The sequence below is a fragment of the Bacillus sp. RCC_6_1 genome (assembly GCF_041360755.1).
GTDB classification, from domain to species: Bacteria; Bacillota; Bacilli; order Bacillales; family Bacillaceae_G; genus Bacillus_A; species Bacillus_A cereus.
In genome coordinates this window covers 131,180-188,850 of the sequence record NZ_JBFUPV010000007.1, presented here as the reverse complement: position 1 = coordinate 188,850, position 57,671 = coordinate 131,180, and the positions used below count along the sequence as shown (strand labels likewise).

The following is a 57,671-nucleotide window of genomic DNA, read 5'->3' as shown; positions in this document are numbered from 1 at the left end:
TCTATTCCTAAAGCTTTTGTTATAATTGTTGCAGCGGAAGCTCGATCTAACGTAACGTTTGAGCCAAAAGTTCCATCTGGATAACCAATTATGACTTGTTTATCCACTAAATAGTTTACAGATTGCTCTGCCCACTTGGGAACATCAGGAAATTTGTGAGTATCCGCTAAAATATTAGAAGAATAAGATAATATAGCTCCTGCAAGGATACCTGTTGTAATTAATTTGCGCTTCATAAAAATACACACCTCTACCAATCTATTGTATTACCAAATTGAGATTTTTTATTTTTATATTTATATGTTTGTGATGCTGCTGACATCTATTCAATTTGGTGTAACGATTATAGTTACTTATATGTATGAGTGTCAATGAATAACTTTTACAAAAATGTTCAATATTTACATAAAAAATCAGTATAAATTAATTTTGTTTACTGAAAATTAATAAGGTGTTGACGTATTAATGTATACTTAACTATAATTAATCGTGATTAATTGAGATTGATTTTCAAGTTTGTATACTAGTTTAACAAGTATACAAAACTAACTTGAATTTAATTAAAAAAATTGAATATAAACTTATATTTGTTCATTGACACTTATATACAGGCGGCTAAAATCGTTGAACCAAATGTAAGTTATGCTTAAAAATTTTTAAAAGATACATATTGATAGAAAATGATAGAAAATCTTTTCTCTATATAATCTGTTGGGGAAAGAACCTTTATTTATGCAACTCTTTATATATATTGTCCATTAACAATATAGTTAATTATTCAATAAGCTCACCAACATTTATTGCAATTTTTTATTACTAATTCTTAATAAAGGAATAATGTAAATTAAATGCATGAAAATGGATAGAAATTAAGATTTAGAAGGAGAATATTTTATGAAATCCAAGTTAATTGCTACAGGAATTATTGCAGGAAGTCTACTATCCTACTCATCTAATATATTTGCAGATACTCACAAATTTCCTGATGTTCCCAAGTGGGCAGAACAATCTGTAAACTATTTAGTGGATAAACAAGTCATAATTGGTTATCCAGATGGAACTTTTGGTTCACATGATTCATTAGACAGAGCTTCCGCTACGAAAATTATGACAAAAGTATTAGGTATACAAATTGACTTTGATGCAAAACCATCCTTTACAGATGCACAAAACCATTGGGCTACCCCTTATATCGCTGCAGCTGAAAAAGCTGGCATTGTTAAAGGCGAAGGGAATGGCCTTTTCAATCCAACTGGAAAAGTTACACGTGCTGCTATGGCGACGATGCTAGTAAATGCTTATAAATTACAAGGTACAGCAAATAATAATGACCAAAGTAAATTTGAGGATTTAAAAGGGCATTGGGGAGAAAAGTATGCCAATATTTTAATTGACTTAAATATTTCCAATGGTACTGATAATGGTTGGCAACCAAATAGGTCTATAACACGCGCCGAGGCCGCTCAACTTACTGCTAAAACTGATATGTTACAACAAAATCAAAATAATGGTTTAAAAGACAAAGAAATCATTACTGCTACTTCGTATGAGGATTTAAATTTAACAGTGGCTTCGAAAATTACAGCCCAAGAGATTGATAGTTTTATTGCAAAATACCATTCAGATAGTCCGTTAGTTGGACATGGGCAAGACTTTATTAATGCGCAAAATCAATACGGTGTCAATGCACAGTATTTAGCAGCACATGCAATTTTAGAGTCTGGATATGGAAAATCAGAAATCGCATATCGAAAACACAATTTATTTGGGTTACGCGCGTATGATAAGGATCCGTTTAAATATGCAAAATATTTACCAACCTACGGTGACAGTATTGCTTATAATGCCAATTATGTACGAGAAAGATATTTAGAAGAAGATGGCATGCATTATAATGGACCAACATTAGCTGGTATGAACGTAAAATATGCATCAGACAAAGGCTGGGCTGGAAAAATTGCAAATATTATGGAACGTATTAAACCTTTCCGTGCGGAAGACTATACATCTGCAAAAAAATTACCAAAAAATCCTGAAACATTAGATGTTGAAGCGTTATCTAATAAAATTCCATATAACATGTATGAAGATGGGACAACAGCAAATGTTGTATCAACAGCTGCTTATTACCATGTACCGTATCCATTTACCTTAAAAATTAAAAGTAAATCAGATGTAGCAGTCGAGGAAAATAAAGTTGGTACAGTAACTCGTGGAACAAACATCTTTATTTATCGTGAAGATCCAAATGGATGGGTGGAATTCTCTTTTGACACTACTGGAGAAAAATACTGGACATTAAAAAGTAAATTAAGTATGTAATTAGAAAGGTCTCTTTCACTACTCATAATCGTTTAGATTTAAATGACATATAATTATGAGACAAGTTTTTTACTTTTTTAAATATAGTTATGTACACAAAAAAGTTAGAGAATTATTTTCTCTAACTTTTATGCGCTAGTACTTGAAATTAAAAAGATGGTGGGGTTACTGCAAATATAACAGTGACTTTGTGTAAAGAAGTGTTTTCCCATTTATGTTTTACGTATGGTGGGATTTTAACACTATCACCTGGGTTAAGAAGTAAAACCTCATCATTTAGATATAGTTTTACTTGTCCTTCCATAACAAATGCTATTTCTTCACCTTTATGTGCCATAGGCTCCATAGAAGAAGCGGTTTGAGGTAACAGATTCATTAAAGCTAATTCCAGTGATCCATCTAAATTAGGTGATAATAACTCATACGAAACATTGCCGCTTTCAGGGAAAGTTATTTTTTTTCTTTGATTAGCTCTTACAACTAATTCTTCTGTAATGGTATCTTCTAAGAAAAAATTAAATAAAGCAATATTTAATGCTGCAGAAATTAGTTTTAGTGTTTGTAAGGATGGATTCGTGATTCCTTTCTCAATCTGACTTAACATGGAAGGTGTTATATCAGCTAATTCAGCTAACCGTTTACTAGTTAATCCAGCACCTTTTCTAAATATCATAATTTTTTCACCGATATTAATATTGTTCATATGCGTAATCCCCTTTAAATAAGTAAATAAAATTAAAATTAATGTTATTCACTTATACTAAACATGTTGTTAATATACTTAATTATAATAAAGTATGATTAATTTTCAAGCACCTGCATAGTTGTGAGAATAGTAAATAAGACGAGAAATGATTGATACTTATTTTTCCATGTGAACTATTAAGTATGATGACCTGATTATATGATTGAATTTCTGTATAAGATTTTGGGATTGACAATAATGCAATAGCGGATGGACTGGCACTTGGAATAGCATTTGGGTTTGTAGGGGAAGCAATGGAACCATTTTTATGTGGGGCATATACAGTTGGTGATAATCATTTATATAAACTATTAAAAAAAATAGTGGGTAAAGAGGTTATTTAGCTAGAACCAACAATATTAGCAGGAATGATTAGACCTATTAAATTGCATAAAGTGGGGGAGAGGCTCTTTACAAAATAATGATTTAAAACATAAATTGAATCAAGGTACACAAATTGTATAGGGAGCAGGAGGAAGTATGATTCTAAAAAAAGTAATGGAAGAAAATACAAGCAAACAGATTCTCAGTTAATTAAAAAGAAGTTCTAATAAATAAATGACAACATATGAGTAAACACCAATGCTTTATTATAAAATTTTTTAGGAAGTGAAAACATTATGAAATCAGCTTTAACTAACATTATAATCTCCTTGATTCTTGCAGTAGGAGGGGGCATTTCGCTTTTGTTTACTTTAATGGGAGGTCAAGATTGGATCTGGGATTGGGTAGGGTTATTACTGGCATATCTATCTTTGGGCATTTTAATAGGCTTATATAATAAAACTGTGGATCACAAAACATTATCTAGAATATTAAAAAGAATTTTGTTTATTTCCTTTAATTCTACAGTATTAGGAATAATAATAGGGATAACATGCCAACTATTAGGAAAGGCGAATCTTACTATAATGATGTATTATTGGTTGATAATGTTATTACTACATTTCATTACTATAATAACATTAGTTATCCTAGTATTTGTACATCAAAATAGTCAAAATTACAGCCTGTTATATACATTTATTGTAATTTTAAACATTTTCCTTACCCTAGGACCAGTATTATATCCTTTGGTTCTAACTATCATAGGAAATGGCATGAATGCTAGTGCAGGACACTAATTTTTACCTATATAGATTATTAAAATAAGTAATCCAAAATTGACATTGGTTAAGTTAAAGAACTTTATAAACTAATAGGATAATATAATTAAACAACATAAAGTGAAATAATAGGATAGAAAGAAGATTATAATATGAAAATTAAGCTTAAGAAAAAAAGAATTATAAGTGTATTGTTGGCTATTACATTAGTAGCAATAGGGTATTACATGTTTCAATCTATTACGAATCCTAAGCTGGTAAATGCGGAAGAGGTAAACAGTGTTCAACAAGTGAGCGGTCTACCTAAAAATGAATTTAAAAAATCGATACCTAATCGTTTTGATGGTAAAGAAAGAAAAGTTGCATATTTAACTTTTGATGATGGACCAGGAAAGTATACAGCTAACCTATTAGATGTATTAAAGAAAAATGATGTGAAAGCAACATTCTTTTTAATTGGCGATAATGTGAGAAGGTTCCCAGATTCGGTAAAACGAGAGCATGTAGAGAACCATTATGTGGGTATGCATAGTATGAAACATGATTTTAAAATGTTATACACCAATCGGGAATATGTTAAGGAAATGAAAGAAGATCAATCTTTAATTCGAAATGTTATTGGAAACACACCCAAATTAACACGTCCACCATATGGATCAATGCCTGGCTTAAATGAATCACTTCGAGATGAAGTGGTCAGAAATAATTTAAAAGTATGGGATTGGACAATTGATTCTTTAGATTGGAAATACAATAAATTACCCGTTGATGTAGCAGCTGCAAAAATTGTTCAAAATGTCTTAGCAAGTGCGACGTCTTCAAAAGAAATTGTTTTAATGCACGATATACATCCACAATCTGTCGCGGCAGTTCCAGCAATTATAAAAGGATTAAAAGAAAAAGGGTATGAATTTGAAGCATATGATGAGAATAATCATTTTCCGATAAACTTCTGGCATGATAAACAAATATAAAAAGTAATTATGAGTTAAATGAATGAAATAAGAAATTGATATAAGGTTTAAAAATATATGTAAGAGCGCGTTGACCTAAATATATAACAACACGCTCTTTTAACCATTTATTTTTTATTATTAAATTTAAATATAGTTTTTTTCAATGTATATAAATAATTAATTAAATGGTTTTTATTTTTATACATTCAATTACTTAATTACTATATAACAATGAGGTGGATTTAATTGTCGTTTTTAAAAAACAGTAAAATTGGAACAACACTAAACGTAATGGTAGTTATAGCAAGTGTCTCTTGTATCATATTATCTATACTAGGATTTTGGGGCCTTAAAAAAGGGGAGCATGCTTCTACTACTATGTATGAAGATAGTTTATTGCCAATTCAGTGGATAGGAGCTATAGAGTCTAATTTTTATCTTATTAATATGAATGTAAAGGAAACGATCCTATCAAAAGATGAAAAACGAATAAAAGAACTTTTAACAGAAATAGATGTAGCTCGTGCAGAAACTGATCAGTTATTAAAGAAGTTTGAGACAAGAGTTAGTTCTAATAGAGAAAAGGAATTGTATAACACATTTTATACAATATTCAAAGACTTAAGAACACAACTGAAAAAAGTGCAAGATTTGGGACAATCTAATAATGAAGAAGCATATGCTTATTACCTAAAAGAGGTTGATCCTAATATGAAAAAGTCAATTCAGGCAATTCGCGAACTTATCCAATTTAATACTAATAATGCAGATCAATTACAAAAAAATAATACTGACAGTGCAACAAATACCATGATGCTGTTTGTTAGTATCTCCATTATAGCAATTGCAATTGTTGTTTTTATTGGTTATATCATTAAAAGTGCGATTAAACAACCAATTGTATTATTAGAAAAAGATATGGAGCGAGTATCTAAAGGTGACTTAACAATACGTACTTCTTATAAATCAAATAATGAATTAGGAAGCATTGTGAAGTCTTTTAATAGTATGCTGGATAACTTGCAACACTTAATTGGGGAAGTAAAAAACACAACACAAGAGGTTATTTCTTCTACCAATGGAATGTTGCAAGATACTAAACGAGCATCCCATATTTCAAGAGAAGTTGTTCAAACAATATCTGAGGTTGATAAAAAAATAGAAGGACAAGTTACAAGTATTCAAGAAAGTTCATCATCAATGGAAGAAATTGCGACTGGAGTTCAAACCGTAGCTGAATCTTCAACAACGGTTACAGAAGTGGCTGTCACAACAGCAGAACAAGTCAATTCTGGTAGTGAAGTGATAAAAGAATCTATAATTCAAATGAATAGTATTCATGAGGTTGTTGAAGAAACTTCTAAAGTAATTGAGAGGCTTGTTACACGTACGCAACAAATAGATAAAGCTCTGGATGCAATCACTAATATTGCGGAACAAACAAATCTTCTTGCCTTGAACGCCTCAATTGAAGCTGCACGTGCTGGAGAAAACGGAAAAGGATTTGCAGTAGTGGCAGCGGAAGTAGGAAATTTAGCTGAGCAGTCTAAAACATCTGCATATGAAATCAATCATTTAATACAAGCCATTCAACAAGATACAAAAGATACAGTTGTTGCAATGCAAAGAGGTCAACAAAAAGCTTCAGAAGGAAAAGAAACAGCTAATAAAGTAGATCAAGCATTCACATCTATTATGTCGGCTATTAATAAAATCACTAGTCAAATTCAAGAAGTATCTGCAGCGACAGAAGAAATGTCTGCGGGTACAGAAGAAGTCAATGCCTCTATGTCCAGTGTTTCTGAAACTGCCACGCAAGTAGCTAAGGAAACAACTCAAACTGTACAATCTATCCAATCACAAGCAGCATCAATCAAGGAGATATCGAATCAATCTAACAAAATAAAAGAAAAAGTAGAAGCATTGTCAGCATTAGTTTCAAAATTTACTATCGAGAAGCAAGACAAAGAGCAATCAAATATAATGTGAAAATAATAAAAAATTGCTATTAAAATAGGGCAATTTTTAAGTCTGATTAACAGTTAAATTTAAATAGTTAATTATATTGTTGGATTTCCCACTGGGAGTTATTAATAGAAATAACTATCTTTTAATCAAAAGAAATTTACTTATGATTTAGAGTAAGTAAATTTCTTTATAATATAATAATATTAAATTTTACAGAAGCTATTGTTTATAAAATAGTATCCACTATCTTGTCTAAAAAGCTCCCATGTTCATGCCTTTATACAACAACAAATGCACAAAGTTTGAAGTTAAAATTTAAGTCTATATTAGTAACAAAAAATATTTATGAAAGATCTGCTTTCTTGTCTCATTAGGAGAAAATGATAGTCTAAATTTATGTTAATGGGCATAGGAAAGGATTCTACAAACATTAAATACGATTGACAACGCGAGATTACAAGTGTAATATGCAGTTATAGATTACAAATGTAATACAGAGAGGTGTAATTTTAAACAATGAAAGAATTACCTAAAATTTCGGAGGCTGAATTAGAAGTAATGAAAGTATTATGGTCACAATCTCCACAAACAGCAAATGAGGTGATTGTAGCGTTAGAGGTGAAAATGGATTGGAAACCCAAAACGATTCGAACGCTGATTAATCGATTAGTTCACAAAGAAGCAGTAGCTTACCATCAAGATAAAGGGCGTTTGTACTCTTATTATCCTTTAGTATCGCAAGATAGTTATTTACAAGTAGAAACGAAATCTTTACTTAAACGTTTCTATGGTGCAGCATTTAAACCTTTACTTGTAAATTTCTTAAAAGAAGAAAAGCTGTCTTCAGAAGATATTAACGAACTTAAACGTATTCTGGATGAGAAAACTGAGGAAAATCTGAGGAAGGATAGATTATAGTGATAGAAAAATTTATAAATATCTATCTACCTGCTTTTTTTGATTGGATGATTGAGACCACTATTATGGCTAGTATATTAGTGGGCCTAATCTTATGTATTAAGGTCTTGTTTAGAAATAAGTTAACTCCACGTTGGCAATATATGCTGTGGATCATATTAATTATAAGACTTGTATTACCTTGGTCGCCAGATAGTTCCTATAGTATCTATTCTGTTCTTACTTATAAGAGTGATGATGCATTCATTTCTAGCCAAAACCCTGTAGCTAGTTTTCTTTCAAAAGAACGCATGCAAGAATTGAAAGGTATAGACGATACAAAGATTCTCACAAAAGAAGGTACTTATACCTCAAGTTCAACAAAAACTAATCAGGCAAACAAGACACAAACACACAATAATGAAAAGCATGCTGATGAGACGATTTCGTTTTATACAGTCTTTATATGCATTTGGCTTACTGGAGTTATCCTTCTAAGCTTTGCTACTTTTATAATGAACAGGCGTTTATTACTTTACATAAGAAAACAACCTGTTATTACAGATGAGAAGATTATCCAGATTTTTGAAAGGTGTAAGTACTCTATGTCTATTCAACGGAATATCCCTCTATTTGTATCTGGAAAGGTTTCCAGTCCAACAGTGTTCGGATTTATTCGTCCCAAGTTGTTATTGTCAACTGTACATATGGAAATATTAGATGAACAACAGTTACGATATATTTTTTATCATGAATTAGCTCACATCAAGCGAAGAGATGTTGGTGTGAACTGGCTTATGCATGGCTTACTCATTTTAAATTGGTTTAATCCCATTCTATGGTATGCCTACTCATGTATGCGGGAAGATCAAGAACTAGCATGCGATGCATTAGCTCTTACATGTATAGATTCAGAGGAACAAATTGCGTATGGATATACTATTATTAGTCTATTGGAACACTACTCAAGTTATTATCAAGTACCAAGTATAGCAAATTTTAGTAAAAACAAGAGAGCGTTAAAAAGGAGAATTCTAATGATTAAAAAATTCCAAAAAAAATCATATCGTTGGTCTGCGATAGGGGCTGTGGCAGTGATTGCAGTATCATCTGTATCCTTATTAAACGCCCGTGCTGATCAGCCGACTAACCCTGAGAAACAACAATTAGAAGTGAAAAATAATATGAAAGAATTAAAAACACGAACAGATGTTCCTATACAGCGAATTGTAGAAAAAATGATTGGTACAAAAGAACAAGCAGAAGCAGAATTTTTTGTTTCCGAAGGAGACTATAATACTTTACTTACAGAGATTGGAGTGGCGAGGAATCTGTTTACGAAAGAAGAATTTGATCGATTCATTACATTGGAAACAGAAGCACATATTTTAGATAAAAAAGTAAGGCAAGTAGGAAGTCCTGAAAAGTTAGACCCAGAAGAGGAAAAAAAATATGAGAAAAACAGTGAAGAAATTGGACCATTTAGAGAGAAAATTCATTCGCATTTTAGATTAACTAAAAAGGAAGCACAGAAATATGTTGATTTTCCAATTAACACCCCAAGTTATGTGGTAAAAGGGTTTAAATTAACTGGAGAAGGTGTTAATACACCGATGACTACTGGAAAAATGAATCCCGATTTTATTTATGAATATCAAAATGAAAGTAAAGATAATGTATATATTGTGCACCAATCTGCAGTTACTGCTGAGGGAATAGAATTCTCGAATAAAAAAGCGGATTATAATGAAAAGGTAACAAATTATGAATTAGAAGGTACAAAAATAACCTTAGTTGAAAGTCTTGATACAGAGGAAACCTATAAAGTAATGCAAATGATTGTTCCTGCAAAAGGAAAGAATAGCGCTTTTCAAGTCTTTATTATTGCAGGTGATTTAAGTAAAGAAGAAACAGAGAAAGTTATGCTGTCCTTTCTAAAATAAAAATAGAGTCTCAGGATCCCGTTCTTGAGGCTATATTTTTTAGCTTAAACGAAACCTATAAGTGGGAAGAGAAATTAGTATAGTCTATATAATAAAAAAGTAAAATGATATTTAGTTTTGCTAGCTTGATTGAGGTGGATAAAAAATAACAATTTAAAACATAAATTGAATCTAGGTAGGTATATTGTATGGAGAACAGGAGGGAGTATAATTCAAAAAGAAGTAATGGAAGAATACTAGCAAATGGTGATGTATTTTACCGCTATCACCTGGATCTCAAGTAAAACCTCATCATTTAGATATAGTTTTACGTGCCCTTTTATAATAAATGCTATTTCTTCACCTTTATGTGCCACAGGCTCCATAGATGAAGCGGTTTGAGGTAGCTGATTGATTAAAGCCAATTCCAGTGATCCATCTAAATTAGGAGATAATAACTCATACGAAACATTACCGCTTTCAGGGAAAGTTATTTTTATCTTTGGTTAGCTCTTACAACTAATTCTTCTGTATTGGTATTTTCCAAGAAAAAATTTAATAAAAGAATATTTAATGCTACAGAAATTAACTTTAGTGTTTGTAAGGGTGGATTCGTGATCCATTGCTCAATCTTACTTAACATGGAAGGCGTTGTATCAGCTATTTCAGCTAAATGTTTACTAGTTAATCCTGCACCTTTTCGAAATGCCATAATTTTTTGAACAACATTAATATTGTTCATATAAATAATCTCCATTAAATGAGTGGAGTATATTAAATTTAAATTAATTTTATTTACTTATACTTAATATAATGTTAATATATATTTAATTAAAATAAATTAATATTAATTTTCAAACTGTCAACTGATGCGAAACCGTGGAAAAAAATCTACTTAGAAGTAAAGGGATTACTGTTATTGAATATACAACAGACTATAGTAAAGCGATAGAAAAAGAAGAATACAAGCTAATAATGTATTCTTAAGTTTTTAAAGGACGTGAAATGAACATGAAACCAGTTTTAAAATATATAATTATTTCCCTTGTTTTTTCAATAGTAGGGGTGTGTTGGGCGCTGTTTGACATCTTTATGTTAGATGCAGACTGGCTATTGATTTGGATAGGTGTATTAATGGCATATCTATCGTTGTATATTGTGATAGGTCTATATAGTAGAAAAACGTACGATTCAAAATTGGCTAAAGTGCTTCTAAAAACAATAATTACAACCTTTAGTTTTGGAGCATTAGGAATATCATTCGGAGTTGTACACGAGATATTAGGACCATTGAGTCTTACTTTAATGACATGGTATTGGTTTATAATGATATTTTTATATTTAATACCCATAATATTATTATCGATTTTAGTATTGGTAAGTAGTAAAAATCATAATTTCCCTGGGGTATATAGTATACTTATAATTCTAAATATACTTCTTACGTTATGGCCGTTATTATGGCCATTATTTATTAATTTTATGGGATCTGGTATGAATGCAAGTGCAGGATGGTAGCAGCTCACAGATTATAAAAAGATTAAATGAAAAAGGTTATGAATTTGAAGCTTATAACCGAATAAAAAAAAGGATGAATAAGTTAAATGAATGGAATAAGAAATTAATATAGGGTTTAAATATTGGTAAGAGTGTGTTTAGCTAAATATATAACAACACGCTCTTTTAACTGGCTATTTTTTATTATTTAAATTTTTAAAAATAATATTGATTAAATGAAAAGAGAGTTTTGCTCTCTTTTTTTTGCATTTCAGCAAAACCTTATTAAATGTGAAGTGAAAATTCATTTGGAATTTATATTAGTAACGAAAGATATTCAAGAAGTATCTACTTTCGTGTCTAAAAAGTATCCATTTTCATGTCTCAATAACGGGACATGAAAGTCTAAACTTTTTGAACATAGGACAAGAAACTCTAAACTACTTAGCCAATAATAATACAATAAAAAAGAAAGTAAACTTTTACCCAAAAGTTTACTTTCTTTCAATCACTGTGTTTATAACATTTCTTCATATTTCGAATAAATATCCAAAAAGGATACATTCAAAACACTGTTATTTTGGTTGTTATGAACAATTGCTACTTTTACATAAAAAACAGTCGAACAGCTTAAGAATTATATTTACGTGTCCGATTAACTAAAATGATTTATCAAATCAAAAAAGAGAGTGAGGCAGATGAAAATAAAATTCATAGTTGGTAAGTTGAAAGTGTATTTCGAGATTAACAGAGCTACATTTAAATTAATAGACGAGTTAATAATGAGGTCGCGCCAACTAAACGCGAACTTCGTATGCTAAGGAATTTCTAAGTTAAAAACCTGGGTTTTACCGTACGTTAACAAATTTCCATAAACGACATTTAATGTTTGTTATGGGATTTTGTTTTTAGTAATGAGTTTAAGAACTGGTTTTTGGCCGTATTTCTTTCAGATATCATCCTTTATTTATTATATATAGTTTGGAAAAATTACCATTTACACACAATCAGTATTAGTGTATTATTCATCTAGTACACTAATACTGAGGAGGGAAGAAATGGAAATTGATTTTTCTCCTAATATCCCGATTTATATTCAGGTAATGGAATACATAAAAAAGGAAATTGTAACAGGTCGTTTAGCACCGGGTGATAAAATCCCAGCTGTACGTGAACTAGCCAGTGAATTACAAGTGAATCCCAATACGATTCAACGCACATTTCAAGAGCTAGAACGAGAAGGTATTGCTGTGACACGAAGAGGAACAGGGAGATTTGTAACGAGTGAAGGAGAAAAGATTACTGAACTACGCAAAGAAATGGCAACAGAGTTGCTTGATAATTTTATAAATGGAATGGACAATTTAGGATTTACGAAAGAAGAAATTCTTCCAATCCTCCATTCTTCATTAGAAAAGAAAAGGAAGGAAAACTAATGACAGAGTTATTAAAAATTGAAAATCTGTGGAAAAGATATAACTTAAAAACAGTGCTTCAAGATTTAAGTGCAACAATTTCTGAAGGGAAAATTATTGGTCTTGTTGGTGATAATGGTAGCGGAAAAACGACATTATTAAAAATGATTGCTGGTTTGCGTTATCCTTCTAAAGGAACTATCACAATTGAAGGTCAGAAGGTAGGAATAGAATCAAAGAAAACTGTTTCATTTATGCCTGATAGTCCTGTTTTTGACGAGTGGATGACGATAAAAGATGCTGTAGTTTTCTATCGGGATTTTTATAGTGACTTTGATTTTCATCAGGCAATGGACTTAATAGCTGAGTTTAAAATGCCATTAGAAGAGCATATAGTTGCTTTATCAAAAGGTGGAGTGGAAAAATTACAACTTATCTTAACTTTCTCCAGGAAAGCAAAGTTATATATATTAGATGAGCCATTGGGTGGAATTGATCTTGTTTCTAGAAAACATGTACTAGATTTAATTCTTAAATTTTACCGAGAAGATTGTACCATTCTCATTTCAACTCATTTAATAGAAGAAATCGAAAATATATTTGATGAAGTAATCTTTTTAAAAGACGGAACTATTATATTACATGAAAACGTAGAGGAAATTCGTTTTCATCACGGGAAAGCAGTACATGAATTGTTTAGGGAGGTGTTTGAGCAATGAACCCACTTTTTCTCTATTTATATAAGTGCAATAGAAAAAAAATAGCAGTCTTTTATTCTGGTTTTATTATTATTTCTTTACTTCTTTTATTTAGTACGATAGGACTCTCAAGGGTACTACCTCCGTTTTTAAAGGATTTAGTATTACTCATATACCTAATAATAATTGGTATAGCTGCATTTTTACTTCTTCTAATAGCGCTGCCTTCTTTCAATAAAATATTAAAAAATTCTATGATTCGTTATACAACCATCCCAACCCAAAAATATATATATACGAATTTATTATTTTTTACATTAATGTTTATTATTTTATTAGGTATAGGCTTAATTTTTTCATATTATTTTTCACAAAGTCTTTATGATGGAAAAGTAATTGGTTATAATCCGAGTCTTTATGGTGGGGAAGTAACCGGAGAATTTCGACAAGAATATCACAAGTTGTATAGTTACGGAATCTTCCAACACATATTTGCTTTTCTTTTATGGGGAATCGATTTCATGAGTATCCTTATTTCTTGTTATTTTATCATAGCCATTATAAGGCTGTTTCCAGTGAAGTCATGGATGAGTAAAATAATTTTATTCATCATTTTCGTTGCTATCTTTTCAACAATACAAACAATAGTAATGAATGTGTTAAGTAAATTAGAGAAATATGCAGTTACTATTAAAAGTTCTGGGTTCATGGATAAGAATGATTTTTTTGATACATCATTTTACCCTATTGAAGATTTCACTATTTTGGGTCTATGTTTTACTTGCTTGTTAATAATTGTACTCGTAGCGATTACAGGTCGCATTATCAATAAGAAATTAGAGATATAAAAAATCACTTTATAAGTAAAAGATATTTTGGGAGGAAAGCATGAAAACATCTAATCCAATGTTAAAAAAAGACAAATTCCATGAAAAGAAGACAAGCGCTTCTACGATGACAATAGGTGGAACGATAGGAAAAACATTCATTTTGCTTATCTTACTTCTTGCAGCATCTGTCTATTCCTACGTACAGATGACACAAGAGACAATGAAAATACCCGTGTTAATTGGAATTATAATAGTTACTCTAATTGTCGCTTTTGTGGTTATATTCGTTCCGCGCATATCCCCAATTTGCGCACCGATTTACGCAATATTACAAGGGGTTTTATTAGGAAGTATTTCAGCATATTATACAATGCGCTTTGGTGATTCTATCGCTTTAACTGCCGTATTACTAACAATTTCGATTTTATTTTCCATGTTAGTGTTATACGCAACTCGAATAGTAAAAGTAACTAAAAAGTTTCGTGCGGTTGTAACGGTTGCAACACTTGGAATTTTTATTATGTATTTTATTGTTTTCTTATTGAGCATCTTAGGGGTGACTGTTCCATATATTCATCAAGGTGGGACAATTAGTATTATCATAAGTGCAATTGTAATTGTTGTTGCTGCATTAGATTTATTACTAGATTTTGATTCAATTGAACATGGTACTCATAGTGGAGCACCAAAGTATATGGAATGGTACAGCGCAGTAGGACTTATGATGACATTAGTATGGTTATATCTAGAGATCCTTCGTCTGGTTTCTTACATTATGAAAAACAAAGACTAGAAAACATCCTGCATGGTTCAAACATGCAGGATGTTTTTGTATTTCGTAGTATCAATTAGGTCACGTTATGTAGAGAAAGAAAAATTTCATTTAGAGGGTACTTCAAAACTTTAGCTTGATGGATGTATGGTGCTACCCCTATAAGCTCAATAGGTCATAGTTGGAAAAAAAGTAAGGCTATGGCCTATTTTTACACGTATCTCGGTTGTACCTCTTTAACCGATGAATATTGCAAGTAAGAACGGCCCATTCAATATTTTCTATTCAAATATGATAGAATGAAGATATATCCAAAACGGAGGGAAAACAAATGAACTCAAACACAAAACAGTTTATTTATGATATCCAGCAAAGAAAGAACAATTATATAGAAAATGTATTAATAGCAATACAACACCCTCAAAAAGAGCAATCTGAACAAGTCATTCAAAATATAGTAGAGAAGATGGATATGATGATTAGTTTAGTTACTACTTACATGGCTATTGAATCCGAATCTACAAAAGAATTAAAAGAGCTTCAGGAAGAACTTATTCATGCTCAAGCATATATTCAAAAACGGAAATTTGAAGAAACACAGAGATAAAACCCTGTGTTTTTACTTGGTGGACTATGACATTAATTTTTTTAAAATTTGATTATTGCTTTGGCATAATCCATACAATTTGTTGAATGCGTACAATATATGGCGCCGTATCTTCAATGAGCAAATGATCTGGTTTCACATCCTTTAATTTACCTCTTATATTGCCTCTTACAGTTTCAATAACCACATGTTTACCAATTACTGATTGTAATGTCTGATATACATAGGGATTAGGCACACTTACCATATTTTGTTTACTAAAGTCATTTCCCTCCAAATAACTCATTCTATAAGACTCCTTTCTAACTTGCATTCTTTCTACTAATATATGATATAAATCTTATAAATATGCTAGAAGGATAATTCATTATATGGACGGAAATAACATTTTAATAGGGTACGGTTTCTATTTCTACATTGCTAAAAAAAATGATTTATATAAAGTTACTTTTACTAGTTAATAGGAGATGATAAAGGGATATTTTGAATATACATCTAGGTTGTTCGTTTCTGGATATGTATCATTTTAAATACGGCCTTTATTAGAATAGTGCTCATACTTTTTTTGAGATTCTTTCGTAATACGTGCGTTAAGTAAAATTGCTAACAATAAAAACACTCCATATTTTCCTCCTGTAGCTCCTATGATAATCACACTACTACAAACAAGTATAATTAATAGGATAAACGAAACTGAATAAATACGGTCATAATTTTTTGACATCTTTTCGTATTTTATGCGTTCTTTCCTTGCATTCATCTAAATTCCTCCTTTAAATTATCCATTTCACTATCAAATAAATCTCACCCTTAAAAAGGAAATAATATAACGTTATGTAAATTAGTTTGTTTTTTTATCAACTAATTTATATAACGTAAAAAGAAACCCTACCAATATTAAGCTTTCCATTATGATAATTCCGACCCTCTCCTTCCTTTTAATCCCAACACATCAAATAAAAGTTGCAGCAAACAAAAAGGATCATCCCTTTTCGTAAAGGATCATCCTTTTCTTCATTCAACAATTTTCAGGTATTCTTGATTGATTAAAATAACAGCCGGTCCATCTACAACAATTCCACCAACTTCAATTTTTTCATAAGGCTCAATCTTTATAGAAGTAATCCCTTTCCGCTTCTTTAACTCGTTACTTAATTCTTGCGTTGGCATGCGTTTCATATCTTCACTCCTTCTTATTGTTTCATTTAATCTTATTATGTTAAATAAATTGTAAAAATGGTTTCTAGTTCTAGAAATCCCATCAATTTGTATCGTTGACCATATATTTAGATGTTACCAACTCGCGTATCTCTCTTATGAAAAGAAGATAAACAATTACTATTCACTGTCTCAGTGAATGTAAAAATTCTTAAAGATAGAGATGAGATTGATTGTTTTTTCTTTTAGAAATAATGACTTAGATATATACCTAAAACAATGAAAGCCCTACCTCTCTTTCATCCTTACGGCTCCTTGTCCGTGCCAGTGTGAATCAGGATTGCAAAAATTCAAGTGACTATTTGATCGAGTTATTTAATGAAACTTCGAACGTTCGTAAAAGAAATTTAAAAATAAAAATGGATTAGATTGAAGTAATAACAAAAGAGGTTCCTACTCTAAAAGTGAGTTGAAGAAATTGAATGTCTTTGAAATGAGTTGCTTTTAATACTCATCATATTCCCGAAAGATTTAGAATGTTTTTAGAGGATATAACGCATTATTTATAATGAACCTTAACAGAAACTTTTTATTTGATTTTCAGTGATTCCTTTAATTAATTCTAGTTCACTGACCAAAAATCTATATGCATCATCCAACAATTTTTTTTCGCTTGTATTGAGTGCTTTTTCTTTCTTCATACGCATTAAATCCCGTACAACTTCAGCACCTTCTTGTATTTCACCCGTTTTTATTTTGTCCGTGTTCACTTTATGCCTTTGTTTCCACGGCAGTAATTTACAGGATTCTTCATGGTGAAAAATGTGTATAATGTGCTTTAATGCAAGTATATCAATAACTGGGCGTATATTCGAATTCAATATTTTACCCGTAGGAATCATGACTTGCATATTACTGATCGACATTTTTATGACAAAATACTGTTGTTTTTTTCCTGAGAATTCTTTTTCTTCTATGGCTTCAATTATACCTGCTCCGTGCATTGGATAAACAATGTTATCGCCAATTTGAAACATATAATCCACCTCCATATATGGTAACCTTCTTAACCTTAACATATATGTGTTTTTTTATCAAATATTTCATAATATCATAAAATTATTTTTGCTGTCAATTACTTTTTCTTTAAAAATCAAATCGAATAAAAATAGCACAAAAAACATAGGGAGTGTGTCAGATTTCCCATAAAGGGAAGGGGAATTTCCCCTCGTATATTCTGAAACCTCTACTCATTAACGTAGATCAGTTTTTCCCTTGAAAACGACCAAATCGATCCCTTATTTTTTTCAATCTTGTGTGGTAATCCAAAATCTCAATTCTTGCTTTTTCAGCTAGAGGTGCAATTGGTCGTAGGGCTTTTAACCCCCAATACTCAATCACTACATCAAGTACTTGATCAAAATATTGTAGTGGTCCATAGTTCGCTTCTTTTGCAATTACAGCCATTCTATTTTCAAAATCAGGCATGACGGCACCTGGCATTTTAAAATTCTTAATTACATTGGCAATATGATAGCAATAATTAGGTTCTAATTCCAAATGTGTTCGAATGACGTCTCGATAAAAAGCATAATGAAGAGTCTCATCTTTGGCAAGACGACGTAATAACGTAGCAAGATCTGGATCATGCTTACTTGCAACCTTAGCAACATTATTGTAAAACACCATCGTTGCAAGTTCTTGTAGCGTCGTATACGTCATAGCTTCGATTGGTGTATGAAAATCAGGTTCAAATCCCGCCTCAACGACTGACTTTCTTAATTCATGTATTCGTTTAGGATTCACACTTCGAGTGAGTAGTAAATATGTCTCCAATAGATTCGAATGTTGATCCTCTTCTGATGTCCAAGTATGAATAAAGTCTGTAATAACAGAGAGGGACCCTTTAAAAGTCGCAGATAAATACGTGGTAAACCAAGGTAAATTCACTTCTGTTAATAAAGCTGTTTCAATGGCTGTAATTACACCAGTAGGAAGAGTAACTTGACTTTCACCCCAAGGAACTCTTTTAAAGTCCATTCCCTTATCCCATGGTAAAAACTCATGATAACCCCAGTCTATCTTCTGCGCTCTAATTTTATGTTGTTCATACAGTTCTTTTAAACGTGGTTCTAATCGGAAATCTAAATCATTTGTTAGCATAAAAGTCCCCCCATTTCTTATCAAAGATAGTCATTCTATTTTTACTCTTAAAATTTTCTACAAATAAATATTACGTTCCTTTTTTTAAGTCAAACATAATAAATTTGTAACAAAACCTTTTAAGAGCGCTATATTTTTATAGGATTTTTTTATTAAAAGGGGGACCGTTACATCTATTTTCTTTTTTTATAAAATAGATACTGAGGCATACAATATGTTAGTTAGCCTAAATAAAGAAACTAACCTCAGTAAATTCAGAATAACATTCATGGATGAAGGTACTCGTCATGTTATAAATCTTCGTGAGTGTAAAAAGGTGCATGCTTATAAAGAATCATTTTATAATAAAGATAGATAGTGTTTTATACACATTAACAACTTATTTAGATGTAAATCCAATATATTAGATTAAGCACTTGAAAACCAAATAAAGTGGATGAGATAGCCTTAAACGACAAATCCCAACTAGAACAATGTACATTGGCTATGTATGGTGAGTTAGACCAAATTTTGTTATACAACAAAAAAGGGAAGAGGCGATAAACATGCAGTCAACAGAAGCGCATATGAAGGAAAAACAACGTAGAGAAAAAATAGAAATTATATTTAGTCACAGGGTAAAAGGGGAGAGTTATTTTCACGGCTCTTCCTATCAATGGAAAAACATTGTATATCAAAATTATGATAGAATACAACAAAAAGAGATGGAAGTTGAACAACTCATTTCGAAAATGGAAAAAGCAGGGGTTCGTTTTACGCAGCACCGTTCACTCATATACTATCCCGTCATTGATTTTGTAAAATATATAGCTAAGATTTATAAGGAACCCCTCGAAATACAATAATCATATTTAAAGGAAACATTTATAAATGGTTTATTTTCGAGGCTTTTTTAACTAAAACCTTAAAAAATCATTACTACATTCTTTTTATTTTCAATACTCATCCGTTTTGTTATAATATCAACCATAGCGTATTATATTCGTTTGTATATTTTCATATTTTGGGGATTTTATTACACAAAAAGACAACTCTTAATTGGAGTTGTCTTTTATTTTGTTCGATATACACAATACTATTCTGATACAAAAACATCACGATTCTTACAACCAAAGAAAAAGTAGGATTTCTAATAAGAGAGATCCTACTTTATTTCCTCATATTCCGTCATTATTTTATGAAACGTGTTTTTCTTTAGCTCTAACATTTGCATAAACATAGTAGCTGTCTTTTCTTCACCTTGACATTTATTACAAAAAATGTTAGTATTAAAATGAATTATTTTTGTTCGGTGTAAAGGATTGGTAACTTTTCACCTTTATGATCACTGAGAGCAAGGATAGTATTACATTGTGTGTGTTTACACACTAGGAGGCAATACAAATGGAAAAAGGTAATGTAAAATGGTTTAATGGCGAAAAAGGCTTCGGATTCATCGAACGTGAAGGTGGAGACGATGTATTCGTTCATTTCTCAGCGATTCAAGGCGAAGGTTACAAAACTTTAGAAGAAGGTCAAGCAGTGACTTTTGATTTGGAGCAAGGTCAACGTGGACCTCAAGCTTCAAACGTACGTAAAGCTTCTTAATTTTACAAACCAGGGAAGGCAGGCTCTTTTATAAGAGTCTGCTTTTTTTCCGTGAAACAAAGAACCCCCGACTCGTAAAGGACATGAAAACAGTAAATCAAATGGTAAACCAAGTCTAGCATATACTTACGGAGTATCCTAATTTAATTTTTGAGCTACCAACTTTATAAGCCTTTTTTTAGCATAAAAGTACCCCCTAAATGAAAATTCTCTTTCTCTACAGTTAGTTATTTTGAGAAGTCAGCTCATTTTTTGTTGTGGGGGTGTTTACACTCCTTAAGTTGATGGGCATGGGGTCCTACCAAAAAAAGCGAAAAACATACGCTAAGTAAATTTAGACATAAAAAAAGCCGATTTTTCCTATGCTAAAGAATCATCAGCCTGTATTTTTTATATCGAATTAGTTTAAGCTTCTGGAATAATTGTAATAGCGATGGTCCGAACTGGATCCTCTATTGCGTTTCCCTTACTTTGGGCATGGTAGTATTTAGTCATTAATTCATTAAGTTCATTTTGAAAATTTATAAAGTGTTCCTCATCTAACTTTAATTCCACTACAGAAAAAGAAGCATTATCTTCTTGGCTGTTTTGTTCATCTAATTTCTTAAGATAACTTTGATATTGTGTCATAAGTGATAACTGGTAATAGGAAATGTAGTTTAACTTTTCCTTATTAGATAATCCCTTCCATTCACTTCCTTCAATTTTTGCATCTTCTTCATTTATTGCGTAATATTTTTCAGAAACAGATTTCACTTTTTTTTCTTTAATCACATGGACAATACCAGAATCAACCATGGTTTGTAGATGTCTATATAGAGTTGCTTGTGGTACATTTTCAATGATTTTTACCATTTCTAATGGTGTTAACCCATCTTCCTTATTTCTCATAAGTACTTGGCAAATTTTCATTCTTACGGGATGCATTAAAACTTCAACTTTATTACTCACTATATCACCTTATTTATTGTTTATTTTTATTCTTATTATAAATAATGAGAATAATGATTGCAATGTATCAGCTCTTATTTTATCATTATTAATAATGATAATGAATTTAGGAAGGAATGGTGAAAATGCAACTACATTATGGATTGAATGACCTTAAAGACATTGATATTATGGCTTTTCTCCCCATTGTATTGCCGATTATTGCAGTGGGGGCACTATTAGTTTTCATTGCACTAATTGATTTATACCGACATAGGAAAACAAGAAAAAATGTACTTGTATGGACGCTAATTATTCTTTTTGTTAATGTATTGGGACCTATTCTGTACTTTGTTATAGGGAGAAAGGACAGTGAGAAATTATGAAATTAGAAATTAGAAATGTAACAAAATCATTTAAAGGGAAAATTGCTGTCAATAATTTCTCGATGGAACTGCAATCGGGGGAATGCGTCGGATTAATTGGGCCGAATGGAGCAGGTAAATCCACATTAATAAAAGTGATTTCGGATATTATTAATCCGAATGCTGGTGAAGTTTTGTTGAATGGGATAAAAATATCAAAAATGAAAAGAGAAATTGGTTACCTACCGCAATACCCTAATTTTTTTCATTGGATGACAGCGAGAGAAACCCTTACGTTTATGGGGCAACTTTCGGGATTGAAAAAAGAGGAATTGTCAAAGTCAATTCCAAAAATTTTGGAGAAAGTTGGACTAAGGGGCGAAGAAAACTCAAAGGTTGGTACATTTTCTGGTGGAATGAAACAACGACTTGGTATTGCACAAGCATTATTGCATAAACCTTCGCTAATTGTCATGGATGAACCGGTATCCGCATTAGATCCAATCGGCCGACGGGAAGTATTGAATTTGATTGAAGAAATAAAAAAAGATACAACCATTTTATTATCAACCCATATATTAAGCGATGCAGAAGAAATCTGTGAACGATTTGTCATTATAAAAGATGGAACAAAAATAGAAGATACAACGATTACTGAGCTTTTACAACGTAATAGTGAAAATAAATTAATTATTGAAATCACAGCTAAAGATCAAAAATGGATTGACGTTGTTAAAAAATTACCGTATGTGAAGGACGTAGAAGTGATTGGGCTTAAAGTTAAAGTGAAGGTTGAAAGTATCGAAGTAAACAAAAATTTATTGCTACAAAATGCACTCGAACATAAAGTGGACATCATTAAGTTTGAAGTGAGCAACGATACTTTAGAAGAAATTTTCTTGAAATTGGTGGTGCAAAAATGAATAACTTAATGGTATTGATAAAAAAAGAATGTGTTCAAATGTCACGTGATTTTAAGGTGATTTGGCTACCAGTTGTTTTTATATTTTTAGGGGCAACACAGCCAGTAGTAACTCATTACTTGCCATCAATTCTAGAAGCATTAGGTGGCGGTCAGGGTATTACCATTGATTCGAGTATGGCAGCACAAAAAGGAGGCGAAGTACTAGCGAGTACTTTGGGATCTCAGTTTGATCAGCTTGGAATTATGATTCTGGTAATTTCTATGATGGGTGTCATTCAAACAGATAAAGCAAACGGTATGTTGGCCTTTATTTTAACAAGGCCCGTTACTGTTACTTCATATATAGGTGGGAAAATAGTATCTAATTATTTAATGGTAGCTTTTAGTGTAACAATTGGATACTTTACCTCTTATCTATATGTAAATTATTTTTTTACTGCTGTTCCATTTTTACACATGATTACTGGATTAATATTTTATCTAATTTGGGTTCTTTTTATCGTATCTTTCACAACAATGATAAGTGCTATTTTTTACAGTCAAGGTATTATTGCGTTAATTTCAATTGTTTTCCTTTTAGGTTGTAGATTAATCGTCGGTTTGAGTCCAATAATGAATCAGATTAATCCAGCCAGTATGAGTAAACATGCAATGGAAACGCTAGTTACGGGATTAGTAAATTCAAGCGCAATAAGCAATATGCTACTAACTGTTTTTTTGATTTTATTCACACTCTTCGTAACGAATTATTGGATTATTAATAAAAAGTTTAATTATGAATAAGCAGGGAACAACCGTGATGAAGATATGGGATTTTTGAGTTGGTTTAGTGGCAAGGATCTTACTTCTGTATTTATTGCCTTACTATCAATCTTAATAATTGGGAACCATCTACTTACTCATGAATGTACAGAAACTTATAATTTAAATAAATTAAAGTCGATAGTTCCTTAACGTGGGAATAATCGGCTTTTTTATGTCGAAATTTACTTAGTGTATATTTTCGTTAAAATGATGGCGGGACCCATACCCATCAACTTAAGAAAAATAAACGTCTCCAAAACGATAAAAGTAAACTTCGGTGCTAAAAAAACAAAATTTCCATTTAAGATACCCCCAGAATGAAAACTTTATTTTTTTGCAACTAAAGGACAAATAAAAAAGTTCCTTAACAATTTGTTAAGGAGTGCGGAATAAAGCCGCAATTTGGGTTGCAACCCAAATTGCGATTATAATAGCAATTGTATTCCCAAAAGCAATGTTTCAAATGGATTTCAACATACAAGCGTGGGATAAACGAAAACAAATCATGTGTGACGTATTAAATATAAATTTTGATGCTGGTGTAGTTCATATTAAAGATCAAAAAACAAATTTGTATTGGGGAAGGAAGTTTGAAGATGTAGAACTACTCCAATATACAGGACAAAAAGATGCGTACGACACGGAAATATTCGAAGGGGCCATTGTATATCAAGAGTTTTATGATCGTATATCAGAAAAACATGGATTTACAGGAGTAGTTAAGCAGAAGGAAGGTGCTTGGTGGATTTGTAATGGAGTGGATCATGCTGAATTGCTGTGGAGCGAAGTAAATCTGAATCATGTAAAAGGTAATATATATGAGAATTTAGAGATTTTAGAAAACTGGACAAAATAGTTATTTTATAACCCAAAATAAAAGAACCCGTTTGTTATAAACGGATTCTTCCCTTAAGGTGTGCAAGGAATACAAGGTAACTGGCCTAGGGAAACCTGTAGAATTCCTTGTGATTGTAATGTATGCAAAGGAATCAATAAGGTTAATGAATTTTAAACAAACTTCTTATTTAGTAACAAATAAAGAGCACCGTAAAAGGTGCTCAATGGCTAATTCTGAAATGATCATGAATATTGTATGTATGTTTCTAGTATATGTGCAGTTTTTATATAGAAACTATGTCTTGCGTGCCCATTGCATTCTATGTTTATTGTATGGAAAACGTGATACATTGCAATACATTAAAAGAGCACTTTTGATAGTGCTCTCTGACTAAAACTAATATTGAAAAAGGATACCCAAGATATTATATGTATGTTTTTTAGATGGGTTCAGTTTTAAAACAAAATCTTTCTTTTACACAACAAAGCAGCTAGTTAACAAAACAAACTGCTTGTTGTCCAAAAGAAACGCTGCGCTTACAGAAATAGTTTGTAACTTTAAGTTACAAAAATAGTATGAACAGGGTAGAAAATGTTATGCAGAAATGAAAAAAATAAAATGAAAAAGAGCAACATGCATAAGTGCTCTTTAAGATAGGAGGTAACACTTTGAGCTGGACGGTTAGGTTAAAAGTATATGTTGTAGAAAAGGAATAAGACCTAAAACATATTTTTAACTTAATACAAAAGAGCAGTTAGCAAAAGCTAACTGCAATGAGAAATTACACCCATGAATTTAGGAGTAAAAAATTACATGGTTGAGTATAATATGGGCCAAAATTCTAGGTTTATGTAACAAAAATAAAAAAGAGCAGCTTTTTTTAATAACTGCTCTCTGTTGTGAATTACAACCTGGGTAAGAAACAGATTTTATTGTGATTACTATTGGCGGAATATTGAATTTTATTAAATTGTTAAACAAACTTCTTATTTGGATGCATAAAAAAAGACAACATCCGAAGGGGAATGTTCTCTCAACAAATGTAACATTCTATGAAAGAAAAGAGGAGATACAATAATATATGCTTGTCCAGTTTAAATGTGAAAAGATTTTAAAATTAAAGAGCGCAAATTGAGAGCGCTCCAGGGGGCTAAGATTCGAGAATTTTTAAACTCTTGTTTAATTACATGAAAACTCCCTAAAGAGTATCTATGGAATTTTAACATTTAACTGATTATTTTTACAGATATATATTGAAACTCGAATGTTAAAAAAAGAAACCCCGTTTATTCACGGGGCTTCTAAGGGTAATTGTCAAGTAATGACGTACTCAACTAATTAACAATATCATGAATTTTTTGGTAAAAAAACAGGTAAATATATCCAAATGGATGGGGCATTATTTTAAACAAAAACGCTATTTGGCACAACAAAGCAGCTAGCTGAAGTAGCTAACTGCTTTGTCGTACAATTTTAGAAGTACAACTAGATACAGATATATGTTGTAACAAAAAGTTACAACTATATTATAAACAAATATCAAAATATTATGCATGAAAGAAAACTAAACAAAAATTTCATTTTGTATTAAGTTGGAATATAAAAAGAGCGCTTAGTAAAGCGCTCTCGTGACGAGCCTCATTTTATAACGACTATTTTATAAAGAAAGGAACTCAGGATATTATATGTGCGTCAGTTAATTGAGTACCTTGTACAAATAAAGAGCAGCTAGCAAAAGCTAACTGCTCTCCAGAAAAGCATTAAGAAGGAAGTTCAGAACTCAAGTGCATTTATAGTATGGACAAGGTTTAGGGATTTATTCAAGGAGGAATGGATACGAGGAAGGTTAAAGAGTTTACAGGTAAAGTCGGTGCGGAATTTATGAGTTTTCTTCTTGAAGACGATACATTACACAGTGCTTATTATTCCCATGTTGAAGTTGTTATGGATAATGGCAAGAAGAAGATGTTGTGCATTAAGGACGACACTGGATTAAAAGGTATAGCTGAAGGTCAAACAAGGGCAGAGGCAATTACGAAAGCGAAAGTGTTTTTAAAGAGACAGGAAGAAAAACAAAGAGCAGCTAGCAAAGGCTAACTGCTCGGTACTCCAAGGGGGAACAAGGAGAAAGATAACCATGTGTCTACAGTATTGACGGAATATTGAGTTTTATTCAGGGCTGGTTCCAAAAAAGTGATATACCGCCAAAATATAAAATTATTAAAAGGACAATTACTATGAAAGCAATTAAAGAAACTTTCTTCCAGGAATTTTTCATTAGTAGACCCCCTTTATAGAAAATATTAACATCTATCAAAAATTTGAACAAAATAATCCTTTGCGCGACACGTTTCCTTATAAGTGTGTAAACACGAAATAGGAGGGTTATCAATTTGATAACAATAACTGATTGACTGAAAGTAGGAATGAAAGCCGTCAAGTTGAGCTGAAACTACTTATCTGATACTCCTACATGCAAAGCGTGATAGTAGTCGCAAATTGTATGAAGCTAGGTGAAGTCGGCTGAACAAAACCTAAGTGAGAAATCATATGGTAATGGATAGGTCGGGATGCTACAAAATATCTATGGTGAGAATGTCCAAAATAACGGACTGGCAAACTTGCGAATATACGGGTCTAAATTATTAATACATAAGAAATATGTATGTCGTCAATGACGATGTTATCTACCGAAAAGTATTGTCTAAGTCTCTAACTAAGAAACTGTATGAATATAATGAACATCAATTAAAAGTAAAGTTTGATAATGGGAAAGAGTTCTTCTTAAGCAGTACAAAAGATTCTAATAAGCATTGGGTATCAAAATATTCAAAGTCCATTATCGACTTATACAAAGCTATCTAAAAAAGCATCCATAACGGGTGCTTTTTTCTTTGTTATATAGAAATTACACATTAAACGTATTTAAATACTGTTTTAGGTATAACATGAATTCAACAAATTAGATAACGGATATTTTTCTATTTAGATTAGATGTTAAATGTACCGTGAAACTCTTGGAAATACAATGTCGGGAAATGATAATGATACTGGTATATTACGGGAGAAGGCGGAATTGTAGGAGTAAAGGGAATGTGCCCAGGTTGCATACCATATTGACCATATGAAGGGTATTGAGGTAAATGTTGCCAAGATGAAGCTGGGGCTACAACAATCCTCATCGTTAAAGGATTCATAATATAATCACTCCTAAAGTAGTATTCATGTAATAGGGTATGCGCTCACTGAATATAGATGTGCACAATCTAGGCCTATAAACATAATAATTAACGAACAGAAAATATGGTTACTAATCTTATGATGTGTCAATTATGGGTGTTTTATTTTACCATGTAGATAGAACAAACATGTGTATAGCAATTATCGTAGGCGCTGCCGTGATCTGGGTGGCGTCTTGTTTGTTGTTAAGGGAAAGATAAGGAGGAGAAGAAATGAGTCTTGCACTTCATAATGGAGATTTGAACAAGTTAGCAAGAGATATTACAATTCGATAAAAGGTTATAAAGTCGAATTAGTATAAAAGGAGGTGGTGCTATGCCTAAAATCAACTTCAGTGATAAACAATTACAAGTAATTAGAGCCCCTTTCAATTACACGCTAGAAGTTAATGAAGGCACATAACGCCACGTTCCGGTAAGACAACTGCCGGGCACTTCAGATATGCTCGTTATTTAACTAATTCAAGAGATGAAAACCATTTAGTCGTTGCGTACAATCAAGAACAGGCGCAACGACTTTTTATTGATGGAGACGGAAGTGGATTAGCTCATATATTCGGAGATTTAGCGGTTATAAAACATAACGAGCTCGGATCTCATTTAGAGATACACACGCCGCGAGGCATAAAGAGACTTTTTTATAAAGACGGCGGCAAAAGTAACAGTGTCGGCGCTATAACGGGTATGTCACTCGGTAGTGTAGTCTTTTGTGAAATCAACTTATTAAACATGGGTATGATCCAAGAGTACTTCCGTCGTACATTCGCTGCTCAGGACCGTTATCATTTAGCAGACTAAACTCTCCTGCTCCTAACCATCCTGTTATATCGGAAGTATTCGACGTTCAAAACACACGTTGGACTCATTGGACTCCTAATGATAATCCGATATTATCAGAACAACGTAAGCAGGAAATACATGAGGTTTTCCCTAAGAATCCGTATCTATTGGAACGAGATTGGTATGGTAAACGAGTAATGCCTCAAGGTGTTATCTACAGCATGTTTGATATGGATAAAAACATCCAACATGTTGTTTTGGGTGATTGATACGAAATGTTCTTTACTGCTGACGGTGGGCAAAGTGATGCTACAAGCTGCAGCTGCTACATTGTATCGAGATTTCAGAATAAATTCAGATTGTTCCGTGTGGCTAACTACTATTAGATACTAAATCTCCATCATCTACGATACGAGCATGCACTGGTGTAGCTCCCATTTTAGGTAAAGCACCCATCCCCATAAAATGTGTACTAGCATACCGACCATTTAGTAGTCCAATCATGCCTAAAAGGTTAGCACCTACGCATACTGTATATAAAGTAATATTAGGGTTGTGTGCTGCTTGGTGTAGTATAGTTTTCAACTCTGTCTCAGAAGCTTTTTTAACCTATTCACAACTGAATTTGGTCCATCATCGTAGGATTCGCCAGCACTACCTGGAATTAAAATTACACCTTCAGCGGTTGGATCGAGTATGCCTGTGGCTTCGATTCTTACGCCATTTACTCCACTTTTAACTAATCTTTTCCCTTCAAGAGTTACTAACTCCACTATTACTTCTTCTGGAGAAAGAGCTGCTGCAACGTGAAAGACATCATAAGGAGCAAGTGCATCCATTAAATCAAACCCATCAAATAAAACAACTTGAAATTTCATATTTTATACACATCCTATAATTATTTCAGACCGAACAGTTCGGTCTGATGAAAGTGCTATATACAGATTAATGAACAATCCTCCAGTTACAAGGAATATGATAATAGGTATGTATATATAACAGTCAATATTTGATTATAACACCTGGATTTTAATATCATAAAAATTCTGTAATATACGGAGGAAAAGTCAATAAAAAGAGAGAGTTCGGAATTTAAAAATCTGAATTTATAGATGTAATTATCCGTAATGTATGGGTCTTATGAGTAGCATCATTATATACATTTTGAATTTCCTTTCAGTGTTATATATGGTTCCAATGTAACATACAAGTATCTAAATGGATTTTGTCTTAATACAACACTGTCTATTTAATTATCGCTAAACTTTTCTATTAGTTATACCAACCAACATATGTATAAAATCTTGATTTTTCAGTTTAAATTATTTAACATCTAACCCTTAATCTTATTACTATCAAAAAACAACTTGTAGTCTAGCTACAAGTTGTTTTTTGATAAGGTTATATGTTTTTAAATGAGGCAGTCCTATTGTTATATTTATAAGATTGAATAGATTTTTTGAACTACTAATCATTTGGCACCATACTGTAATTAAAAGAATGGTGAATTGTCATGAGTTGTCTTCGATGAAATAACCGAATGGAATATATGACATAAAACTTTAACACCCTCTTTTAATTCTTGTTCACTCATATAAGAAAAACTTAATCTCATATGATGAGTTTCTAATTCTACAGGATAACAAGCTGAACCAGGCAAAAATGTCACTTTTTTCTTTTGTGCTTCTAAAAGAATAGAATTTGTATCTACCCACTCAGGAAGACTAATCCAAAGATTTAATCCTCTTTCAGGAGTGTACCATGAAACTTCAGAAGGAGCATACTTTGATAATAAATCTAAAACTAGATCTCTTCGTAATTTCAAAGCAGTTCGTAACTTTTTTATATGCTCCATTGATTTCTCTGATTTAATAAACGGTAAAATCATCTTCTGAGTGAGTAAAGGACTACCCAAATCTGCGTTAGCTTTTGCTGCTAACAATCGATTAAATATGGAACCAGAAGCAACTAAAACCCCAATTCTGCAACCAGGTGCAAATGTTTTACTTAATCCTTTTAAATAAATAACATGCCCGGAATCATCTAAGCTTTTTATAGGAATCGGTGGTTTTTTACTATAGTAAATTTCATTCCATGGATCATCTTCTATAATTATGCTATTGCTACTTTGGGCTATATCAAGAATCTGTCTACGCCTTTTGGCAGTTGTGATAACACCTGTTGGATTATGAAAAGTAGGGACTGTATATATAACCTTTGGTTTATATTTATCGCATAAACTCTGAAGAATATCTATCCTCATGCCATCTTTATCAATTGGAACGGTAAGGACTGTAGCACCTCTCCCACGAAAAACATCGATTGCTCCTGGATAAGTAGGAGCCTCCATAATAACCACATCATCAGGCCCGATAAATGTTCGAGCAATTAGACCGATTCCTTGCTGAGAGCCATTTGTAACTAATATATTATCTGGATCCGTAGTAATATCAGTTCTTTTTAAATATGCAGCCATTGCATGTCTTAGTTCAAGATCTCCTTGAACTTCTGCATACTGGGATAAGATCCTTGGATTATGAACAAATATTTTTTGAACTTCTTGTTCTAAAAAGCGGTTAGGAAATAACCTGGGATCAATCATTGAAGATGATAATTGAATCATTTCTGGAACTTGATGAAAACGAGAAAATTGAGATCTAGGTAAGAAATCCTGAATTGAGAGCTGCCAATTATAAGGTGAAACTTTTGGTTGTCGATTAACAACTTCTTTTCTTTCGGGATTAACAAAAGACCCTTTCCCTTGAATAGAAGTAACGAAGCCATCTTCCTCGAGTTTCTTATATGCTTTTGCTACTGTTACTAGACTCACCTTCAATTGTTTTGTAAGTGTGCGTATAGAAGGTAATTGTGTTCCTTCTTGTAGAAAACCAGAACGTATATGATCCACAATAGATAGATATATTTGGCTGGAAAGTGAAATTTCACTATTGCGTTGAATTTCAAAATGCATATTAAATCTCCTTTCAGTGTTATAGAAGGCGGTTGCGTGTTATATAGGGTTTCGATATAACATACAAGTAGTTCAAGGGATTTTTAAAATAAAATTTAAAATGCGAAAGGAGGTAATAGCTCTATTAATAAGTATTAGGTTAAACGTCTTTACTTAAAATGATACCCATATGTGATGATAATTTAATTATCTCGCACAAAAGCGATTTATATTTATAACCCATTAAGTAATGTGAATTAAACGAGACTTATAGTATAGAGGCAATATACGTGATTTTTAAGATTCATGCAAATATTTAATTTTGATCAAATAATTTTTTAGGTAGTCAGAGATTGCAATATTATCACGCTTAAAAGGGGAGATATTATGTTTAAACACGATACTATTGTACGTTTTAGTGAATGTGATTCTTTAGGACATGTAAACAACTCAAATTATTTTACGTATTTTGAAGAAGCAAGAAATGACCTCTTTAAAATTTTTAACCCGAGTCTAAAAATAGAATCTTGGAATTTAATTGTTGCTTCAACTCAATGTGACTTTATTCGTGAGGTGGTTTATGGTCAAAAATTAGTTGTTTCTACATGGATTAGCAAAATTGGTAATGCAAGTTTTCAAGTTGAACATGTTATACAAGATGAAAATCAAAATTGGATTGCAAGAGGAAAAGTTATTTTAGTTCATTTTAATTTTCAATCACAAAAATCAATTCCTTTATCTCAAGAAATAAGGAACGTACTTTCGGAACATACTGAGGCACCTAAAGGTGTTCCGATGTTGAGATAAAAACATCATAATCATTTGATCTTAATACACAATGGGACACTATGGAGGTATATGTAATGAAATATTATGTAGTAGACGCATTTGCAGAAAACATATTTGAAGGAAACCCTGCAGCAATTTGTATCATGGAAGATTGGATTTCAGATGAGATGATGCAAAAAATTGCGATAGAAAATAATCTGTCTGAAACAGCTTATACTGTAAAAGAAGGGGAGTGCTATCAACTAAGATGGTTTACTCCTGGAGGAGAAATTGATCTATGTGGCCATGCAACTTTAGCAGCAGCATACGTTATTGCAAATTATTATGAAAAAGGTATTGAGGAAATTATATTTCTAACAAAGAGCGGAAAACTTGTTGTATCCAAGAACGGTAATCTTTATGAGATGGATTTCCCAAGCAGAATGCCTGAAAAGATTACATTAACAGATGAGATGGTTAAAGCCATTGGAATAAACCCTATTGAAAGCTACTTAGGTAGAGATTTGATCTTCATATTAGAAAATGAAGAGGATGTTCAAAATCTAACTCCTGATTTTGCGAAAATGAAGGAGCTAACAGAAGGATTAGCCGTATCAGTTACTGCCAGAAGTGCTAAATATGATTTTGTTTCCAGAGTTTTTTTTCCAAAACTAAATGTAAATGAAGATCCAGTTTGCGGTTCAGCGCATTGTAGTTTCATCCCATTTTGGGCACAACGTCTTGGTAAAGATGAAATGGTAGCAAGGCAGCTGTCTGACCGAGGCGGAACATTATATTGTAAACATGAGGGAGACAGAGTAAAGATTGCGGGAACAGCAGTTGTATATGCTATTGGTGAGATTCAAATTTAATAAAAAGGAGGCTAGAACATGAAAATAGAACAAAGAATGGAAGAACTAGGTATTATATTAACTAATACTTCGCCTGCTAAAGCATTATACGTACCTGTCAAACAATTAGGGAATTCCCTTTTTGTTTCAGGACAAGCTCCATTTATAGATGGTACACCCGCTTATACAGGAAAAGTCGGTGGAGAAAGAACCTTAGAAGAAGCACAAGAAGCAGCAAGAATTTGTATTATTAATACACTGGCAGCAGTCAAAGAGTATATTGGTGATTTAGACCGTATTGTAAATGTAGTGAAACTACAAGCCTTTGTGAATTGTGAAATTGAATTCAATCAACAACATATTGTTATTAATGCTGCTTCAAAATTATTACATGATATCTTTGGAGTGGAAGGTCAACATGCCCGAACGGCAATTGGAGTGAATCAGCTACCCATGAATATCACAGTGGAAATTGATTCTATCTTCGAAATTCAGGGCCAATAAGCTAATTATAAATGAAATTTCCCCTTAAAAATAATAATTAATACTAAAATCACATGCTAGTGTTAGACATATTCAGCAAGTATTAAAATTTAACTTTCAATTATAATACTTGCATTACATGGAGAAGAATATATGAATAAAAAGAACGATTTCAATGATAATCAAACCAAATGTAAAGCTCTTAAACTTTCCAATAATGATCAGTGGCAATATGAATCATTTTATAGATACCAACCTGTATTTTCATGTAAAGCTTTATTGAAATTTTTCACTAGAAGAGCAAAGTAATAGTATTAACTCACATCATAAAGTCAGAATTTTCTTCATTCAAACTCCAGGAAAGGAATGCAACTTGTGAAATGCAGATTAAAGCAATTACTATAGAGGAAATTTATCAGGAGATATTAGATGGAAAAAGAAATAGATTCCCGCCAAACACTTGGAAATTAGATGAAAATAATGAAATGGCTAAAGAGTAAAAAGATATTTAGTAACAAACATTTTAAATTGGAACGAAGAAGAAATCAAACAGAATTGGAATAACGCATTAATTGCAAAGTATCGTTTACGTGGCGTATTGAAACATAAATATGAAAATAGTCCGTATGCAATGATTAATGATTTATATCCAAACAGATATGTAAAACATTTATTTAGAGGATATATAAATAAATCTTAATATTTTTATAAAGCTCACATTAACATGATACCCCAAAAGGGAAAGGAAGGTCCGTAAAATGTCATTAGAAAAAGTTATTTCCTATTTTAAACAATATGGTATGGAAGATAGAATTATAGAGGTAACAGAATCTAGTGCAACAGTTGAATTAGCAGCAAAAGCGTTACAATGTGAACCTCAAAGAATCGCAAAGACTTTATCTTTTCAAATAGAAGATCGTGTTTTAGTAATAGTAACTGCAGGTGATACTAAAATTGATAATCGTAAATACAAGGAACAGTTTGGTGTTAAAGTTAAGATGGTCGATGCAAACAAAGTGGAAGAGTTAATTGGACATGCAATAGGTGGTGTTTGCCCGTTTGCTGTAAATAAAGATGTAGAAGTGTATTTGGATGTATCACTACAAAGATTTATAACTGTTTGTCCTGCTTGTGGAAGTGGAAATAGTGCTATTGAATTAACAATAGAAGAACTAGAACGATACTCAAAATATTTAAAGTGGATTGATGCCTGTAAGGGATATACAAACTAAGAAGCAATCTTAGGAGAACAATCCATATATGTACGTCTGTACGCTATTTTTATAGAACTATAAATTACAGTGGGATTGAATAAGAATGAGAAATAGATTTTTTATAATAATGTTATCTATGCTATTTAGTATTGGATTGGCTGGCTGCGAGCAATGGAATCGTTATAGTCCGTTTGTAAGTGCGATAGATGTATATGGTGTAGTGAAAGAAGAAGCTAAAAGAGACACTAAGGCCCCTAAAGATGTAATTCATTATTCATATGATTTAATTGGATATGATGAGAGTTTAAATAAAATAGACTTAGGTTTTGGGTCAGATAACAAATTCCCTATTGGCACATATATTAAAGCTGCGAAAAGGGGAAGTGATACAAGAATGCATGATATTTCAGTTATTAAAAAAGAAGAGATTCCAGAAAATATATTAAAGAAATTAAATAAGAAGTAATAACCTAGATAAAAAACTACATTCTATATAGGGTGTAGTTTTTTAAGTATAAATTAAAATATCTCGAACAATCAGCAAAAGAGATTAGTTCAATTATTAATATTAATTCAGAAATGAAACAAGTTTTGAAACGTTTATACGTATAGTACATTTAATCCGCAAAATGAAATTTTTTTTGGTTTAGCATGTAAATCTAAAAAAGCTTTAGTTTAGACTTTCTTGTCCCAATCAAGTTCCAAAAACAAAAGTTTAGACTTTCTTGTCTAAATAGTTTAGAGTTTCATGTCTTTGTACAGTACAATAATAGAAGGGGAGATGAACTGACCATCATCCAAGAGTTCGTTAAATTCTGATATAACGAACTCTTGGATACTGAAATTCTATTCCTATTATAGCGGTAGCTTATTTGATTTTTAGGTTTATAATTCATAGCTAGTTTAAGTTAAGTGACTATTTTGAGTAATCTATAAAGAATTAATCGCTTTTATATAATTATATACAAATAAATTATACATTTTTGGGTATGGATCCCTTTGATTTACAAAAATAGGAAATGTACATTTTGATTTTATGATATTTTCCCTTTGTTGTATTCATTGCGAGTGACAAATATTTTAAAAGCGTAGAAAGATCTTATTTCTACGCTTCTTTTAATAAGTAGTAGATTTAGTGTTTTTTTAAATTTGTTATATAAGATTTTACAGCTTGCAATAAGAATTCTTCCTGCCTCATACCAGCTTCCGCTGCCATTTGAACTACTTTTTGCTTAAATTCATGATCTGCATGAAAAGTTAATGGCTCTACATTACTTTTAAAGTAAATACCTTCTACATGTGGAAGAATCGTGCCAGATTTCATATGAGAATGTAAGTACTTAATCTCTTCTTGAAACTGCAATGGATCTACTTGTAATACGAAAGGTTTAATTTCTAATTTGATAGTATCTGCTGAAATACTCAATCTCATATTTGTGATACCTAGCTCCTTATAAAATAAGTTTATTAGATTATAAGTAATGGAATTAAATAATTGAGGTTTTTTAAAGGAAAAAGATAAATACCCTCGTTTTGTAATTACCGCTTTTTTAATGAATGGTTCAAAGGTGTAATCATGTTGTTTATAAGTGGATAGAGGGAAAATATCCTCGTCTTCTGTAAGAATCTTACCGTCTGCTCCATTGATCTCTATTACCCTAGCTGTTTTTCCGTTATGTTGATGTGTTAATAATTGATATAAGTATATATCTTCATTTTGAATTTTCGTAATGAATGTTTTTCGCTCTTTTGTTTTGGTTTTTTCATAATCAAGCATAAAAATCTCTAGTTCTTCCTCATCGATAAGATATACTTGTTTTCCTCTTTTTTCTACCATTGTGGCGGGTAATTTTCCAGATTTGATGTATGTAAAGATAGTAGATGGTGCAACATTAAGAATTTCAGCTACTTCTTTTGTGCTAAGGCCTTTAACCTTATTTTCATTTTGTAAACGTTCAATATCCTCTAAATAGAAAATCTTACTACCGAATTGCTTCCAGTTATCTTTATATACACATTCTATTAATCCATCTTTTTCTTTTTTTAAAATTGTTTGTACCGTTACTCCTAATAAGTCAGCTGCCTCTTTGGTCGTTACAGTAGGTTTTGTAATGAACAATAAATCTTGTGTCATAAAAGGACACCTCCATAACTATCGTTTGTTAATATTTTAGGTATGTATATATCATATCAGAATCTGATTTATATTTAAAATAAGAAATAGATTTTATTAAATATAGTATTCATTGTTATCGTTTAGAAATATTTTTCATTCAATCTATATGTTAATGAATTATTATAGTTGTTTTTATTATAAAATCACTATGGATTTTAATTATTTAATTGTTAAAAGATATCTATTTAATAATAAATTATAAAAAAATATAATTATATGTAAATAGAGAAGAATGTAGCGTTCTTACAGATAGAAAATGAATTATCATTTGTATAATTAATAGAAGTAAAATAAAATAATAATTATAGGTAATAAAGAGGATTATTATTATAATCTTCAATAGGAGAGGTGAATTTGAAATATGGATAATAAAAATGAAAAAGAAAATTTATCTATTATAAATAAACAAAGTGAATATATAGATACATATGTAGAGAATTTAAGAGATGTAGTTCCATTTCTGTATAACGATAGTTATGTGGATAAATTGGAAGAGAAAATGGAGGTTGCAGAAAAAGAGGGAAAGAGTAAATATACGTATTTAAGTGACCTGGAAGTTATTTATCATTTCGTACATTTACAAAAAGATATGGATGAGAAGAAGAATAGAAAAGAGGATACGAAAAAGAGTTATGTTTCTGAAATCTTGTCATTTTGTCAGTGCATGGTGCAGCATGCAGAAGAATTTGAATTGAATGGGGAAGAGGTACAGAAAAATGACTCTTTATTGAAAACATTGCAACCTTGGAATATTCGTAAATACAATTCTTGGCTGAAACGGGTAGAGAACGGTAGGAATGGTGACACATATGCAGTCGCAACACTTGCAAAGAAAACAGTACTCATTCGTTCTTTTCTAAAACATCTTCATGTATTTTCTTATATTGAAAAGCCTCTTCATGAAGAACTGCAGCGGGCAAATGTAAATGAGCAGGATCGGCCAAATCGGGACTTATCCTATGATGAGGTTATGAAAATTTTAGGGTTTTATAAAGAAAGAGGACATTTAGTAAACTATACAATTTTACTTGCTCTGGCAAGTACTGGTGCAAGAATTCAAGAATTGTGCACCGCGAGAGTGAAAGATTTACATTATGACGGAAAGTACTGGTTAAAAGTCACTGGAAAAGGAGATAAAGTGCGTGAACTTTTCATTTCGGAACACTTATACCAGTGTATTTGTGAAATGAGGCGGAGAAGGGGATGCCAAACGGTATTGGAAAAAGGGGATGAGAGTCCGTTATTTATAAATCAAAGAGGAAATACTTATAACTCTAAAACACTATCGAATCAAGTAACAGATATGATAAAAAAGACAAACTTAGAGTTTCTACTGTATCGTGAAAATCCAGTAACGGCGCATACATTCCGTCATGCTTTCGCAATTATGGCAGTAGAACAAGGTAATGCAGATTTATATCATTTAATGCAAACACTTGGCCATGAAAATATTCAAACGACTAAAATATATTTAGAAAAGCATATGAAGCGTAAAAACAACGTTGGATCTACTTTCGCTGATATGCTGATTTAAACTTTATATAGTTCATAGGGGTATTTAATTATATATTTTTTACATAATTAAATAATGTATATGTTTGTTTATTCATTTTGAAGAAATATATAATTGGGGAAATAAATAAAATAACGAAATTCATTTTATACAGAAAAAACCAGGATGATTTTAAAAAGTTATCCTGGTTTTTTCTTGAATACACATAATTATTCATATTTCATAAAATTAATTTGAGTTAATTATAAGTTAGCAGAATTTATATCTATTCCAATCTGATAGTGTTAATAACATTATATAATTTGTAGAATTAGTTTATAGAGATTATGAAACTATTTTTCATTAGGTGTATCTAATTGATGATTGATTACTGTGCTGGACCTTTTATTCATAAGTATATAGATCCCACCTATGAATGATAAGATTACTGGATAGAAAATCGCCCAACCACTAAATGAGTATACAAAAATACATATAACTAAAGATAGGAAGGCCATCCACCAACCTATATCTTGAACTTTTAATAACTTAAGAGCAGCTAGCATTGTAAAAATATACGAGGTAATAAAAATTACACTAGGGTCTTTTAGAAGCATCTCTAAATTTGGTCGTGCTATACCATAAAAAATTAAAATACAACTAAAAATTCCGCCTAAAACTAGTAAAACCCTAGTTGGAGTTTGGAATTTAGAATGTAATTTAGCAAAGAAGGAAGGGAAATGTCCTTCTCTAGCTTGGGCGTAAATCATTCTTGAAAAACCTGCAATGTTAGCATGTACTGCACTAAACGAAATGAAAATTGCTAAAATAGTGGTTATATATGTACCTATTGGTCCTAATCCTTTTGATATTAGAATGCTAAGGGAAGCTATCTGGTTCTTATCACCATATGAGTGAGTCCCTATTGTTACAAAAGATATTGCAATGTACATAATTGAGATGCAAATTGCCCCTAAAAATAGACTAATGGAAATATCTTTAGCAGGTCTTTTAAACTCTTCAGCTAATGGGGTTATCATCTCCCATCCTACAAATGAGAAAAAGATAATTACAGAAGAAGCTCCAACAGAAGACCATCCGTTTGGTACAAAAGGTGTAAAAGAACTTAATTTTACATAGGGGATAGAAACGACAACAGCCACAATTATTAGAAGTGAAATTATACAAATGACAAACACACTTATTTTTGATGATAACTCAATTCCCTTAATATGTAAGAGTAAAGAAGTAATCAAAATTACTGCCGCGATGCCTATAACTCCTGCATTACTTATTGGAAAAACATAACCAATATAATGGGCACCTGTTAAAGCGATAATAGGTAATCCAATAGGAATAGATCCTAACATAATCCATCCTAGGATTGCACTCGTATTTGCATTAAATGCCATTTGAACATAAGCTGTAATTCCTCCTGCACTAGGAATCATTTTAGCAAGATGCGCCAGAGTTGCGACAATGGGAAAAGCTAATATAGACATGATAACCCAAGATAAAAGCGAAGCTGGTCCAGCGCTATTTGCAGTAATTGAGGGCAATATAAGAATTCCACAACCCAACACAGCCCCTATGGTTAATGCAGTCCCTTGTACCCAAGTAATTGAACGTTTCAATGATTGTTGTGTCAAGATACTCAGCCTCTCTTTCGTTAATTGATATCAATTATATAAAGTTTTAAAAAAAGAAAACATGCTATAATTTATGTATTAATTATAATTTTCTTAAAAAATTTAAGAATTATTAATTGTATTCTTAATTAATCAAGGGGAGATACATTAATGGATCAAACAGATTTAAAAATTCTTTCACATCTTCAGGAAAATGCACGTTTAAGTATGGTTGAAATAGGAAAGCTGGTAGGTTTGAGTTCCCCCTCTGTTACAGAGCGAGTCAGAAGACTAGAGGAACAGGGTGTCATTATAAGTTATCGTACGATTGTTAATCCGAAAGAATTAAAAAAATATATTACCGCGTTTGTTTTAATGGAACCAAGAGATTGCAACAAATATAAAAAATTTGCAATGGAACATCCAGATGTAGTCGAATGCCATCGTATTGCCGGTTTATACAGTTATCTAACAAAGGTAGTGACAGAATCAGTACATACACTTGAAGACTATATTAATTTGTGCTTAGAGTATGGAAAGCCTACAACCTTAATAGTGCTTTCTTCTCCAGTAGAACATAAATCACTTTTTACAGAGAGTGAAAAATCTTGATTACATATGAGAGATTATTCTAAAAAGATAAATATTGTGAAATGATAAAATTTAAAATTATATATTTGGTATAGTGTTAGACTAGGGCTTCGGCACTAGCTTTTCTTTCGTTTGAATATATTACTAAGTCATATATAATATGCTTATATACTTGAAAGTGAGGGAGAGAATGGCATATAGCAAGGCGCAAAATGAAGCCACAAAAAACTATAAAAAACGTAATCCAGAACAAACGAAATATCTCAATTATAAAACTATGGCTAGAAGTTTCATCAAGAATTTAGCCACACAAGAAGATTTGGATATGCTAAAAGAATTAATGGCAGAAAAAGAGGAGAATGACCGTGCTAGAAAATAAATTAGGTATCAAAAATCAGTTGGAATTGAATCGAGTGGAAGAACGACTATCAAAAATGAAAGCCAAAGATTTATATGATTCAGGAGAAATAAACCACATAGAAGTTGGCACATTTAAGGGTCTTTCTGACATTCATAATTATCTATTTGAAGATATATATTTCTTTGCTGGGAAGATTCGAAAGGTTAACATAGCGAAGGGGAACTTTCGATTTGCTCCTGTTATGTATCTAAGCCATTCACTAGAACATATAAATACTATGCCACAAACAACCTTTGATGAAATCGTTGAAAAGTATGTTGAAATGAACATTGCTCATCCTTTTAGAGAAGGAAACGGTAGAGCGACTAGAATATGGTTAGATTTAATCTTTAAGAATGAAATTCAACAGGTGGTTGACTGGAATAGGATTGATAAAGAAGATTATTTACTGGCAATGGAACGCAGCCCGATTAAAGATATTGAAATTAAGCATTTACTCAAAAATGCACTAGTAGATAAAATTAATAGTCGTGAAGTATTCATGAAAGGCATTGATATTAGTTATTATTATGAGGGATATACTGAATATGATATAGAGGATTTATAAATAAAAAAGGGCTGAAATTGCCCTTTTTTATTTGCGTTTTGAAGAGAATTTTTCATATAAAAACAGTATAAAATGGATTCCACCATGGATCCCTAGTGTTATTTGGAACTTATTTTTTATAGTATTACTTTATGTAAAGATCCTCAAAATAAGTTCCTCTTTTCTGAAAATAAATATTAATAAGTAATTATTAATTAATATACATAAATTACTTTATAGTTCATTGATGTATTCCTTTCCATCTACATCAATCATTTATTGAAACAGATTTCTGTGGTAAATGAACAAAATATTGGGATGACATGGGTACTTTATCATGAATCAGACATGCAAAATTATGTAGCTTGTGGTGAAGATGAAGGAAATACTATAAAGGGAAAAGTCGTAGCGAAACCAGGGAAATATTATTTAAATGTATATAAATTCGATGATAAAAACGGTGAATATTCATTATTAGTAAAATAAATTTATTTCCGATATGTATACGGGAGTTGTATTTTAGGAGGAGTCTATCACGATAGGCTCCTCCTACTTTTTATTTGTATATTAGAACCATTAAGAATAGAAAAAATTCGTGTTTGAAAAAAGTTTAATTATTTCCTATCTGCATTACTATACTATCAGACTCTTTTCTTTAATAAGTCTAAAAGATTCAAGTGCTTACAAGGAATACTTAGCTAACTGTTCACCCCAAGATGATAATTCTGTTTCAATAAATCCTGCTTTTTTATATACAAATTTAGCTGTAAGGTTTTCAGGAGCATATCCAATCATTATTATAGAAATGTTTGCATTATTATTTCTTCTTATCTCATCAATTACCAGATATATAGCTTGTTTACCTATACCTTTCCCTTGAAATTTTTCATCAATCATAAGTCTATAAATCCAATAATTATTATCATCAGGATCTATCCAAAACGTAGTAAATCCTATCATTTTCTCATCAAAATAAATCCCTTTTGCATAGAAATTATCTAGAAATTGAACTTCTGCGATAGAATAAAGGTTGGATGCAATAAATGTTTGTTGTTCTTCTTTAACTGACAGCCTAATTGCTTCTTCCCAATTATTTTTGTCAATAGCCTTTAAATAAAGTTTCTTCAATCTGATACTCTCCTTCCAATATTGAAGAGGAAACACGTATTTTAGGGGTTAGTGGTACGTTATCCTCTTGTTTTTTTCAAAATTAAATATAAATATTTTCTCATCGACAACGCCTCCTTAAAGGTACAATTCAAAACACATTAGTATAATCAATATGATTATACTCTTTCCACTATAAATTATTTTCCTGTTGAAAAAATCCTATTTCTCCAAGGTATATGATACCAAATATCTGAGAATCTCTTTGCAAACAATTGTATTTTAGCTTGAATAAAGAAGCACGTTTTTTTGAAGAAGAATATGATTTATAACTTGATAGCAGTGCGGTACACTATTGTCATTAACCTATTATTCTATGATTTTTTTCTATTTACTTATATTTTCATTTTTACTGTACTCTACTTCATTAAAAGTTTGCTTATATCCCAGATTGCCTCGTGTGAAAATAAGAATAAGTAAAGCGACAAATCCCAATCCTATCACTACAAATATATCTGTATTCTTTAAAATAGGGTTGGTGGAATGAGTTTGTGCCAAACTAAACGTATTTACACTCGCATGAATTAGCATGACAATAAATAAGTTACCGTGATTGCAGTTATAGACCCAAGTAAGAATGATTGAGATCGACAAACATAGTAAAATAAAAATTGGCAAGTGAATATATAGGAGAGAAAGGTCAGAACCTGGGCCACCCCTTTGTGCAGCTGTTAAGAAATGTGGAAGATGCCAAAAAGTCCACAAAACACTAAGTAGTAATGTAGCTTTTAACGGTCCAAATTTCGATTGTAATCGGGGCAGAGCGAAACCACGCCATCCGATTTCCTCCGGTAAAGGTCCACCGAGAAAGAAAATTGCTACAAAAGAGAAAAGATAGGTTATAAAAAATTCAAAATTAAGGTCACGGAAAGTAGGTACCTCTCCATTTAATATCACCATACCTAGAAACATTGCAGCGGGGATAACGATGAGAGTAAACAAGTACCACTTTAAACCGACCTTAGTAGTGAGAATGCTTTTTCTAACTTTTTTCCATGCCTCTTTGCCTTCAAGAGTTCGAAACATGATACACGCTGCTAACATAGGGCCTGCAAATGCATTGGCAAAAAAGAAAATATCAAATACTTTTGTTTTAGGGAAAATACCCCATTGTGAGAAGATAAATGGAATTAATACAACCCATGAAAATAAATATGCCATTACAAAAAATGAAGTTAACGGATAGGATTCCAAATACCCTCTCAGAATTGTTGATGAGTTTTTTGCTTTTGTTAAATACTTCAACACAATCACCTCTTCATTTATAAAAACCTGCATATGTGCTAATTCCACATGCTTTGATAAAGAACCTTTTTGATGTAATAATGTTCAGTTTTTTGTATGAAAGGAGAGGTACGTTACCAAAGAAATGTAGAAATCTTTTTAAAGAAAATCACCTAACATTGAGTTAACTAGCTTTTAACATTAATTGAATTTTTGATATATCCTCAATCGAATAATGTTTACTAAGATTTAGTTGGAGCCATCCGTACTAAAAATCTACAGAACCACTTCAGTTTTATTACTATGCTTTTCACACAAGGAACGTTTGAGTACCAAAAGACATCTATAAATGCACTATTTAATACAATGCGTACATCAATTTATATCCAATAGTTTTGAAAGCGTTCGCACATTTAAATAGTTAAAGAAAAGGCACTCCTAGGAGTGCCTTTTCTTTAACTTGAACCATGTTCCTATATATGTTCCCCATCCCATAAAAACACTTCCTATAAAACAGGATCCTAGACACCAATAGACTTCATTTGAAAAATAGTTTACATATGTATGGGTGATAACAGTAACGCTACATCATGAATATAAGATGCGTTATGGCTTCTGGTCTAAGAACCTACTTTATAGAAAGTACCTTTCTCATATATTTTACCACATGTAATATTAAGTTTGTTAAGTATTTGGTTAATATGCACAATTACATAGTAAATACCTTTTAAATAGGAGAATAAGAAAAATGCAAAATAAGTGATTCTAAACATATTCCAGATAACCCCTAATTTTTTATTAATTATTTATTTGGCACTCAATAATAGAAGTAAGTACTGCTTGCATTCCATTTAATAAATCTAACACATTCACATCAAACATTTATTTTTATTCACCAGGGGATTTAGTTAATTAGAAAGAAGCATATGCAATAAATAATTCTGTTTTAGATAACATCCAACCACTTAAAAATCCAGTAATAAAAAAGGAGGGAGAAAGTATTTTTTATTGAAGTTTGTTTATAATAGCTTTTTAACTTGTTAGGGGGAATCATAAAGGAGATTAGTAATCTCTTTGATCATTTTTATTTTCCTTATAGTAATGGACTTATTGTATTAGAAAATTCAAATTTTGAAAGGAGTATCAATAAATATGAGTAAGAAAAAAGATACGTGCCTATCAACTTAAGGATAGCAATTAAATGGGTTTTTGTTTAAATAAACTAAACAAAGGGGTGTTCTTTATGTGTACTAGTTTGACATTACAGACAAAAAACGGTCAACATCTTTTTGCAAGAACGATGGATTTTACATTAGATTTCAATCAAGAAGTAATAATAGTTCCTCGAAGTTATCGATGGAACAATATAACAGGTGAAACCATCGAAACGAAACAAGCAGTTGTCGGGATGGGGATTAACTATCAAGGAAGGGTCATTCTGGCAGATGGAGTAAATGAAGCAGGTATGACTTGTGCAACACTCTATTTCCCAGGTTTCGCCACTTATAATGAAAGTATAGATGACAATAAAACGAATCTGGCTCCATTTGATTTTGTGGCTTGGAGTCTCACGCAGTTCAATTCTATTGAAGAGTTAAGAAAGTCTGTTGTTAGTATTTCTTTTTTGGATGTACCATTACCTATTTTAGGACTTACTCCGCCACTACATTGGATTATAGCGGATAAATGGGGAGAATGTATTGTACTAGAGCCGACAACTGAGGGGTTAAAAGTGTATGACAATCCGTTAGGGGTAATGACCAATAGTCCAGAGTTTAACTGGCATCTTCAAAATTTAAGACAATATATTGGTCTTAGATCGCAGCCCTATGAGTCTACACAATGGGGGGATTTATCATTAAGTGCTTTTGGACAAGGTTCAGGTTCAATAGGGCTTCCGGGTGATTTTACCCCACCATCAAGATTTGTTCGGGCAGCATATGGCAAACAAAATATCCAAGGTATAGATAACGAAGAGGAGGGGGTATCGGCAGTTTTTCATATCTTATCAACTTGCGAGCTTCCTAAAGGTGGAGTGATAACGGAAGAAGGAGTATTAGATAATACCATCTATACCAGCGCAATGTGCATGGAATCAGGCACTTATTATTACCATACCTATGAGTGTCGGCAGATTACAGCTGTCAATTTGTTTCATGAAAATTTAGATGCAGATGAGATTACAACTTATCCATTTCAACGAAAACAACAGATTTTTTATGAAAACTAATCGGAATCCTGCAAACCGTTTACAGATGTTAGACTATATCATTTTTGTTGTCTAGTTTACTAAAGTATTACTAAAAAGGAAGGCTGATACCACATGATAGGAATAGAGGGTGAAAAAAGAGGATTTTAAGGCATTATTTAAAGTGAAATAGATAATTTAAAGGAGGAATTTAAATGGATGCAAAGAAAGAACGCAGAAAATACGAGAAGATGTCAAAGAACTATAACCGTATTTATTTCGTTTCTCCTATTAATTTTATTTGTTTGTAGTAGTGTAGTTATCATAGGAGCTACAGGAGGAAAATATGTAGTGTTTTTATTGTTAGTAATTTTACTTAACGCTCGTATTACTAAAGAACCTCAAAAAAGCATGAGCAATATTCAAATAAAGGGCGTATTTAAAATGATACATATCCTGAAAGGAATAAACTAGATGTACATTCAAAATATCCCTATATCATCATCTGTTAACTAGTAAAAGTAACTTTATATAAATAGTTTTTTAGCAATTTAGGAATAGAAACCATACCTTATTAAAATGTTATTTCCGTTCCTATAATGAATTATCCTTCTAGCATATATATAAGATTTATATCATATATTAGGAGAAAGAATGAAAGTTAGAAGGGAGTCTTATAGAGTGAGTTATTTGGAGGGAAATGACGTTAGTGAATAAAATATGGTAAGTGTGCCTAATCCCTACGTATATCAGACATTACAATCAGTAATGGGTAAACATGTGGTTATTGAAACTGTAAGAGGTAATGTAAGAGGAAAGTTAAAGGATGTGAAACCAGATCATTTGCTCATTGAATATACGGTACCGTATATTGTACGAATTCAACAAATTGTATGGATTATGCCAAAACAATGATCAAATTACATGTAATTTGATTTATAAAAAATTGGTTTAATAGACGTCCAAAGAAAAACACAGGGGTTTATCTCTGTGTTTCTTCAAATTTTCTTTTTTGGATATATGCTTGAGCATGGATAATTTCTTTCTGAAGTTCTTTTAATTCTTCCGTAGATCCTGATTCAATCTTCATGTACGTAGTAACTAGACTAATCATCATATCCATCTTTTCTACTATATTTTGAATGACCTGTTCAGATTGCTCTTTTTTAGGGTGCTGTATTGCTATTAAAGCATTTTCTATATAATTGTTCTTTCTTTGCTGGATATCATAAATAAACTGTTTTGTGTTTGAGTTCATTTGCTATTCCTCCATTTTGGATATACTTCTATTCTATCATATTCGAATGGAAAATATTAAATCATCCTAAATGTACACCTGTCCCGCACATCTCCTCAAGTATACAAACTAATCCTTTAATGTAAAGGAAGCTAAGAAAAAATTTTATAAAGAAAAAGCCGATTTCCCTATATATTAAGGGTATCGGCTTTTATTCATATTCTTTTACTTAATTAATTTCTGACATAAAACTTATAATAATAACATTACTTTTACTAGCTAGAAAAGGGTTGATACTGTACATTTTAAAATATCAATTAAGCACTAATATTTTGGTTATGCACTGTTTCACCTTTATGGGAAACATAACTGTGTGCTATCATTCCTAGCATTATTACAAACATGCCATACCAAGATAAAATAGAGGGGAATGAAGAATGTAATAAGATTAGTTCTCCAATAACAGCAAAAAGGACCTCCATAGATTGTGTTGCTTCAACAGTTGCAAGTTTCTGCATATCTCCTTTAACCATATCAGTAGCTTTAAAAAATAAGATAGTTGCAATTACACCAGAGCAAATAGCAACTAAAATAGATTGCATAGTTTGCTCCTTACTAGGTATTCCTGCTGTAAAAAGACCGTACAAGGATAATAAAAACCAAAATGGTAAGCTAGCTAATGTCATTCCAAGGACACGTTGATAAGCATCTAGTCGATCTCCACAAACCTCCATCATCTTACGATTCCCGAGTGGGTAAGCAAAAGAAGCTACAATAACAGGGATAATACCTAACATAATATCTTTTACAGCAAGCGATTTTGCTTGTTCCATTTGCATAAGGAAAATACCAAGAAGAATAATTAATGACATACTCATACCCTTCATTGGAATTTTTCCTCTTTTCTTAATAATTCCATCTGGTGTTTGATAAGTTTGGATAAAAAGAGGAGCTAACAAAGATCCTGATATAATAGTAACTTGCCATGTCCCCGCAATAATCCATCCTGGTGCATGTGCAGCGGCAAAACATAATGGAGCATAAAATAGACCAAAACCTACAAAACTCCATAAAAACCATGCACTTAAATCCTCTCTCATAACTTGTAATAATATTTTTAATTTTTTTCGACTCATAACAAGAAGTAAAAGGAATGGCAGCATGAAAATAAACCTTAATGAAGCACTCCATATCCAGCTACCACCTGATAATTCCATTGCTCGATTTAATATAAATGTGAAAGCAAAAAAGAAAGCAGCACATATACCTAAAAAAAGAGGACGCAAATTTCTCACTTTAATCTACCTCATAAGTCATTAATTTCTCAAGGCTTAACCAGTTTTGTTCTACAAGATGCGCTGTTGTTTCTTTATCTTTATTTTTACACGCCTCTATAATTTGCTGATGTTGTTCTACTGACTTTAGACCATTTATCGAAGTGAACTGAGAAATTTCGAGACGTTGAATCTTAGATATACTTCGTTCTAACGCACGAATGATTTCAGGATTTCCTGCCACATCTAAAAAAACATTATGGAATAACTCGTCAGCTTCAATTGATTTTATAATATCTTTTTTCTCAATAGATAATAGTAAAGCCTTATTACTGAACTCTAATTCTTGAATATCCGATTCTTTTAATAATGGTACTGCTAAACGAGCAGCTAACGAATGTAAAACTGCTACCACAGTAAATGCGTGTTTCGCCTCCTCAATATTTAATGGTGCAACACGAGTAACTGAACCAGGAATAGATTCAACAAGTCCTTCATCCTCAAGACGTTTCAACGCCTCTCTAACTGGAGTACGGCTAATTCCAAATTCTTCTGCTAATTCTTTGTCATTTAAGCGTTGCTCCGGTTGCAGCTCTAATGTAACGATTGCTTTTTTCAAAGTTAGATATACTTCATCTCTAAATGACATACGTTTAATGGGTTTAATAATATCTTTTTTCATAAAACCAATATATCGGATATTGGTTTTATGGTCAACTCTAAATTTTCAATAAAATATACTCGATTATCAAATTCTAAAAACGACCATTTAAGGAACCTTCTTAACGTATGAAAAAACCAAGTTCTTTAAAGAAATAAATCCTTAGCGTACGAAACTCGCGTTTTATTGGTGGGACTCTCTAATTAATTCGCTTAATGGATTCGGTCTCGTCTATTTTGGATACTACTTTATGTGAAATGGAGATATTATTTTTATTTAGGATAGATTTCTTTCGAAATATGTATCTAGAGCCGTATATTAATTTAAATGTGATACGATAATTGTATATATGCATTTAGAAGGTAAAAGGGGATGAGTGTTGATGAAAAACCATACAATGGTAAACGGAAAACTCCTTCAGACTAATAAAAAGTGGTCACATCTCCGGCAAAAACAAAAAGATCATATTTCTAATTGGTTACGTAGGGAATACATACAGTTTGTAAGAACGCATCATCGAAAACCTAGAAAAAACGAGCATGATGAGATTCTTCATGAAGTGATGAGTCAAATACAGGAACAAGAAATATGGATTCCAAATGGTGAAGTGAAAAAATATTATGTAAGCAAAATAGGAAAATGGTTTAGAAAAATAGAAGGTGAATGGGAAATACAAATAGATAACAATGAGCGGCAGCAAGTATTAAAAGAAAAGTAGATACAAATAGGGTGCGTATTTCATGTATAACTTACAAGAAGATATGTATGAACAATTGAAAGAGAAAAAAGGGGAAGTAACTGTATTTTTAGGGAATGGTGTTCCAGTACGTGGGCAGATCCTTGCAACAGATAAAATTACCGTCCTAATAATGGTTCATGGTAAGCAACAACTAGTCTACAAGCAAGTAATTTCCACAATTCTTAAGTAATTCTTTTTCCTTTTTTCGAGAGAAGAGGAAAAAACACAAAAAAATAGAAGATTGAGATCAATCTTCTTTAAAAAAGGAACAGATGACAGATTACTACTCCAACTCTTAATTAATTATAAATAAGCACATATAAATATTCAATCCATTCCAAGTTTTCTCAACATATTTGTCTTTTTTAAAAATTATAATATAAGTAATTCTTTTTATTATTATATATTTGTTCTTTCCTGTTGCAGAATCCTTAAGCTATTAAGGATTCCTTTTCTTGTTTCTAAAATTCAAAAACTACATTGATAAAACACACAGCAAAGCTATGCATACATTTTCTTTAGACAATTAGCTAAATATCATCTAAGCTGTAATTTTATGAAAATATAATAGCTGATTTCAAACGAAATTGGAAATAAACGTAAGTCTATGGCCTGTTTTTATACGTATCTCGGCTATACCCCATCGCTATCAGGTTAAGAAATACATTCTTCCCCAAAACGAAAAAATAAGTTGCCCTCTATCAGAAATACACAAAATTTTCATCCTGGGGGTTTTATAAAATTATTAAGTTGATGGTCATGGGGTACCATCAGGAAAATGCGGGTTTACAACGCTATGCCCATTTTTAAGACGCTTCCCTCGTATTTAAAAACGTTAAGAGAGTTTTAGTGGCTTTAATGAATCTAATGATACTATATTATCCATATTAAAAAGGTATTCTCCTAATAAATTGATATGTTTCCCTCTAAAGGTGACTATAGATAGCTATCGGAAGGGAACAAATAATGCTTTCTTATCATTAGAATTATAGGAAATGAAATAAGACCGCTCCTAATTATAGGAACGGTTATAAATTTATCATGTGCTGGAGGTCAATCCGAATGGTATGGACTACCGTCTCTAAACAGTATGAGCATGAAATTTGACGAGTATACGTAAGAATAGTGGAAGCCGTAACGAATTATTAGTTCGTGGTACTGAAAGTGTAATTGATCAAATGAAATATAAAATCGCATAAGAGTTTGATGTACAACTTGGTGCAGACGCAACCGCTCGTCCAAACGGACTGTTGGTGATGAAATTACAAAACGTCTAGTAGCAATGGCTGAGGAACAACTTGTCGGTCGATTCACTCGCTAATTATATAGTGTATGGATTAGAAGGAGAGATTATAATCTCTCCTTTTTTTATGGGAAAAATCTATGCTCAAATTGTTTTCAAGGAATTTTAAGTAAAAGTACAAACTACTCTTCTAGATAGAAAGAGCTGAGCTAATAGTTAGGAATTCATCATTTTGATGAGAACATACTTAATAATAAAAAGCAGTTAGCAAAAGCTAACTGCCATAAGAACATTACATCCATGAATTTAAGGAGTACACATAGTATGTACAAAAGCTTCAAGTTTATGTAACTAAAATTAAAATAGAGCAGTTAGTGGTAGCAACTGCTCTATTTCATACAACCTGGATAAGGAGCGAGTTGTAATATTTAGTATAGATGAAATGCTCATTTTTATTCGAAAAATGAATTATATTAACTAGTTATTACGTGCTCTTGATCTGCAATTTCACTATCAAACGTATATGTTTGGTTAAAATATTCACAATAAAAACAAAGTTAAAGGGAAAGGAACAGAAGCTATTATAATTTTTTGGAGAAATACTATAAAAAAATGCCTAAATTAAAAGTAACCTTTTTGTATTGAGCAATAAGATCAGATAGAATATTTCTCATCTATTTCAAAAATGATTGTTAAAGTTAACTTATAGGAAATGAGATAAATAATTGAATTCGACATTAAAAAGAGCAGCTAGCAAAAGCTAGCTACTCGATAACCGATTTGTTCTAAAACAGGTTAGTTATATTTTGGACAAATCTTTAAAAAATATACAACATAAATGCCCTAAAAACACAGCAACAAGGGGCTAATATAATATTTATATTATATAATTTTTACATCCTAATATAAGAAATGACATTAGTTAATTAGAAAAAATCATTTTTTATACCAATTTTGCTTATTAATTGTTTATTACATTTAATAATTTAAATAATTTTATTAAAATAAACGGTGCAACGCACATTAATCTAACTGCTGTACATGTTGAAGAGTAGGTAAGGAAGATGTTTACTATCGCTTAGAAGAAATATAGGAATAGGTTTATAAGGGTAAAGCTTCAATTCGGTTATATCAAAATTTTTAGGAAAGAGATAAATGGTAGAAAGAATGAATAAATAAACAAATTCTTAAAAACTATTATTACGTAGGGGGAAATCTATGAATAAGATAATAACGTTAACTTAAAAATTTCTTTTTTATCTTTAACGTATTATTCTTAGAATGACATAATTCCTCCAAATAAAAGGGGAAATCAAATATGAAATCATCAATAGATAGTATTCAAGAAAGTAAAAGATTAAAAAATCAACAAAAGGGAAAGAAAGCAACATGGAAATCGATGTCTATGTTTTTAGTTCCCTTGCTTTTAAGTAACATATTACAATCAGTTGGACAATTATTTGGTATGGTGGTAGTAGGACGATGGCTTGGTATGAATGAATTAGCTGCCATTTCAGCATTTTTTCCATTATTCTTTTTGCTTGTTTCGTTTGTAATTGGAATTGGATCAGGTAGTTCGATTTTAATTGGTCAGGCATTTGGTGCCCGTAATGAAGATCGTTTAAAAGCCATAGTTGGTACGACGTTGACATTTACCTTTATAATAGGAGTTATTTTGGCAATAGCGGGAAATGTATTTGCACTGAACATTATGCGTTTTATGGGTACACCAGAGAATATAATTGATATGAGTGTACATTATGCACGTATTTTATTTAATTCTATGCCAGTTTTATTTCTATATTTCTCTTATACAACATTTATAAGAGGTACAGGAGATTCTAAGACGCCATTTTATTTCTTAATTGTTAGCACAGTCTTAAATATAATTCTATTACCTATTCTAATTTTTGGTTGGCTAGGAATACCAAAACTTGGTGTGTACGGAGCAGCGTATGCTTCTGTTATTTCAACCATTGTAACATTTATAGTTATGCTTATTTATTTAAAGAAGAAGAATCATCCACTGAACTTAGACGAGGCTGTACGGAAATATCTTCGTATGGATTTGGATCTATTAAAACTATTATTACGCCTTGGAATTCCAGCGAGTATTAATATGATTCTTGTTTCATTATCTGAGATTGCGGTAATCGCATTTGTGAATCGTTTTGGTTCTGAGGCGACTGCTGCATATGGGGTTGTAAACCAGGTTGCAAGTTATGTTCAGATGCCTGCGGTCAGTCTTGGAATTACAGTATCTATTTTCGCTGCGCAATCTATTGGTGGGAAACAATTTAACCGATTACAGGAAGTCATTCGCGCTGGAATTGTTATGAATTATATAATTGGTGGTATATTAATCGCTTTTATTTACTTATTCTCAAGAGAAATATTATCGTTATTCTTAACGAACTCGAATACAATTGAAATTGCACATAGTTTGGTGATGATTACACTTTGGAGTTACTTAATTTTCGGTCATGCTCAAATTATTGGTGCGACAATGCGAGCAAGTGGAACTGTATTATGGCCCACTATTATCGGTGTCGTATCTATATGGCTTGTAGAAGTCCCCGTTGCTTATTACCTTTCTTATCATACGAATCTTGGTATAAAAGGAATATGGATTGGGTATCCAGCAGCATTTATTGTAAGTTTATTTTTGCAATATGGATATTATAAACTTTCATGGAGGAAGAAACGAATTTCACGACTTGTTAGTTAGAATAGAAGGTGAAAAATGATATTCTCTTATAAGTTGTCAGTTTTAGGAGTATGGCTACAACATCATCAAACTAATAAAACCGAGTTACCCTCAAACGGGAGTATGTTGGTTTTATATTGTAAATTCAATTTCATCCTTTCATACTTATCTTTAGAAGTTCAACTCAATTTTTCATGCTGGAGAAGAATATATTTATTAAATTGATAGGAATAGGACAGATTATATTTCGATTTGAGATTACGAACAATAAGGAGTTAAAAAAAGCAAAAATAGCTACATACTATGTAGCTATTTTTGCTTACATAAATTTAATTAGTAACCAGAGTCTTCTGAAGTAAGGTTATCTATCATTTTATAATCGTATTTTTGTAATGGTTTTTCAGCAGGACCTTCAAGTACTTCTCCTGTATATGAGAATCGCGAACCGTGGCACGGACAATCCCAAGAACGTTCTCCATTGTTCCATTCAACTTCACATCCAATATGGGTACAAGTTGTATCTACAATATGAAGTTTACCTTCTGCATCTTTATAAGCTCCTTTTCTATGTCCATCAATATCAACGACAGCTCCTTCATCGTTAGATAAATCACGGATACATTTTTGTGGAATCTCTAACTTTCCTTTAATTAAGTGACCAACAACATTGGCATTTTCGACTAAGAAGTTCTTTAAACTTGGATTCATATGGAAACGGGAGGGAGTATATAATTCCCGATATTTGTTTTTTTCTTTTAATATGATATCTCGGAATAAAAGGGCAGCTGCAGTCCCATTAGTCATACCCCATTTTCTAAATCCAGTAGCAATTAATATGTTTTTTTGATCAGAGGTGATTTCACCGATATAAGGAATTTTGTCTAGTGTAATTAAATCTTGGGCTGACCAACGATATGAAATGTTTTCAAGTCCAAAAACTTGTTGACCGAATATTTCCAAGGCTTCATAATGTTTTTGTGTTTCTCCGCCCTGTCCCGTTTTATGACTTTCTCCAGAGATAAGAATGAATTCTTCCCCATTAATTGTTGTGGAACGGAGAGAACGTGTCGGTTCATCTACACTAATATACATACCACCTGGATAATTTGTTCTTGTCTTAGCAGCAATTATATAGGATCGATCTGCATGCATTCTCGTAGAGTAAAGTCCTGCGCCTTCATAAAAAGGGAAATGGGAACAAGAGAGAATATACTTTCCTGTAATTTGAGCTCCTCCACGGGTAAGAACCACAGGTTTTTCTCCTGTTTTTATATTTACTGCTGTGGTATTTTCAAAGATGTATCCACCTTTTTCTGTAATTATATTTGAAAGATGGGCTAAATATTTAAGGGGATGGAATTGCGCTTGATTTCTCATAACAAGTGCATTATGTATTTTTAAGTTAATAGGAAGTTTTTTTACAAGTTCGCCTTCAATACGAAGCTCTTTATAAGCTTCTGCTTCTTTTTCTAACTTAAATGCATATTCTTCTGTTGTGGCATACAGGTAAGCATCTTGTTGAGTGAAATCGCAATCAATGTGATGTTTATTAATTGTGGTTTGAATGAATTTTAAAGCATCAATGTTTGCTTCGTAATACAATCTTGCGGTAGTTCTACCGGTATATCTGATAAGCTCGTCATAAATCATATCATGTTGAGCAGTAATTTTAGCTGTCGTGTGTCCAGTCGTTCCATTTAATAATTTGTCTGCCTCTATAACAGCGACTTTTAGACCTTCATTTACTAGAAGATAGGCAGAAGTAATGCCAGTAATTCCTCCTCCTACAATAATAATATCGACCTGCATGTCATTTTCTAAGGAAGGGTATTCTGGTAAATGAATACTGCTCGTCCAATAAGATTCGGCATTATGGGGTAATATTCCACTGTAATTCTCATTATTTGTCACTGTAAATCCTCCATCCAAAGTTTTATAGTTCTATTATTTCCACTTATTAGAGAGGTAAACTTTGAGATTAGAAAACAACAAAAGAACCTAGATGGTTCTTTAAAGAAATAGCTTAGTGTCATTTAACGGTTCCTTAATCCATTTTTCAATTTCAGAAGATGTTCTTTTCATCATAATTCTAAATAGCTGTTAATTTAGCGGTATTCGATAGATTTTGTCATACTTAAAATCATTAAAATTTCTTCAAAACAGTATTCTTTTTTAACTTTTAAATCTTATCTCAAACCTACAATTATGTTGGATTATAAAGCATGTACCTTTAGTAGCAACATGTTTTTATATTAGTTAATTGCGTTTGATATACTGCTTTGGCTCAGTGCAACGGATAATGGGTTCAATTAAAGGGTATTATCAAAAAGAATACTATAAAACAATTTAAGAAATAGATAAGGGGTGAACAAGTGGTGGAAAACATGATAAATGAGGATAACTTTGGTTTACAAAGGCAACCTTCTCAAAAAACGGTTGGTCAATATTTATTCGATTGTTTAAAATTGGAGGGCATTACCGAGATTTTTGGTATTGCAGGAGACTATAATTTTACACTTCTTGATACTTTAGAGCGTTATAAAGGTATCCGCTTTATAGAAGGGCGGAACGAACTAAACGCGGGCTATTCTGCAGATGGCTATGCAAGAATTAAAGGGATGTCCGCTCTTATTACAACTTTTGGAGTCGGAGAACTCAGCGCTTGTAATGCTATAGCTGGGGCTAATAGTGAGCATGTACCAATCATTCATATAGTGGGTGCGCCTCCCGAAAATGATCAAAAAGAGCATAAGCTGATGCATCACACTTTAATGGATGGGAATTTTGATGTTTTTCGCAACATGTATGAGCAAATTACTGCATACAGCACGGTGCTTACGCCTGAAAACGCTAAAATTGAAATTCCAGCCGCAATTCAAATTGCTAAAGAAAAGAAAAAGCCTGTATATCTTGTTGTGGCCGATGATTTAGTGACCAAGCCGATTAAAAATCGTGTAGAGCCAACACAACAGCGCCCAACATCTAATTTGAAAACTCTTCATGCTGCGGTCAATCATGTCCATAAGCTACTAGATCGTGCACATAGACCAGTTATACTGGTGGATGTAAAAACCATGCGTTTCGGTCTTCAAGCGGCAGTTCAACAACTGGCAGACACCATGAATGTTCCTGTTGCAACGATGCTGTACGGAAAGGGAGGATTCGACGAAACCCATCCAAATTATGTGGGAATGTACTTAGGATCTTTTGGAGATTCTGAAGTTCAAAGTAAGGTAGAAAATGCAGATTGTATCATCGCAATTGGTATGGTATTGGCGGATACTAATACCGCAAGTTTTACCTCAAAACTAAACCAGCTAATAACGGTCAATATTCAACCAGATATGGTTAAAATTGCTGAGGCAGAGTATCCGAATGTTCTTGCAACTGACATGTTACTTGCAATACAGAATGTGGGTTATAAGGGACAAGGGTTGGTAGAAAAAATGTCATTCCCTTACGACCAATTAAATACTAACACCGATGTCCCTCTAATAGCGGCGAACTATTATCCACGTTTTCAGCAGATGCTGAAAGAGGAAGACATTGTAGTTGTCGAGACCGGTACATTCTATTACGGAATGGCAGAGGTGAGACTACCGAGCGA

Annotated in this window: 54 protein-coding genes and 8 pseudogenes (2 of these 62 running past the window's edge); 40 read left to right on the top strand and 22 right to left on the bottom strand. The window is 31.9% G+C overall.

Features of this window, described 5'->3' with window-relative positions:
• Window positions 1-236: the 5' end (the start) of an S-layer homology domain-containing protein gene (locus tag AB6801_RS20270; protein WP_087948229.1), read on the bottom strand. 1,414 nt of this gene lie to the left of the window's left edge; 236 of the gene's 1,650 nt are visible here — the first part of the coding sequence; the start codon lies at window positions 234-236; the stop codon falls past the left edge of the window.
• A 658-nt stretch (window positions 237-894) separates the two neighbouring features.
• Here AB6801_RS20270 and AB6801_RS20265 point away from each other — a divergent pair.
• Complete coding sequence (locus AB6801_RS20265; protein ID WP_087948230.1) at window positions 895-2,322, top strand: S-layer homology domain-containing protein; 1,428 nt, start codon at window positions 895-897, stop codon at window positions 2,320-2,322.
• A gap of 148 nt (window positions 2,323-2,470) precedes the next feature.
• On the opposite strand, the gene AB6801_RS20260 is transcribed toward AB6801_RS20265, so the two are convergent.
• Entirely contained in the window at window positions 2,471-3,025 is a 555-nt protein-coding gene (locus AB6801_RS20260) for a helix-turn-helix domain-containing protein (protein WP_061663976.1), read from the bottom strand.
• 662 nt (window positions 3,026-3,687) lie between these two features.
• On the opposite strand from AB6801_RS20260, the gene AB6801_RS20255 reads away from it, so the two are divergent.
• The 5 genes from AB6801_RS20255 to AB6801_RS20235 all read left to right on the top strand — a co-directional run bounded on the left by AB6801_RS20255 (window position 3,688) and on the right by AB6801_RS20235 (window position 9,937).
• Window positions 3,688-4,191 (top strand): DUF3902 family protein, encoded by a 504-nt coding sequence (locus AB6801_RS20255; RefSeq protein WP_097919103.1) that lies wholly within the window; start codon window positions 3,688-3,690, stop codon window positions 4,189-4,191.
• A 134-nt stretch (window positions 4,192-4,325) separates the two neighbouring features.
• The gene (locus AB6801_RS20250) at window positions 4,326-5,147 is read left to right on the top strand and encodes a peptidoglycan-N-acetylglucosamine deacetylase (RefSeq protein ID WP_087948232.1); all 822 of its coding nucleotides are present in this window, start codon (window positions 4,326-4,328) and stop codon (window positions 5,145-5,147) included.
• A 228-nt stretch (window positions 5,148-5,375) separates the two neighbouring features.
• Window positions 5,376-7,118, top strand: a complete 1,743-nt coding sequence (locus AB6801_RS20245; protein WP_087948233.1) for a methyl-accepting chemotaxis protein — start codon at window positions 5,376-5,378, stop codon at window positions 7,116-7,118.
• Between the two features lie 495 nt (window positions 7,119-7,613).
• Entirely contained in the window at window positions 7,614-8,015 is a 402-nt protein-coding gene (locus tag AB6801_RS20240; protein WP_087948234.1) for a BlaI/MecI/CopY family transcriptional regulator, read from the top strand.
• Entirely contained in the window at window positions 8,015-9,937 is a 1,923-nt protein-coding gene (locus AB6801_RS20235) for a M56 family metallopeptidase (RefSeq protein WP_087948235.1), read from the top strand. Before AB6801_RS20240 ends, AB6801_RS20235 begins: the two co-directional genes overlap by 1 nt.
• A gap of 252 nt (window positions 9,938-10,189) precedes the next feature.
• On the opposite strand, the pseudogene AB6801_RS20230 reads toward AB6801_RS20235, so the two are convergent.
• Window positions 10,190-10,658 (bottom strand): annotated as a pseudogene (locus AB6801_RS20230) (helix-turn-helix domain-containing protein); the annotation flags it as partial.
• A 269-nt stretch (window positions 10,659-10,927) separates the two neighbouring features.
• Here AB6801_RS20230 and AB6801_RS20225 point away from each other — a divergent pair.
• The 6 genes from AB6801_RS20225 (at window position 10,928) to AB6801_RS20200 (ending at window position 15,735) form a co-directional block, all read left to right on the top strand.
• Window positions 10,928-11,434, top strand: coding sequence for a DUF3902 family protein (locus tag AB6801_RS20225; RefSeq protein WP_000805762.1), 507 nt, complete (start codon window positions 10,928-10,930; stop codon window positions 11,432-11,434).
• A gap of 1,037 nt (window positions 11,435-12,471) precedes the next feature.
• Complete coding sequence (locus AB6801_RS20220; protein WP_046946208.1) at window positions 12,472-12,849, top strand: GntR family transcriptional regulator; 378 nt, start codon at window positions 12,472-12,474, stop codon at window positions 12,847-12,849.
• Window positions 12,849-13,547 carry an ABC transporter ATP-binding protein gene (locus AB6801_RS20215; protein WP_087948236.1) on the top strand — a complete coding sequence of 233 codons (699 nt, stop codon included), beginning with the start codon at window positions 12,849-12,851 and terminating at the stop codon, window positions 13,545-13,547. The genes AB6801_RS20220 and AB6801_RS20215 overlap by 1 nt, the downstream gene beginning before the upstream one ends.
• Window positions 13,544-14,374, top strand: coding sequence for an ABC transporter permease (locus AB6801_RS20210; RefSeq protein WP_370941151.1), 831 nt, complete (start codon window positions 13,544-13,546; stop codon window positions 14,372-14,374). Before AB6801_RS20215 ends, AB6801_RS20210 begins: the two co-directional genes overlap by 4 nt.
• Before the next feature lie 40 nt (window positions 14,375-14,414).
• Window positions 14,415-15,149, top strand: a complete 735-nt coding sequence (locus AB6801_RS20205) for a Bax inhibitor-1/YccA family protein (protein WP_000858314.1) — start codon at window positions 14,415-14,417, stop codon at window positions 15,147-15,149.
• Window positions 15,150-15,459: 310 nt separating this feature from the next.
• Window positions 15,460-15,735, top strand: coding sequence for a hypothetical protein (locus AB6801_RS20200; RefSeq protein ID WP_001087724.1), 276 nt, complete (start codon window positions 15,460-15,462; stop codon window positions 15,733-15,735).
• A 52-nt stretch (window positions 15,736-15,787) separates the two neighbouring features.
• Here the strand turns inward: AB6801_RS20200 and AB6801_RS20195 are convergent, their stop codons facing one another.
• The 5 genes from AB6801_RS20195 to AB6801_RS20175 form a co-directional block, all read right to left on the bottom strand.
• Complete coding sequence (locus AB6801_RS20195) at window positions 15,788-16,021, bottom strand: YuzF family protein (RefSeq protein WP_000120817.1); 234 nt, start codon at window positions 16,019-16,021, stop codon at window positions 15,788-15,790.
• A gap of 240 nt (window positions 16,022-16,261) precedes the next feature.
• Window positions 16,262-16,495 carry a hypothetical protein gene (locus AB6801_RS20190; protein ID WP_000993974.1) on the bottom strand — a complete coding sequence of 78 codons (234 nt, stop codon included), beginning with the start codon at window positions 16,493-16,495 and terminating at the stop codon, window positions 16,262-16,264.
• Window positions 16,496-16,749: 254 nt separating this feature from the next.
• Window positions 16,750-16,914, bottom strand: coding sequence for a BC1881 family protein (locus AB6801_RS20185; protein WP_000827566.1), 165 nt, complete (start codon window positions 16,912-16,914; stop codon window positions 16,750-16,752).
• Between the two features lie 554 nt (window positions 16,915-17,468).
• Window positions 17,469-17,930: a CarD family transcriptional regulator gene (locus AB6801_RS20180; protein ID WP_000486305.1), complete on the bottom strand. Its 462-nt coding sequence runs from the start codon at window positions 17,928-17,930 to the stop codon at window positions 17,469-17,471.
• Window positions 17,931-18,156: 226 nt separating this feature from the next.
• The gene (locus AB6801_RS20175) at window positions 18,157-19,056 is read right to left on the bottom strand and encodes an acyl-ACP desaturase (RefSeq protein WP_047387351.1); all 900 of its coding nucleotides are present in this window, start codon (window positions 19,054-19,056) and stop codon (window positions 18,157-18,159) included.
• 545 nt (window positions 19,057-19,601) lie between these two features.
• On the opposite strand from AB6801_RS20175, the gene AB6801_RS20170 reads away from it, so the two are divergent.
• The gene (locus AB6801_RS20170; RefSeq protein ID WP_001191997.1) at window positions 19,602-19,901 is read left to right on the top strand and encodes a hypothetical protein; all 300 of its coding nucleotides are present in this window, start codon (window positions 19,602-19,604) and stop codon (window positions 19,899-19,901) included.
• Window positions 19,902-20,200: 299 nt separating this feature from the next.
• Here AB6801_RS20170 and AB6801_RS20165 read toward each other — a convergent pair.
• Window positions 20,201-20,290 (bottom strand): annotated as a pseudogene (locus AB6801_RS20165) (integrase); the annotation flags it as partial.
• Between the two features lie 149 nt (window positions 20,291-20,439).
• On the opposite strand from AB6801_RS20165, the gene AB6801_RS20160 reads away from it, so the two are divergent.
• Entirely contained in the window at window positions 20,440-20,643 is a 204-nt protein-coding gene (locus tag AB6801_RS20160) for a cold-shock protein (protein WP_000410775.1), read from the top strand.
• A gap of 405 nt (window positions 20,644-21,048) precedes the next feature.
• Here AB6801_RS20160 and AB6801_RS20155 read toward each other — a convergent pair whose 3' ends face one another.
• A complete protein-coding gene (locus tag AB6801_RS20155) occupies window positions 21,049-21,594 on the bottom strand; it encodes a transcriptional regulator (protein ID WP_000066861.1) in 546 nt (181 codons plus the stop codon).
• 125 nt (window positions 21,595-21,719) lie between these two features.
• Here AB6801_RS20155 and AB6801_RS20150 point away from each other — a divergent pair, with 125 nt between their 5' ends.
• The 5 genes from AB6801_RS20150 (at window position 21,720) to AB6801_RS20130 (ending at window position 26,602) form a co-directional block, all read left to right on the top strand.
• Window positions 21,720-21,959, top strand: a complete 240-nt coding sequence (locus tag AB6801_RS20150) for a PLD nuclease N-terminal domain-containing protein (RefSeq protein ID WP_001175966.1) — start codon at window positions 21,720-21,722, stop codon at window positions 21,957-21,959.
• Window positions 21,956-22,861 carry an ABC transporter ATP-binding protein gene (locus tag AB6801_RS20145; RefSeq protein ID WP_087948238.1) on the top strand — a complete coding sequence of 302 codons (906 nt, stop codon included), beginning with the start codon at window positions 21,956-21,958 and terminating at the stop codon, window positions 22,859-22,861. The genes AB6801_RS20150 and AB6801_RS20145 overlap by 4 nt, the downstream gene beginning before the upstream one ends.
• The gene (locus tag AB6801_RS20140; RefSeq protein ID WP_001061468.1) at window positions 22,858-23,646 is read left to right on the top strand and encodes an ABC transporter permease; all 789 of its coding nucleotides are present in this window, start codon (window positions 22,858-22,860) and stop codon (window positions 23,644-23,646) included. The genes AB6801_RS20145 and AB6801_RS20140 overlap by 4 nt, the downstream gene beginning before the upstream one ends.
• 475 nt (window positions 23,647-24,121) lie before the next feature.
• Window positions 24,122-24,523 (top strand): YopX family protein, encoded by a 402-nt coding sequence (locus AB6801_RS20135; protein WP_065845906.1) that lies wholly within the window; start codon window positions 24,122-24,124, stop codon window positions 24,521-24,523.
• Window positions 24,524-26,335: 1,812 nt separating this feature from the next.
• Window positions 26,336-26,602, top strand: a complete 267-nt coding sequence (locus AB6801_RS20130) for a hypothetical protein (protein WP_087948240.1) — start codon at window positions 26,336-26,338, stop codon at window positions 26,600-26,602.
• Between the two features lie 893 nt (window positions 26,603-27,495).
• Here AB6801_RS20130 and AB6801_RS20125 read toward each other — a convergent pair.
• Entirely contained in the window at window positions 27,496-27,702 is a 207-nt protein-coding gene (locus AB6801_RS20125; protein WP_001068972.1) for a hypothetical protein, read from the bottom strand.
• A 358-nt stretch (window positions 27,703-28,060) separates the two neighbouring features.
• Here AB6801_RS20125 and AB6801_RS20120 point away from each other — a divergent pair.
• Window positions 28,061-28,907: pseudogene (locus AB6801_RS20120) on the top strand (PBSX family phage terminase large subunit); the annotation flags it as partial.
• On the opposite strand, the gene AB6801_RS20115 reads toward AB6801_RS20120, so the two are convergent.
• The 3 genes from AB6801_RS20115 to pdxR form a co-directional block, all read right to left on the bottom strand.
• The gene (locus AB6801_RS20115) at window positions 28,897-29,109 is read right to left on the bottom strand and encodes a type 1 glutamine amidotransferase family protein (protein WP_227414894.1); all 213 of its coding nucleotides are present in this window, start codon (window positions 29,107-29,109) and stop codon (window positions 28,897-28,899) included. The pseudogene AB6801_RS20120 and the gene AB6801_RS20115 sit on opposite strands and share 11 nt — an antisense overlap.
• Window positions 29,106-29,402, bottom strand: a complete 297-nt coding sequence (locus tag AB6801_RS20110; RefSeq protein WP_233276717.1) for a type 1 glutamine amidotransferase family protein — start codon at window positions 29,400-29,402, stop codon at window positions 29,106-29,108. Before AB6801_RS20110 ends, AB6801_RS20115 begins: the two co-directional genes overlap by 4 nt.
• A 614-nt stretch (window positions 29,403-30,016) precedes the next feature.
• Window positions 30,017-31,495 (bottom strand): MocR-like pyridoxine biosynthesis transcription factor PdxR, encoded by a 1,479-nt coding sequence (gene pdxR, locus AB6801_RS20105; protein ID WP_370941150.1) that lies wholly within the window; start codon window positions 31,493-31,495, stop codon window positions 30,017-30,019.
• Window positions 31,496-31,861: 366 nt separating this feature from the next.
• On the opposite strand from pdxR, the gene AB6801_RS20100 reads away from it, so the two are divergent.
• The 6 genes and pseudogenes from AB6801_RS20100 to AB6801_RS20075 all read left to right on the top strand — a co-directional run bounded on the left by AB6801_RS20100 (window position 31,862) and on the right by AB6801_RS20075 (window position 35,256).
• Window positions 31,862-32,281, top strand: coding sequence for an acyl-CoA thioesterase (locus AB6801_RS20100; protein WP_000472449.1), 420 nt, complete (start codon window positions 31,862-31,864; stop codon window positions 32,279-32,281).
• Window positions 32,282-32,337: 56 nt separating this feature from the next.
• A complete protein-coding gene (locus AB6801_RS20095) occupies window positions 32,338-33,114 on the top strand; it encodes a PhzF family phenazine biosynthesis protein (protein WP_000878690.1) in 777 nt (258 codons plus the stop codon).
• A gap of 18 nt (window positions 33,115-33,132) precedes the next feature.
• Window positions 33,133-33,597 (top strand): RidA family protein, encoded by a 465-nt coding sequence (locus tag AB6801_RS20090; RefSeq protein ID WP_000687853.1) that lies wholly within the window; start codon window positions 33,133-33,135, stop codon window positions 33,595-33,597.
• Between the two features lie 359 nt (window positions 33,598-33,956).
• A pseudogene (locus AB6801_RS20085) lies at window positions 33,957-34,255 on the top strand (DUF4046 domain-containing protein); the annotation flags it as partial.
• A 79-nt stretch (window positions 34,256-34,334) separates the two neighbouring features.
• Complete coding sequence (locus AB6801_RS20080) at window positions 34,335-34,808, top strand: YbaK/EbsC family protein (RefSeq protein WP_000051121.1); 474 nt, start codon at window positions 34,335-34,337, stop codon at window positions 34,806-34,808.
• A gap of 85 nt (window positions 34,809-34,893) precedes the next feature.
• The gene (locus AB6801_RS20075; RefSeq protein ID WP_001988071.1) at window positions 34,894-35,256 is read left to right on the top strand and encodes a YxeA family protein; all 363 of its coding nucleotides are present in this window, start codon (window positions 34,894-34,896) and stop codon (window positions 35,254-35,256) included.
• 666 nt (window positions 35,257-35,922) lie between these two features.
• On the opposite strand, the gene AB6801_RS20070 is transcribed toward AB6801_RS20075, so the two are convergent.
• Complete coding sequence (locus AB6801_RS20070) at window positions 35,923-36,924, bottom strand: helix-turn-helix domain-containing protein (protein ID WP_000189827.1); 1,002 nt, start codon at window positions 36,922-36,924, stop codon at window positions 35,923-35,925.
• A 403-nt stretch (window positions 36,925-37,327) separates the two neighbouring features.
• Between AB6801_RS20070 and AB6801_RS20065 the strand changes: the two genes are divergently transcribed.
• Window positions 37,328-38,500, top strand: coding sequence for a tyrosine-type recombinase/integrase (locus AB6801_RS20065; protein WP_065845741.1), 1,173 nt, complete (start codon window positions 37,328-37,330; stop codon window positions 38,498-38,500).
• A 311-nt stretch (window positions 38,501-38,811) separates the two neighbouring features.
• On the opposite strand, the gene AB6801_RS20060 is transcribed toward AB6801_RS20065, so the two are convergent.
• Complete coding sequence (locus tag AB6801_RS20060; RefSeq protein ID WP_370941149.1) at window positions 38,812-40,107, bottom strand: APC family permease; 1,296 nt, start codon at window positions 40,105-40,107, stop codon at window positions 38,812-38,814.
• A 150-nt stretch (window positions 40,108-40,257) separates the two neighbouring features.
• On the opposite strand from AB6801_RS20060, the gene AB6801_RS20055 reads away from it, so the two are divergent.
• The 4 genes and pseudogenes from AB6801_RS20055 to AB6801_RS20040 form a co-directional block, all read left to right on the top strand.
• Window positions 40,258-40,698, top strand: coding sequence for an Lrp/AsnC family transcriptional regulator (locus AB6801_RS20055; protein ID WP_087948244.1), 441 nt, complete (start codon window positions 40,258-40,260; stop codon window positions 40,696-40,698).
• A 169-nt stretch (window positions 40,699-40,867) separates the two neighbouring features.
• Entirely contained in the window at window positions 40,868-41,056 is a 189-nt protein-coding gene (locus AB6801_RS20050; RefSeq protein ID WP_000331757.1) for a hypothetical protein, read from the top strand.
• The gene (gene fic / locus AB6801_RS20045) at window positions 41,037-41,645 is read left to right on the top strand and encodes a protein adenylyltransferase Fic (RefSeq protein ID WP_033667260.1); all 609 of its coding nucleotides are present in this window, start codon (window positions 41,037-41,039) and stop codon (window positions 41,643-41,645) included. The genes AB6801_RS20050 and fic overlap by 20 nt, the downstream gene beginning before the upstream one ends.
• A gap of 267 nt (window positions 41,646-41,912) precedes the next feature.
• Window positions 41,913-42,110, top strand: a pseudogene (locus tag AB6801_RS20040) (pre-peptidase C-terminal domain-containing protein); the annotation flags it as partial.
• A 195-nt stretch (window positions 42,111-42,305) separates the two neighbouring features.
• Here AB6801_RS20040 and AB6801_RS20035 read toward each other — a convergent pair.
• A complete protein-coding gene (locus AB6801_RS20035; protein WP_370941148.1) occupies window positions 42,306-42,752 on the bottom strand; it encodes a GNAT family N-acetyltransferase in 447 nt (148 codons plus the stop codon).
• A gap of 366 nt (window positions 42,753-43,118) precedes the next feature.
• On the bottom strand, window positions 43,119-44,069 hold the full coding sequence (locus AB6801_RS20030) for a CPBP family intramembrane glutamic endopeptidase (RefSeq protein WP_330939361.1): 951 nt from the start codon (window positions 44,067-44,069) through the stop codon (window positions 43,119-43,121).
• Between the two features lie 261 nt (window positions 44,070-44,330).
• Here AB6801_RS20030 and AB6801_RS20025 point away from each other — a divergent pair.
• From AB6801_RS20025 to AB6801_RS20010, 4 genes and pseudogenes are all read left to right on the top strand, one after another.
• Window positions 44,331-44,408 (top strand): annotated as a pseudogene (locus AB6801_RS20025) (DUF4879 domain-containing protein); the annotation flags it as partial.
• A gap of 850 nt (window positions 44,409-45,258) precedes the next feature.
• Window positions 45,259-46,245: a choloylglycine hydrolase gene (gene bsh, locus AB6801_RS20020; protein WP_102956918.1), complete on the top strand. Its 987-nt coding sequence runs from the start codon at window positions 45,259-45,261 to the stop codon at window positions 46,243-46,245.
• 173 nt (window positions 46,246-46,418) lie between these two features.
• Window positions 46,419-46,646, top strand: a pseudogene (locus AB6801_RS20015) (hypothetical protein).
• Window positions 46,647-46,923: 277 nt separating this feature from the next.
• A complete protein-coding gene (locus AB6801_RS20010; protein ID WP_000255396.1) occupies window positions 46,924-47,118 on the top strand; it encodes a YuzF family protein in 195 nt (64 codons plus the stop codon).
• Window positions 47,119-47,185: 67 nt separating this feature from the next.
• Here the strand turns inward: AB6801_RS20010 and AB6801_RS20005 are convergent, their stop codons facing one another.
• From AB6801_RS20005 to AB6801_RS19995, 3 genes are all read right to left on the bottom strand, one after another.
• Window positions 47,186-47,461 carry a hypothetical protein gene (locus AB6801_RS20005; protein ID WP_001087710.1) on the bottom strand — a complete coding sequence of 92 codons (276 nt, stop codon included), beginning with the start codon at window positions 47,459-47,461 and terminating at the stop codon, window positions 47,186-47,188.
• Window positions 47,462-47,757: 296 nt separating this feature from the next.
• The gene (locus tag AB6801_RS20000; RefSeq protein ID WP_086412725.1) at window positions 47,758-48,726 is read right to left on the bottom strand and encodes a DMT family transporter; all 969 of its coding nucleotides are present in this window, start codon (window positions 48,724-48,726) and stop codon (window positions 47,758-47,760) included.
• Window positions 48,727-48,736: 10 nt separating this feature from the next.
• Window positions 48,737-49,396, bottom strand: a complete 660-nt coding sequence (locus AB6801_RS19995; RefSeq protein ID WP_000710778.1) for a GntR family transcriptional regulator — start codon at window positions 49,394-49,396, stop codon at window positions 48,737-48,739.
• Window positions 49,397-49,757: 361 nt separating this feature from the next.
• Between AB6801_RS19995 and AB6801_RS19990 the strand changes: the two genes are divergently transcribed.
• The 4 genes and pseudogenes from AB6801_RS19990 to AB6801_RS19975 all read left to right on the top strand — a co-directional run bounded on the left by AB6801_RS19990 (window position 49,758) and on the right by AB6801_RS19975 (window position 54,085).
• Window positions 49,758-50,093, top strand: a complete 336-nt coding sequence (locus tag AB6801_RS19990; protein ID WP_000788719.1) for a hypothetical protein — start codon at window positions 49,758-49,760, stop codon at window positions 50,091-50,093.
• Between the two features lie 22 nt (window positions 50,094-50,115).
• A complete protein-coding gene (gene hfq, locus AB6801_RS19985; protein ID WP_000282530.1) occupies window positions 50,116-50,304 on the top strand; it encodes an RNA chaperone Hfq in 189 nt (62 codons plus the stop codon).
• Between the two features lie 922 nt (window positions 50,305-51,226).
• Window positions 51,227-51,435: pseudogene (locus AB6801_RS19980) on the top strand (alpha/beta-type small acid-soluble spore protein).
• A gap of 1,240 nt (window positions 51,436-52,675) precedes the next feature.
• Window positions 52,676-54,085 carry an MATE family efflux transporter gene (locus AB6801_RS19975; RefSeq protein WP_000842523.1) on the top strand — a complete coding sequence of 470 codons (1,410 nt, stop codon included), beginning with the start codon at window positions 52,676-52,678 and terminating at the stop codon, window positions 54,083-54,085.
• A 312-nt stretch (window positions 54,086-54,397) separates the two neighbouring features.
• On the opposite strand, the gene AB6801_RS19970 is transcribed toward AB6801_RS19975, so the two are convergent.
• On the bottom strand, window positions 54,398-55,975 hold the full coding sequence (locus tag AB6801_RS19970; protein WP_097842671.1) for an FAD-dependent oxidoreductase: 1,578 nt from the start codon (window positions 55,973-55,975) through the stop codon (window positions 54,398-54,400).
• 464 nt (window positions 55,976-56,439) lie between these two features.
• On the opposite strand from AB6801_RS19970, the gene AB6801_RS19965 reads away from it, so the two are divergent.
• Window positions 56,440-57,671 carry the 5' portion of an alpha-keto acid decarboxylase family protein gene (locus AB6801_RS19965; protein ID WP_330939362.1) on the top strand. The gene runs 487 nt beyond the window's last position, so only the first 1,232 of its 1,719 coding nucleotides appear in the window; the start codon lies at window positions 56,440-56,442; the stop codon falls past the right edge of the window.

Excerpts from the sequence above, each read along its gene's own strand:
- AB6801_RS20190 (WP_000993974.1), bottom strand. The coding sequence starts at position 16,495 with ATGAATGCAAGGAAAGAACGCATAAAATACGAAAAGATGTCAAAAAAT.
- AB6801_RS20100 (WP_000472449.1), top strand. The coding sequence starts at position 31,862 with ATGTTTAAACACGATACTATTGTACGTTTTAGTGAATGTGATTCTTTA.
- AB6801_RS20215 (WP_087948236.1), top strand. The coding sequence starts at position 12,849 with ATGACAGAGTTATTAAAAATTGAAAATCTGTGGAAAAGATATAACTTA.
- AB6801_RS20030 (WP_330939361.1), bottom strand. The coding sequence starts at position 44,069 with ATGCAGGTTTTTATAAATGAAGAGGTGATTGTGTTGAAGTATTTAACA.
- AB6801_RS20180 (WP_000486305.1), bottom strand. The coding sequence starts at position 17,930 with ATGTTTCAAATTGGCGATAACATTGTTTATCCAATGCACGGAGCAGGT.
- AB6801_RS20205 (WP_000858314.1), top strand. The coding sequence starts at position 14,415 with ATGAAAACATCTAATCCAATGTTAAAAAAAGACAAATTCCATGAAAAG.
- AB6801_RS20225 (WP_000805762.1), top strand. The coding sequence starts at position 10,928 with ATGAAACCAGTTTTAAAATATATAATTATTTCCCTTGTTTTTTCAATA.
- AB6801_RS19995 (WP_000710778.1), bottom strand. The coding sequence starts at position 49,396 with ATGAAAAAAGATATTATTAAACCCATTAAACGTATGTCATTTAGAGAT.
- AB6801_RS20110 (WP_233276717.1), bottom strand. The coding sequence starts at position 29,402 with ATGAAATTTCAAGTTGTTTTATTTGATGGGTTTGATTTAATGGATGCA.
- AB6801_RS20140 (WP_001061468.1), top strand. The coding sequence starts at position 22,858 with ATGAATAACTTAATGGTATTGATAAAAAAAGAATGTGTTCAAATGTCA.
- AB6801_RS20095 (WP_000878690.1), top strand. The coding sequence starts at position 32,338 with ATGAAATATTATGTAGTAGACGCATTTGCAGAAAACATATTTGAAGGA.
- AB6801_RS20195 (WP_000120817.1), bottom strand. The coding sequence starts at position 16,021 with ATGAGTTATTTGGAGGGAAATGACTTTAGTAAACAAAATATGGTAAGT.
- AB6801_RS20185 (WP_000827566.1), bottom strand. The coding sequence starts at position 16,914 with ATGAAACGCATGCCAACGCAAGAATTAAGTAACGAGTTAAAGAAGCGG.
- AB6801_RS20200 (WP_001087724.1), top strand. The coding sequence starts at position 15,460 with ATGAACTCAAACACAAAACAGTTTATTTATGATATCCAGCAAAGAAAG.
- AB6801_RS20005 (WP_001087710.1), bottom strand. The coding sequence starts at position 47,461 with ATGAACTCAAACACAAAACAGTTTATTTATGATATCCAGCAAAGAAAG.
- AB6801_RS20130 (WP_087948240.1), top strand. The coding sequence starts at position 26,336 with ATGGATACGAGGAAGGTTAAAGAGTTTACAGGTAAAGTCGGTGCGGAA.
- AB6801_RS19990 (WP_000788719.1), top strand. The coding sequence starts at position 49,758 with ATGAAAAACCATACAATGGTAAACGGAAAACTCCTTCAGACTAATAAA.
- AB6801_RS20090 (WP_000687853.1), top strand. The coding sequence starts at position 33,133 with ATGAAAATAGAACAAAGAATGGAAGAACTAGGTATTATATTAACTAAT.
- AB6801_RS20135 (WP_065845906.1), top strand. The coding sequence starts at position 24,122 with ATGTTTCAAATGGATTTCAACATACAAGCGTGGGATAAACGAAAACAA.
- AB6801_RS20220 (WP_046946208.1), top strand. The coding sequence starts at position 12,472 with ATGGAAATTGATTTTTCTCCTAATATCCCGATTTATATTCAGGTAATG.
- AB6801_RS20010 (WP_000255396.1), top strand. The coding sequence starts at position 46,924 with ATGGTAAGTGTGCCTAATCCCTACGTATATCAGACATTACAATCAGTA.
- AB6801_RS20050 (WP_000331757.1), top strand. The coding sequence starts at position 40,868 with ATGGCATATAGCAAGGCGCAAAATGAAGCCACAAAAAACTATAAAAAA.
- AB6801_RS20250 (WP_087948232.1), top strand. The coding sequence starts at position 4,326 with ATGAAAATTAAGCTTAAGAAAAAAAGAATTATAAGTGTATTGTTGGCT.
- AB6801_RS20240 (WP_087948234.1), top strand. The coding sequence starts at position 7,614 with ATGAAAGAATTACCTAAAATTTCGGAGGCTGAATTAGAAGTAATGAAA.
- pdxR (WP_370941150.1), bottom strand. The coding sequence starts at position 31,495 with ATGCATTTTGAAATTCAACGCAATAGTGAAATTTCACTTTCCAGCCAA.
- AB6801_RS20260 (WP_061663976.1), bottom strand. The coding sequence starts at position 3,025 with ATGAACAATATTAATATCGGTGAAAAAATTATGATATTTAGAAAAGGT.
- AB6801_RS20150 (WP_001175966.1), top strand. The coding sequence starts at position 21,720 with ATGCAACTACATTATGGATTGAATGACCTTAAAGACATTGATATTATG.
- AB6801_RS20170 (WP_001191997.1), top strand. The coding sequence starts at position 19,602 with ATGCAGTCAACAGAAGCGCATATGAAGGAAAAACAACGTAGAGAAAAA.
- AB6801_RS20070 (WP_000189827.1), bottom strand. The coding sequence starts at position 36,924 with ATGACACAAGATTTATTGTTCATTACAAAACCTACTGTAACGACCAAA.
- AB6801_RS20265 (WP_087948230.1), top strand. The coding sequence starts at position 895 with ATGAAATCCAAGTTAATTGCTACAGGAATTATTGCAGGAAGTCTACTA.
- AB6801_RS20075 (WP_001988071.1), top strand. The coding sequence starts at position 34,894 with ATGAGAAATAGATTTTTTATAATAATGTTATCTATGCTATTTAGTATT.
- AB6801_RS20145 (WP_087948238.1), top strand. The coding sequence starts at position 21,956 with ATGAAATTAGAAATTAGAAATGTAACAAAATCATTTAAAGGGAAAATT.
- AB6801_RS20055 (WP_087948244.1), top strand. The coding sequence starts at position 40,258 with ATGGATCAAACAGATTTAAAAATTCTTTCACATCTTCAGGAAAATGCA.
- AB6801_RS20175 (WP_047387351.1), bottom strand. The coding sequence starts at position 19,056 with ATGCTAACAAATGATTTAGATTTCCGATTAGAACCACGTTTAAAAGAA.
- AB6801_RS19975 (WP_000842523.1), top strand. The coding sequence starts at position 52,676 with ATGAAATCATCAATAGATAGTATTCAAGAAAGTAAAAGATTAAAAAAT.
- AB6801_RS20125 (WP_001068972.1), bottom strand. The coding sequence starts at position 27,702 with ATGAATCCTTTAACGATGAGGATTGTTGTAGCCCCAGCTTCATCTTGG.
- AB6801_RS20065 (WP_065845741.1), top strand. The coding sequence starts at position 37,328 with ATGGATAATAAAAATGAAAAAGAAAATTTATCTATTATAAATAAACAA.
- hfq (WP_000282530.1), top strand. The coding sequence starts at position 50,116 with ATGTATAACTTACAAGAAGATATGTATGAACAATTGAAAGAGAAAAAA.
- AB6801_RS20255 (WP_097919103.1), top strand. The coding sequence starts at position 3,688 with ATGAAATCAGCTTTAACTAACATTATAATCTCCTTGATTCTTGCAGTA.
- bsh (WP_102956918.1), top strand. The coding sequence starts at position 45,259 with ATGTGTACTAGTTTGACATTACAGACAAAAAACGGTCAACATCTTTTT.
- AB6801_RS20210 (WP_370941151.1), top strand. The coding sequence starts at position 13,544 with ATGAACCCACTTTTTCTCTATTTATATAAGTGCAATAGAAAAAAAATA.
- AB6801_RS20160 (WP_000410775.1), top strand. The coding sequence starts at position 20,440 with ATGGAAAAAGGTAATGTAAAATGGTTTAATGGCGAAAAAGGCTTCGGA.
- fic (WP_033667260.1), top strand. The coding sequence starts at position 41,037 with ATGACCGTGCTAGAAAATAAATTAGGTATCAAAAATCAGTTGGAATTG.
- AB6801_RS20080 (WP_000051121.1), top strand. The coding sequence starts at position 34,335 with ATGTCATTAGAAAAAGTTATTTCCTATTTTAAACAATATGGTATGGAA.